Raw genomic sequence first — 56,991 nt, 5'->3', positions numbered from 1 at the left:
CGGCTCTGCGAAATTGGCAGGGTTTGTCGCGACCAGAGGCAGGTTGCGGGCGTAAGCCATGTCAATCAGCGGCTCTTCCGCGCGTTCGCACACCGGATCGCCGTGCCGGGCCAGTTCGATGTAGAGGCGGTTCGGGAAAAGCATCTCCAGCTTTTCGACCAAGGCGCGCGCTGCATCTGCCTGACCTTCTGCCAGAAGGCGCGTCAAAGCCCCCTCGCCCGCGCCCGTTAGCGCGATCAGCCCGTCTGAATGCCCTTCAAGCTCGGACATCTCGACGTGAGGTTCAAGTTCAAGCGGTCGGTCGAGGTGCGCGGCGGAGACGAGGTGGCACAAATTATCATAGCCCGCCTCATCCTTCGCCAGAAGCGGAAGGTAATCGACAAGTTTGCCCTCCGACCCTTCGCGCGCAACGCCCAGAAGCGTGCCGATAATCGGCTGCACGCCTTCGGCTTTACAGGCATTGGCGAACATGACCGCGCCATAAAGCCCGTTGCGGTCGCATATCGCGATCGCGGGAAAATCACGTTCCTTGGCAAGTTTTGCGATCGCTTTGGGATCGATTGCCCCTTCGAGCATCGAATAGGACGAAAAGACGCGCAAAGGGACGAATGGAGCGTAGAGCATGGGCGCAATATGCGCTCTTGCTACGCCTGCGCCAAGGGCGACTTCCACAGGAAATGACACAAATGTCACCCCCGCCGCAGCGAGAATGGCATGCGCTGCTTAAAGCAGCTTTTCGATGTCCTTGATGATGGTCTTGGGCGCATCTTGCGGGCCGTAGCGTTTCACCACTTCCCCCTCACGGTTGATGAGGAATTTGGTGAAGTTCCACTTGATCGAGGTGGAGCCCATCAGACCCTTCTTTTCCGACTTCATCCAATCGAAAAGAGGTGATGCGTCGTCGCCGTTCACATCGACCTTGGCCATCAGCGGGAAGGTGACACCAAAATTGACCTTGCAAAATTCCGCGATCTCATCGGCATTGCCCGGTTCCTGCGCGCCGAATTGGTTGCAGGGGAAACCCAGCACTTCGAAACCCTGATCCTTGAACCGCTGATACAGCTTTTCAAGCCCGTCATATTGCGGCGTAAAGCCACATTTTGATGCGGTGTTCACGACGAGCAGGACCTTGCCCTTTTTCTCCGCAAGATCGAGCGTCTCTCCGCGGTTGGTGGTCACTTGAAAATCGGCAATGGTGGTCATGCGCGTCTGGTCCCTTAACGCTGAGTGGGAAAATTGCGATTCCTATGAAGGGAAATCGTCCCGGCTGGCAAGCGCCACGGCTTCTTCTGCTGAATATTCGCGGTCGCCCTTTTTCTCGATCACAAGATCGCCGCGCTCACCTTCGGGGAGCATGGTGATGTGCTTGATCATTTCGGCAAAGGTCCCGCGCCTCAATGCGTTGGCGCCCGAAATCACGCCGTCTGCGCTCGCCTTGTTGTAAAGCGCGGCGCGGTCATTCCACGCAAGTTCTCCGGTTTCGAGCGGGGTGCCTTTGTAAGTGCTGGGATGGTCTGCCATTTTTATCTCCTTTGAAGATATACAAGCGGGGGGCGCGAAGGGTTCCTTTATTCGAGCACACCTTCGTGAAGGCGCACCACACGGTCCATCCGGAGTGCCAGGCGCTCGTTGTGGGTCGCAACCAAAGCCGCGCTGCCCTCACCGCGCACAAGCTCGAGAAATTGGCCAAGCACCGTGTCCGAGGTTGCCTCATCAAGGTTGCCGGTGGGTTCATCGGCAAGCACAAGCGTCGGGCGATTGGCCAGAGCGCGCGCCACGGCGACCCGCTGCTGTTCCCCGCCCGATAGCTGGCTTGGCCGGTGGGTCAGGCGGTGACTGAGGCCGAGACTGGTGAGAAGGCTCTCGGCGCGCGCCTTTGCCTCGGCCTCGGCAATGCCCCCCACCATTTGCGGCATCACCACATTTTCGGTCGCGTTGAAATCGGGCAGCAGGTGGTGGAATTGATAGACAAAACCCAAATGCTCGCGCCGCAGCCTCGTGCGTTGGTCAGAGGCCATTTTCTCGGCCTGCTCGCCCGCGATATTGATCGACCCTTCAAACCCGCCTTCGAGAAGGCCCACCGCCTGCAACATGGTCGATTTGCCCGAACCCGACGGGCCCAGAAGCGCGACAATTTCGCCCGGCATAATGTCGAGATTGACCCCGCGCAGCACATCAATGCGCGTGCCGCCCTGCTCAAAGCTGCGTTTGAGATCGCGAAGCTGGACGATTGGCTTACTCATAACGCAGCACCTGAACAGGGTCGGTGTTGGACGCTTTTAGCGCCGGATAAAGCGTCGCAAGGAAGCTCAAACCGACGCCAAGGATCGTGATCCCGGCAATCTCCCACGGGTCCACCCGCATCGGTAGCGTCGTCAGAAACCGCACTTCGGGGTCCCACAATTGCGCGCCGGTAAGGAAGGAAATCCCGTCGACGATGTTGTTGCGGAAGAACAGGAGGAGGAAACCCAGCACAAGCCCAGCTCCAGTGCCGATCGCGCCAATCGTTGTGCCGGTGGTCACGAAAATCTTGAGCAGGCTGCGCCGCGTTGCTCCCATGGTGCGCATGATCGCAATGTCGCGCGTTTTTGCCCGTACAAGCATCACGAGGCTCGACAGGATATTAAAGCTTGCCACCAACACCATGAAACTCAGCACAAAAGACGTAACCATCCGGTCAATTTCAAGCGCTTCGAACAAGGTCGAATTGATCGTTTTCCAATCGGCGATCACCGCTTTGCCCTGAAGGTCCGGTTCCAGCCCGCCCAGAATGCCTCCGACATCATCGGGGTCAGTCACGGTCACTTCGATCAAACCGATCTTGTCGCCCAGAAGAAGCAGCGTCTGTGCATCTTCCATCGGCATGACGACGAAGGTTTCATCAAAATCATAAAGCCCGATCTCGAAGATCGCGCCCACTTCGTAGCCGACCTGTCGGATGGACGTGCCAAAGGGCGTTGTGCGCCCTTGCGGATTGATGATGGTGATCGTGTCGCCCACCCGAATGCCCAGATTGCTTGCAAGTTGAACGCCCAGCGCGACCTTGCCCGACCCGGGCGTTACGCTCGCCATATCGCCAAGCACGACCTTGTCCGAAATGCCGGCGATATCCTCTGCGGTATTGCCGCGCACGAAAATCGCCGCGTTGCGTCCGTTGTATCCGGCGATCAATGGCTGTTCGATCAGGGGGGATGCGCTGATCACGCCATCGGTTGCCTGAACCTTTGCGAGCACATCTTCCCAGCCTTCAAGCTCGCCGCCATAGGCCTGGATCACCGCGTGCCCATTAAGGCTTGAAAACTTGTCGAGCATCTCGCTGCGAAAGCCGCCCATGACGCTCATCACCGCGACCAGAAGCGCAACCGACAGCATCACCACGCATACCGAAATACCGGCAACAAGCGCGATGAATGCCTCGCCTTTGCCGGGCCATAGATAGCGTTTGGCTATCATCTTTTCGAAGGGGGTAAGCATTGGAAAAAGCGCTTTTGCAAAGTGGTTTGTGAACGCAGGCTTTAAGCGCGCAAGGGACCACGCACAATCGGTAATCGGGCGCAATCTGTGCGTAATGTGGCGCTTGCCTCCTGCCTCTTGCGCTTGCCCTTCCGCGGACTTTGTCCAAATGTCGGGGAGCATGGCCCACTATTCGCCGCGATTGGCCTTGTAATTGATCGGTAACATCGCCATTGACGCTCCCATCCAAAAGACACCACGCGAGCGGGGCAGCAGGCGAGGAAGCTATGGCAATTACCGAAACGGGTCGTTTAGCAGGCAATCTCACTCACCCCTTCCTCGATGAGGATGGTGATAAACTTCGCGAAGAATGCGGGGTTTTTGGCGCAATCAACGCAGAAAAAGCGTCGGCTGCGACCGCGCTTGGCCTACACGCGCTGCAACACCGCGGGCAGGAAGCGGCCGGCATCACCAGCTTTGACGGCAATGACTTCATCTCGCGCCGGGGCCTTGGCCATGTGGCAGAGAATTTCTCGACCCAGGAAGCGATCGACGAACTTCCCGGCACAATGGCAGCGGGCCATGTGCGCTATTCGACGACCGGTGGCTCGGGCCTTCGCAACGTGCAGCCGCTTTACGCAGAGCTTGCCAGCGGCGGCTTTGCGATTGCGCATAACGGCAATATTTCCAATGCCTTGAACCTTCGCAAGGATCTGGTCGGCAAGGGTTCGATCTTCCAGTCAACCTCTGACACCGAAGTCATCATCCACCTGGTCGCGACATCGCGCTATCCCACGGTTGGCGACCGCCTGATCGATGCGCTGCGTCTGGTCGAAGGCGCCTATGCGCTGATCGTGATGACGCCCGAGGGCATGATTGCCTGCCGTGACCCGCTGGGCATCCGTCCGCTCGTCATGGGCGAGATGGTCAATGGCGATGGCTCCAAAGCGGTCCTTTTCGCCAGCGAAAGCGTCGCCTTCGATGTTGTTGGCGCCAAATTCATCCGCGAGATCGAGCCAGGCGAAATGCTGCAAGTCGGCTTTGACGGCGAGATAAAGAGTATGCGCCCCTTTGGCAGCCCTGCCCCTCGGCCGTGCATTTTCGAGCACGTCTATTTCAGCCGCCCCGACAGCACGTTTGCAGGTCACAGCGTTTACGAAGCGCGCAAGGCCATCGGCCGCGAGCTTGCTATCGAATCCCCGTGCGATGTCGACCTCATCGTGCCTGTACCCGACAGCGGCGTTCCCGCAGCCATCGGCTATGCCCACGAATCCGGCGTGCCGTTCGAGCTTGGCATTATCCGCTCGCACTATGTCGGGCGCACCTTCATCCAGCCATCGGACGGCGCGCGCGACAGCTCTGTAAAGCGCAAGCACAACGCCAATCGCGCCCTGATCGAGGGCAAGCGGATTGTCCTTATTGACGATTCCATCGTGCGCGGCACGACCAGCCTCAAGATCGTGCAGATGATGCGCGATGCGGGCGCAAAAGAAGTGCACTTCCGCGTTGCCAGTCCGCCGACCGCCTATTCGTGTTTCTATGGCGTCGATACGCCCGAACGCAACAAGCTGCTCGCCGCGCGCATGGAGATCGAGCCGATGCGCGAATATATCCAGGCCGACAGCCTCGCTTTTATTTCCATCGACGGGCTTTACCGCGCGGTGGGATCGCAAAAGGGCCGCGACAAGGCGTGTCCGCAGTTCTGCGATGCCTGCTTCACCGGCGACTACCCCACATCGCTCACTGATCTGAACAACGCGCGCGAAGGCAGCGATGAGCTCCCTTTTGCTGATCCAAGAGCTGCCTGAGACGCCGAGATTCGAGAATCAAGAACCATGACCGACACCAGACCTCTTGAGGGGCAGACCGCCCTCGTCACCGGCGCGAGCCGCGGAATTGGCGCAGCGACCGCGATTGCGCTTGCGAAAGCGGGCGCGCACGTGATCATCACCGCGCGCAAGGTGAAGGACCTTGAAGCGGTCGAAGACAAGATCCACGAGGCGGGCGGGACCTCCACCATCGCGCCGGTGGACCTGATGGAGCCTGACGCGATTGGCCGGCTTGCAAGCGCGATTGCCGGGCGCTGGGATACGCTCGATCTGATGGTGATTGCAGGCGCTTACCTGCCAGAGCTCACACCGCTTAGCCAGATTGACCCCAAGCAGTTCAACACCGCAATCCTGACCAATGTCGTTGCTACACAGGCGCTGTTGGCGGGGTTCGATCCGCTATTGCGACGCGCGAAAGCGGGCAAGATCATCGGCCTCACCAGCAGCGTTGGCGCGAACCCTCGCGCTTATTGGGGCGCCTACGGTTCGACCAAGGCCGCGTTTGACAACCTGCTCGAAACCTACGGGCAGGAGGTTGAGAAACTCTCTGAACTGCGCGTTGCGATTGTGGACCCGGGCGCAACCCGTACCGCTATGCGCGCGCGCGCCTATCCGGGTGAAAAGCCCGAAACGCTTAAAGGTCCTGAAGTCGTCGCCGACCGCCTTGTAGCATTGGCGAGCGAAGGCTTTGAAACAGGGCACCGCGAACGGGTGGATTGACCCCGCGCAAGGGCGCTTTGGACAGCTTGTCAGCGCGCTTGAACACCCGCTGGAGCGATTGCTGCGGTTACGCTTAAACTGCTGTTAACCAAAATCTGCAACTTTCTGTCAGTACCATATGTGCCATGTCTTTGGGCGTGTGAGTGCCTTGTCGCACTTGCCACGCACATTACTGACAAAGAAGGTTCAAAAAGCGTATGCCGACCGCTGACAACCGTTATCTCGCCGCAGCGCAGGAAGATCGCTGCTCTCCTCGTACACGCCTGGTGATCCCTGCCTCTTTGCGGGCATCGGGTGGCCGCGCGTTTCAGACGAACGTTCAGGACCTTTCGATCTCGGGCTTTTCGGCAAGCTCGATCAATCGCATGCACGAAGGCCAGATGTGCTGGCTAACCCTTCCCGGCCTTGAATCGCTTCAGGCGCAGGTCGTGTGGTGGGAAAACTGCATCGTCGGTTGCGCGTTCGAGGAGCTTTTGAGCCCGATCGTGCACGACAACATCCTCATGCGTTATTCAAGCGCGGGTGTCAGCCGTCCGATGATTTGATCGGCAGGTTCAATCGGCAGAATTGTCAGGAAGCGGCGCCGCGATCAGCGCCCCTCCCCGTTCAATCTTCAAAACTTAATCCCCAAACTCAATCAAGCGCCGCAATCCTGTTCGCCACATCGCGCCAGCCTGCGCGGTGGGCGTTGCTTGTTGCGGTCGGCCAATTGCTGACCACGGTGAGCACCAATTGCTTTTCCGGGATGATGGTGATCGACTGACCAAAGATGCCTTGCGCGCCGTATCCTTGGGGATAGGTCCACCATTGGTAGCCATAGCCAAAGCCGGTGGCATCCCCTTCAAAATCGACAAGGCTGTCGCCTGCTTGTGCAAACCAGCCCTCGGGCACTTTGTCACCGCCCCCTTCGAGTGCGAAGATCCCCATGCGGGTGTAATCGCCAAGCGTGAGTGACAAACAGCATCCCCCGATGCTTCCGCCGCGGGTGTCGGACATCCAGAACATCGGGCTTTCAAAACCGGCAGGTTCGACGATCTTCTCCTGCGCATATTGCGCAAGCGAAAGGCCCACCGCATTTTCAACCACCATGCCGATGAGATTTGTCTCGCCGGTCTTGTAGAGCCACTTTTTCCCCGGATCGGTTTCGCGCTCCAGCCCCTTGAGCTGCATCACCATCGCCTCAGACCCGTATTTGACCATGAAGTGGTTCATCTGCGCGACGTCGCTGTTGGGGTCGGTGTAATCCTCGTTCCAGGCGACGCCGCTGGTCATGGTCGCGATCTGGCGCACGGTGACGCCGTCATAGGCTGAACCCTTGAGGCCGGGCACATAGGTGACGACATTGTCATCGAGGCTCGCGATAAAACCATCGCGCACCGCAGCGCCCAACAGCGTCGAGGTAAAACTTTTCGCGACAGAAAAGCTGGTCCAGCGTTGATCGGGTCCAAAGCCGAGACCGTAATCCTCGAACCGCACCCCGCCGTTTTGATACACCATCACGCCTGCGGCATTGGTTTTTGCCATGAGCGCGCGAATATCAGCGGCAAGATCCGCAGGAAGCGGCGCGCCATCGGGAAGCGCGCGCGGCGACGTGCTGGCGGGCACTTCCTTACCCGGAAACCAGTTTTCCATCTCGCGGAAACGCGCGGTGCGTTCGTCATCGCTCCAGAACAGCACCTGCAACTCGGAAGGATCGCGCTGCGGTGGTTCAACATCGGTGACCGCTGCGAGCGGTGCGGGCCCTGTTTCAATCCCCTCAGCAGCGCCATATCCGCAAGCGGCAAGCGCAAGGCTGGCAGCGCCCAAGCCCAAGAATTTTGCGTAGTTCATCGGTGTCCTCTCCCACATCGCGTCCGCGAGCATGTTATCGCCCGCTATTCCCACGCGAAGTCTTAAGAGGCAAGCATCGCCTCGCGATCTTCCCCTAGTCGCTTTTCATCGACTTATAGGCCGACAGCGCGCGCTCGCGCCCTTCCTTGTGGGCGATCATTTTCGAAGGATACGCTTTTGGCAGGCAGCCGTGCTCTTCGGGATCGTAAATGTACGGCGCATCCAGATCAGCAAGTTCAGGCACATATTCGCGGATGTAGGCAGCGGCGTCGAATTTCTCCGATTGCGTCAGCGGCGCCATGATGCGCGAGAACATGTTGCTGTCGACGCCTGTGCCAGAATTCCACTGCCAATTGACCGCGTTCGAGCCATAATCGGCATCGACAAGGCAATCCCAAAACCACTGTTCGCCTTTGCGCCAATCGATCAGCAAATGTTTGATCAGGAAGCTTGCCGTAATCATGCGCACGCGGTTGTGCATCCAGCCGGTCTTCCAAAGCTGGCGCATGCCGGCATCAACGATCGGGTAGCCTGTTTTGCCCTGCTGCCACTTTTTGAGGTCCTTGGCGGCTTTGTCGTCGCTGTCGGGGTCGCGCCATTTCAGCTTGTCGTAATCCTCGCGGTAATTTTCGGTCGCATAGGCCGGATTGTCGCAGATCACATTGGCGGCATAATCGCGCCACACGATCTCGCTTTCAAAGCTGTCCCAACCCTCGGATCGTTTGTGCTTGAGTGCGTGCCAGATTTGCACCGGGCTTATCTCGCCAAAGTGCAAATGCGGAGACAGGCGCGAGGTTTTATCGACGCTGGGAAAATTGCGCTTGTCCTCATAGTCGGCAACGTGGTCTTCCCATTCACCAAGACGATCATGCGCGGCCTTTTCTCCGACCTCCCAAAACTCCGCGATGCCGCCTGACCAATCGGGCTTGGTGGGAAGGAGGTTCCAATCCTCCAGCGCATCGCTTGCGGGCCAGTCATCGGGCGAGGACAGCGTCTCTGGTTCGGGCAATTCATCGCGCGGGGGCAGGACCTGTTTGATCGCCTTATAGAACGGGGTGTAGATTTTGTAGGGATCGCCAGAGCCGGTGGTCACGTGCCCTGCGGGGAAGAGATAAACGCCGTCGTAAAGCTCCAGCTCGATTTCGTCTTTCAGCTTCTTCTGCGCCTTTCTCCACCACGGTTCATAATGGGTGTTGGCGTGGATGGTCTTTGCCCCCACGGCATTGGCCACCGTGGTCAATTCCTCCACCGCATCGCCGCGCCGCAAGATCAGCTTGGCATTGCGTTGGCCCAGGCTCTTGCCAAGGCTCTCCAGCGAATGATGCAGCCACCAACGCGAGGCGCCGCCCATCTTGTGATGATCGGGCGCCTCGTCATCGAGCACATATACGCACACGACGGGCCCTTGTTGGGCGGCATGATAAAGGGCGGGATTATCGGCCATGCGCAAGTCGCGGCGCAGCCAGACGATTTGTGTTTCACTCATGCAAGATGAAGCGTTTTAACCGCCGCCAAGTTCCTCACATTCCACATCGGGCAAGGGTAAGCTGAACCGTTCGCGCGCACGCGGATCGTAAAAGCGTGCATCGTGAAGCGTCACCGAGCCGCCTTCCCCTCGCGTCAGGAACGGCGCGCGCGACCAGAACAGGAATGCGTCGAGTTGGCTGTTGTCATGGCGCGCTTCGGATAAATCCGGCATCGCGCATTGCACCGCCACCGTATGGCGATAGCCATTGCCGGCGTCATCACCGTCCCATGCGTCGGAAATCCAGCGTCCGTCTTCGAGCTGTGCGATCCGCTCGCGCCCGAGTGACAAAACCGGCATGGGCGACGCGATGAACTCGCTTGGATAAGGCTCTGCCATCACGCCTTTTGTCTGATAGGTCATGAAAGTGATGGTCCAGTTGAGCGCGATATAGGCCAACATTATGGTTATACCTCCGCGCGCAATCGGACGCTGATTGCCCCCTGCTTTCTCGCGGGCATACCCCCACCACACCGAGACAATCAAAAGCGCCCAAATCCACACATCAATGATGAACAGCGTGTCGCCATAGGACCAAGTGGGCGCAAACGGCTCCCAGAAACGCACGCCATAAACATTGAGCCAGTCGAGCAGCGGGTGGCTCAATGCGCCAAGAAAACTCAAGGCGTAAAGCCAGCCAAAATGCACCGGCAGGCGCCCTTCGGGTCTTTTCCCGCGCTTTGTCTGCCAGCGGTCGTAATACCACAATATCCCTGCAAGGATCAGCGGCAGGATCACAAGAGCTGGCGGTCCGTGCGTAATGCCTCGGCGAAATCCAAGGTGCTCGGTCCCCTCCAGCCAGAAGAAACACGCCGCATCCACATCGGGCAGGTTCGCGCCGATGATAAGCGCGGGCATGGCAAGCCCGGTTTTCCGCTTGAGCCCCGCCTGACCCATGATTGCGCCGACAAGGCTGTGCGTTAGGTTATCCATTTGCAACTGATTAGCGATGGTGCATATCAGCGTCAAAGATGGATCGACGAGAGAGGCAAATCCCATGACCGACACCGCGCAAAGCACGCCATTCGTGCGCCCCGATATGCAGGCATTTCTGGACGCTTTGGCGGCAGCGGGCGCTCCGGCCATTGCTGACATGACGATAGCGGAAGCGCGCGCCTCTTACGTGGCTTTGCACGGCATGGCGGATCGCCCGGCGCGTGATCTTGCCGTGATCAAGGATCTGTCATGCCCCGGTCCTGCCGGTGACATCCCATTGCGCCTCTATGATGCGCGCGAAACCCGCGAGCCGGGGCCGGTGATTGCGTTTTACCATGGCGGCGGCTTCGTCATCGGCGATCTCGACACTCACCACAATTTGTGCACCGAAATCGCCGCGCTGATGGACCTGCCCCTTGTGGCGGTCGATTATCGCCTTGCGCCAGAACACCCCTTCCCCGCTGCGATCGAGGATTGCGAAGCGGCAACGCGCTGGATCGCATCATCGCCATCGGAATTGGGACGCGAGGCATCCGGCATCATCACTATCGGCGACAGCGCCGGGGGCAATGCAACCATTGTTGTCGGACAATCTCTTGGCGCCAACCCCGCAGCCGCGCCAGTGGTGCTGCAAGTCCCGATCTTCCCGCTCGCCAGCGATGCGATGGGTTCGAGCAGCCTTGACGATTTTGCCGACGGTTTTGTCCTGACCAGGGCGGCGATTGAATTCTTCGATGCCGCGTACAAGGCCGACCGTGCCGATCCGCGCGGCTTTCCCATTTTAAGCGACCATTCGAACGCCCCGCCAACGGTGCTTGCCACGGCCAGTCTTGACCCGATCCGCGATTCAGGGCGCGATTATGGCAAGGCCTTGATTGATGCCGGGCGCAGCGTCGTCTATCTCGAGATGCAAGGGGTCACCCACTCCTTCACCAATATCCGCGCCGCCGTTCCCAGCACCCAAGGTGATCTGGAGCGCGTGACCGCGGCGATGAAACTGATGCTGGACCACGGATAAATGAGCGAACTACCCTACCGCCTGTGCGCGGGCTTCATGCTGGTGAATGATGATGGCCTCGTCTTTGTGGGCGAGCGCATCAACAAAGCTGCGCACGGGTTTTGGCAGATGCCCCAAGGCGGCATTGACGCGGGCGAAGATCCCCAGACCGCTGCCTTGCGCGAACTTGAAGAAGAGACAGGGGTCCGTGCGGATCAGGTGGAGATAATCGCTGGCGGCGACCGGACCTTCAAATATGATCTTCCGCCGGAGCTTTTGGGACGTGTGTGGAAGGGCAAATATCGCGGCCAGGAGCAATATTGGTATCTTGGCCGCTTTAGCGGAAGCGATGCCGATATTGACTTGGGGGCCCATGATCCGGCCGAATTTCAATCATTCCGCTGGGTCGATGTGCAGCAATTGCCAGAGCTCATCGTCCCGTTCAAACGCGCGGTTTATGAAGAGCTTGTCGAAGAGTTCGCGCCGCTGATCTGATCCGGTTAGAACCGGAAAGCAATGTGCGGACGGTCATCCTTGGCGCGCGCTGACTTGAAACTGTCGAGCGCCTCGATCCGGTCAAACCAGGCATGGATATTGGGATACCCACCTGAAAAAGCGCCCTTATCGCGTGCGGCATACATAGGGTAAACCAACGTGATATCGGCGCTCGTCAATTGATCGCCGCCAAAGAATGGCTGCTTGCCCAGATCCTCTTCCATGAGGTCCAGCATCGCTGACATTCTCGGGTTGACGAACAGCTTGCGCACCCGCCCGAAAACCGATTTGAGCAGCGCGCTGATCGGCCACGGACTGCGCGATTCCAGAAGGCCGAGGATCATCGCAATGCTCTGAAGATTCATCAGCGAGGCTTGCGATGCGTGATACCAGAAAAGGTGCCTCACCCGGTCCTTGTGCCCTGCCTTCGGGTTTAGGGGGCTGTCCGGGTAACTATCGAGGATATAATCGATAATCGCATTGCTTTCAGCGAGCACCAGATCGCCATCGGTCACAACCGGCGCAGTACCCAGGGGCGAGAGCGCCTTGTAATTATCGGGCGCAAGATTGGTATCCGGGTCGCGATTATAGAGCTTAAGCTCATATTCGGCGCCGAGCGCTTCAAGCAGCCAGAGGATGCGAAAGCTCTGCGAATATTCAAGATGGTGTAGTGTAAGCATATCCGCGCCCCTGCCAGATTGGATCAGTTGGTGGCCGCGCCCTCTTCGCCGGCGTCCATCACTGTCTCAACCGCGAGACGTGCAGGCGGCCCTGCGGTGATGCGTTGTTGCAGCGCCATCGTTTCCGGACAGGTCGCACCGCAAAGGCTTTCCAGCCGCGACAGATTGCGCTGCGCCTTGTCAACCGCGCCGCGCTCGACAAGAGCCTCGCCCTCGCCCGAAATCGCGGCATAATTGTCCGGATCGCGGTTCAGCGCCTCGCGGTAATACGCAATCGCCTTGCCCTGAAGCCCGTCCTGACGCGCCGCTTCTGCAAGTTCAAGGAAGATCGGCGTGTAGGCAGGATCGACCGCAAAAGCGGCCTCGAACGCGTCAATCGCGCCTTGCGTATCGCCGCTTGCGAGTGCCTCTTGCCCCTGTTCTATCAAAGCCACCGCACGCGGATCGGGAACCTTGTCGCCTGCGCTCGTCACACTCGCCGTCGCGACGAGAAAAAGAGAGAGAACAGCGGCAACCGGCGCGAAACGCATGAACAGCTCCTTCAAAGCATCAGGGCCCACCTTTGATGGACCGAAAGACGATGGCCCAGATGTGGACGGGTCAACCATAACACGGTTGCCTAACACTCCAATGCGAGCAATGCGACAAAAAAGCCGTCTGTGTCGTCATGGAACGGAGAAAGCCGTGTTCCTTGCCCTCTCGCTTTGCCAAGCGGGATGGGAACCTTGGTTGACGACCATCCTTTATGCCGCTCCAGAAAAGCTTCGATCCGGTTTGCGCCTTCATCATCAAGGACAGAACACGTCACAAAGGCAAGCGTTCCGCCCGGCTTGACGAGTTCAGCGCCAATATCAAGCACGTGATCCTGCAATTGGGTAAGGCGTTTAAGCTCGGCCTGATCGAGACGCCATCGCCCCTCGGGCTGCCTGCGCCATGTGCCAGAACCCGAACATGGCGCATCGACAAGCACGCGGTCGGCTTTACCAATCCAAGGGGCAAGAGCCTCACGCTCCACCTTGGGATTGAGGAGGACTGTATGATCCACCTGCGCGCCAGCACGCGCGGCACGCGGCGCAAGATTGCCAAGACGGCGTTTGTCGGTGTCACACGCAATCAGGCTCGCACCATTGCCCGTCTGCGCGGCGAGAGCGAGGGTTTTGCCCCCTGCTCCCGCGCAAAGGTCAATGACCGTTTCGCCTGCCTTCGCGCCCACGGCCTCGCATACCCATTGGCTTGCATGGTCCTGTATCTCGACCAGGCCATCGCGATATTCGCGCCATTGCTCAACCTGTGTGCCCGAAGGGAAGCGCAAGGCATTTGGCGCGGCGAGCCTTTCGCCTTCTTCGGGAAGTTCGATAGTGTCGCGCGCAGCTTTCAGCGTGTTGACCCGTACATCAAGCGAGGCGCGGCCGAGAAGCGCTTCTGCCTCTTTGCCGGTGATGCCCGACGCTTTCAGCTTCTCCATCAGCCAATCGGGCGCGGTGCCGATGAAAGCGGCCATTTCGCCGCCGCCGATCTTGGCAGGGCCATGCTCTGACCCATCGAAAAGCGGGACAAGGCTCGCGTCTTCAGTGGCCACCGCAAGCATCGCTGAGCGTCCGTCATATGGCACTTCTCCGCACAGGCGAATGGCGCGATACACGAGGTCGCGCACGGCGCGCCGGTCCTTCGAACCGGCATAGCGGCGCTGTTTGAAATAGGCCGAAATCAGCCGATCGGCGGGCGCGCCCTTGTTCCGCGCGCCTTCGATGATCTGGTCGAGCAATTCTATCGCGGCTTGAACGCGGGCGGCGGGGGTCATTCGATTCTCCGTGCGCGCCCGCGAACACAGGAGCGCAGTTTACGAGGGTCCGATACGCGCTCCCGCTCTTGCAGGATATCACGCGGCGAAAAGTCAGCGCGTCGGGTAGTTCGGTGCTTCGCGCGTAATCGCAACGTCGTGCACGTGGCTTTCCGAAAGCCCTGCGTTGGTGATGCGAACAAATTGAGCGCGCTTTTGCAGATCCGTGATGGTTTCAGAGCCGGTGTAGCCCATTGCCGCCTTCACCCCGCCGACAAGCTGGTGGATGACGTCGGATGCCGGGCCTTTGAACGGCACTTGACCCTCGATCCCTTCGGGTACCAGTTTCAATGCCGATACGTCCTGCTGGAAATACCGGTCAGCGGACCCGCGCGCCATTGCGCCAACGCTGCCCATGCCGCGATAAGCCTTGTAGGAGCGCCCCTGGTAGAGGAACACTTCGCCCGGGCTTTCGGTGGTACCTGCGAGCATGGAGCCGACCATGACGGAGGATGCGCCGGCTGCAAGAGCCTTTGCCGCATCACCCGATGTGCGAAGTCCGCCGTCCGCGATCACGGGAACGCCCGATTTGGCCGCTTCCTCGGCGCTTTCCATAACGGCGGTGAGTTGCGGTACGCCGACGCCAGCGACAACGCGGGTCGTGCAGATCGAGCCCGGGCCAATGCCGACCTTCACCGCGTCTGCGCCTGCATCAATCAAGGCGCGCGTTGCCTCTGCGGTGGCGACATTGCCTGCAATCACCTGAACCGAGTTGGAGAGCTTCTTTGCCCGCTCCACCGCGCGGCTCACGTCCTGATTGTGGCCGTGCGCTGTGTCGATCACGACGACATCGACCTCTGCATCGATCAAAGCCTCGGTGCGTTCAAAACCCTTGTCGCCCACCGTGCTTGCCGCGGCTACGCGAAGGCGGCCTGCGGTATCTTTCGTCGCGTGCGGATAGGTGACGGCCTTCTCGATATCCTTGACCGTGATAAGGCCGATGCACTTGTAGTCATCATCCACCACCAGCAGTTTTTCAATGCGGCGCTGGTGCAGCAGGCGGCGCGCTTCTTCCTGATTGGTGCCAAGAGGAACGGTCGCCAGATTATCGGTCGTCATCAATTCGCGCACGGGCTGTGCCGGATTTTCGGCAAAGCGCACATCGCGGTTGGTCAGAATGCCGACAAGCTTGCCGTCCCGGTCAGTCACGGGGATACCGCTGATCCGGTGCTGGTCCATAAGCGCCTGTGCATCGCCCAACACCGCATCGGGACTGATTGTGATGGGGTTGACCACCATGCCGCTTTCAAAGCGTTTGACCACGCGAACAGCGGCGGTTTGTTCCTCAATGCTCAAATTGCGGTGCAGCACGCCGATGCCGCCCAATTGCGCCATGACAATCGCCATGTCGGCCTCGGTCACGGTGTCCATCGCACTCGACAGAACCGGAATGTTGAGCGCGATATCCTTCGTCAGCCTGGTCGCTGTGTTCGCCATGCTGGGCAGAACATTGCTTTCCGCAGGACGCAAGAGGACATCATCAAAAGTAAGGCCGAGGGGAATTTCAGTGTGCACGTAGCTAGCTTTCTTTGGCGTGGAGCGATTCGTGCACGTCCCTGTAGGACGGGATCGCGCTCAGCGCTAGGGCCAGAGGCCACTAATCGCCCGCTATTGTGAAAGCCCTGTGTCGCCCGATGTGCTGGCAAGGCGTGTGACAAGCTCTTCGTGCAGCAGGAGATCATCAACCGCGCCGCCCATCTCGAGGGCTCGCACTTCGTCGCCCGGCTGGTGATAACGCGATGCGATATAGGGGCCCATCACGATTTCGGATGCAAAGGCGGTGGAGACAAGGACCGCAGGCACGCCTGCTTCCATCAGCACCCAGCCATCGTGACGCTGAAGGAAGCTTTCGGCAAATTCGCGATTGCCAAGCGCGACGCCGCGTTTGCTCACCGCCTCCTGAACAATGGCGTCAAGCCGCGTGCGCCCCTCGCCCACGAAACCAAAATTGCCCCCCGCAGGCGCGATGGCGACAGAATCGAAGTTGAACGCTGCCTCAATGCTTTCGAGCGGCATGGGCGGGCTTTCGATAAAGGCCTTTGCCCCCAAAAGACCCGCTTCTTCTGCACTGGTGGCAAGAAGGTAGATATCGCGATCATGCGGGCCGTTCGCCTTGAGACGCGCAGCGAGTTCCAGCATCAGCGCAAGGCCCGAGGCATTGTCGACCGCGCCGTTGCAGATCGGATCGGGTGTCCCGGGTGCACATTCGCCAAAGTGATCCCAGTGCGCCATCAGCAACACTGCGCCGGACCCGCTGACCTTGCCCGGAATGAGGCCGATGACATTGGCGCTGGTAAACTTGCGCCTTGTCGACTGCACGTCGATTGCGATGGTGGTGGCCATCACCTCGGCGCTGAATTCAGGTGCAGCGGCCTTGGTCAAAAGCCCGTCCCATTCGCCAATGGGCAGCGCATTTGCAAAGGCATCGCGGGTGACAAAGGCGTTGAGCCTGTTGTCGTCGCTTCCGGTAAGAAGCAGGCGCTCGCGGTCAAATCGGGCACGCTCGGTATCAAGCGCCGTTTCGTCCGCGACCACCGATATGATCGCCGCAGGGTTGGCGGCAAAAATCGCATCGCGCGAACCAGGTTCGCTGCCGTCCTGTGTCATGACGACGATGCGTCCGGTCAGCTTCTCGGCGCTCACCTCCCGGCTACCATCGCCGATAAACACGACTTCCACCCCGTCGATCAACACGCGGCTATTGAGCGAATAGGCCGCGCTTTCCCTGAGCGGCAGGGTCGTCGTACGCCTTCCGGTGCGTACGGTGATCGTGTGGTCGAGCGGCTGTGTGCTGATCAGTTCAACCGGTGCGCGCCATGCGCTGCCGGGATCGTTGGTCCCCGATTCAAGGCCAATCGCCTGCATGCGGCTGATGAGATAGGAGACGGTGCGTTCACCGCCCGGAGTGCCGGGTCTGCGCCCGCCGAACTCGTCGCTTGCCAGCACCTCGATATCGCGCATCATCCGCGCAGCCGCTGCGTCGCGTTCAGCCTGCGCCAAGGGCACAGACGTTGCAGCGCACCCCGCAAGAGCGGTGCACGCAAGGGCAGTCAGCAGAAGGCGACCCAATCGCATCATTCGGCGGTCCAGCCTCCGTCGATGCTCCAGTTGGCGCCGGTCACATTGCCCATTTCCTCACTGCAAAGGAACGCGGCAAGCGCGCCCACTTCTTCGGGTTGGACGAATTTCTTTGTCGGCTGCTTGGCAAGAAGCACATCGTTGATGACTTCCTCCCGGCTAAGACCGCGCGCAGCCATCGTGTCCGGGATCTGCCCCTCGATAAGCGGCGTCCACACATAACCGGGCGAAATACAATTGGCGGTCACGCCGCTTTCAGCCAGTTCAAGCGCGATGGTCTTGGTAAAGCCATCGACGGCGTGCTTGCTCGCATTATACGCGCTTTTAAATGGCGATGCGGTCTTGGAGTGCGCGCTGGCGGTGTTGATGATCCGGCCCCAGCCTTTTTCCTTCATATGAGGCACAGCAAGGCGCGTCGTGTGAAACACCGCCGAAAGATTAAGCGCGATGATCGCGTCCCATTTTTCGACCGGAAAATCCTCAACCGGCGAAACGTGCTGCATCCCGGCATTGTTGACGAGGATATCAACCGGGCCGATATCGCCCATCATCGCTTCAATCGCGCCCACCTCCATCAGGTTTGCGCCATTATGGGTCGCGCCCAGTTCATCGCACAATTGCGCAATCTCGGCTTCGTCGCCAAAACCGTTGAGCACAACCTCGGCCCCTGCCGCGCCGAGCGCGCGTGCAACCGCAAGACCGATGCCCGAAGTCGAGCCGGTCACCAGTGCACGCTTACCAAGTAGACTGTTTTCTTTGAGCATTGCGAGCTATTCCCAGACGTGTACCATAGAAATGCGTTCATCGCTTCGCCGGGCTCACCTGTCCAGCAATTTGCGAAGGATCTGGACGGGCACCGGGCAACTCTTGCGGATCATACGACCCGCGCAGGCGCCACAGCAAAGGAAAACAAATACGTGCGATTGGGGCGATATGACACATCCAAGATCAAGGTCCGCTCCGGCGGTCGCGGCACGGGGCGCGCGGGCAAAGCGGGCGGCATTGGCTGCGGGACGATAGTCATCGCGATTATTGCCGCGCTCGTCTTTGGCGTTGACCCGATGCAGACGATTGGCGTGATGCAGGGGATGGACGGCTCCTCCGCGCAAACCTCGCAACAGTCATCTCTCAGCGAAGAACAATTGTGTTCAAGCGGCCCCTATGCCGATGAGGCGTGCCGGGCGATGCAGAGCCTGAATGAAACGTGGGAGCCGATCGTTAGTCAGGCGGGCATCCGCTTCGATCAACCCGAGCTTGTGCTTTACCCGCCGGGTCCGGTTTCAACGCAAGGGTGCGGCAATGCAAGTTCGGCCGCGGGGCCATTCTATTGCCCGGCCGATATGGGCATTTACATCGAAACAGGCTTTTTCGATCAATTGGCCCAAATGTCGGGCACCAGAGGCGATTTCGCGCGTCTTTACGTCATGGCGCACGAATATGGTCACCACATCCAGAACCTCACCGGCATGTCGGCACAAGTACGCAGTGCGCAGGCGCAAAACCCGCGTCAGGCCAACCAGTTGCTCGTGCGTCTTGAACTTCAGGCCGATTGCTATGCCGGGGTATGGGCGGGCCAGAACCGCAACCTTCTCGAACCCGACGATCTTGGCGAAGGTATGCGGGCGGCCTCTTCGGTGGGGGATGACACGATCCAGAGCCGCGCAGGCCAGCGCATCAATCCCGAAGGCTTTACCCACGGGACGAGCGATCAACGAATGGAAGCGCTAAGGCGCGGATTACAAAGTGGCGATGCAGGAGCATGCGATGTCTATTTCAACAGCTAGATTGATCCTATCCGGTGCAGCTCTCGCGCTCGCAATTCCGGCGACTGGAGCCCACGCGCAGGTAAAGAGCGAGCCGGACGCAATTGATGTGGCGCGCACCCCGCTTGAGGATCTGAACATCGATGCAGCCGACCTGCCCGATATTCTCGTGAAGGCGGCCCTCAACCCTTACGCGATGGCCGAAATGACGACGTGCAACGATCTCGTCAGGGAGATTGCCATTTTGGATAACACGCTGGGACCGGACTACGATCTTCCGCAAGAAGAGGACAGCCGGATCAGCGCAGGCCGCATCGGCAAGAGCCTCGTCGGCTCTCTCATCCCGTTTCGCAGCATCGTCCGCGAGGTCACCGGCGCCACCAAGCGCAAAAATGATTATGAGGACGCCGTGACAGCAGGGCTTGTTCGTCGCGGCTATCTCAAAGGCGTAGGCCTTGGACGTGGTTGTTCCTATCCCGCACGCCCACGCGATGAGGCAGTCGTTCCCGTTGCAAACGAGGATGTCGAACTCGGTGAAACGGGCGGCATGTAACGACGCCCCGTCGCCGATAAAAAACCGGCGCCAGGGTTTCGCCCGGCGCCGGTCTTACAAAGCCAAAAATTTCAAAGCTCAGCTTGAAGTATCGGCCCAACGGTCAATCGTGCGGTCGATCTCGCGAAGCGCGCTCTTGCGTGCCTCTTTGCTGATTTCCTGATTGTTCCTGATCTCTTCGCGCGCTTCGCGAAGGCCCTGAAGAGCGGTCGCCATGATCCGTTTCTGGCAGATCTTCGCGACCTGCGAACCGTCGCCAAGTTCGGTTGTGGTTGCGACCTCGGTCCCTGTGTCATCACAGCCGCGCTCGACCCGGACCCTCGTGCGGCCCTCACGCTCCATTTCGACCTCGACTTCGGCCATGGCGGTTTCGATCATCTGGGGCACGTTTTCGAGCACCCTGTTCGCCTCCTTGAGGCCTTCGCGCACCTCTTCCATGATTTCGTCCATCTGCGCCTCGCTAAGCTGGCCTTCCTCGCCCAGTTGAGCGCGGTCGATAAAACGGGCGCTGCGGTTATTGGTTCGAACGATAAAGCGCCTGTCGGAGCCGTTGCGCTCATCCTCGATCACGAACACGTCCGGTTGCTTGGCGCTGGAAGGCCAAGCGTCCGCGTCAGGATCGATAGCAAAGATCTGCTCACCGGCCATGGCTGTTGTTGGCGCTTCGGGAGGAAGCGGGACCGCAGGAGGCGTCGGAGGTGCAGGCGGAACCGGCGGCGCGGGAACGCTGGCGGTCATATCTGGCGCGGCAGGCGGCGCCGGCGCTTCGCTCGCGGCATAGCTGATCGACGCGGTCAGCGGCAGTGCGACAAGCCCTGCGCCAAGCATAAGCCTGCCAATGGCGCGCTGTTTTCTATTGGTGTTTTCCATGTTCAGGCTCCTCAAACGGTGGATGATGGATTTTTCACCCAGCACCGGACACGCCATCGGGGCGGTCAGCGCATGGGCGGGTGAAACAGCGTGGCCAAGGGCGTCTTTCGCCGCGAAACTGACGATGAGATTGGCATAAACCTCGCGCTCTTCGCGCTTGGCGCTGGCCATGACGCGGGCATCGCACGCCGCCTCCTGATCGCGGCGCAGCGCCATCCAGCCATAACGGCCAAGCGGGTTCCACCAATGGATCGCGAACAGCGGCTGGACGAGAATATTCACGAGCAGGTCCTGCCCCTTGTGGTGTTCGAGTTCATGGTCGAGCGCCAGATCGCGCACCACCCTGTCGGGCTGGGCAAGAAAACCGTCCGGCAGGGCGATAACCTTGTCGATAACGCCAAAGGCAAGCGGAGCGTTCGTTCCCGGTGTTTCGACCAGGCGCACTTTGCCGCAGCGGCCCATTTCGCGCGCATCTTCGAGCAAATCGTCGCGCAGGCGGAAATAGGCGGAAAAGCGCAAGGCCAGGAACACCGCCGCGCCCACCAGCCACACGGCAAGTGCAGGGGTGACCAATTGACTGAAATCGAAGGCGGCGGGCTGAGCCAGGAGGGGGCTTGCCACTTCGGTCGCTGGCGCCGCCGCGACGGATGTCTCCTCAAGTGGAGCCAGCGTTGACGTCACCGGCGGGGCTTCAACAACTTGGACCGTCGGCTCAGCCAACACTGGCTCACTCACCCGCATCCAGGCGGGCAACTCAATCGGCGGGAGGAACAATCGCAGCGCAGGCAGCGCCCACAGAGCATAGGCGATTTGCGGCCCGAAATGACGAGCCACGGGACGGCGAACGAGCAGCACGAATGCAATCAGCACTCCGGTCCAAAGAAGCGTTTCGAACATCCATTGGGTCATGATTTGAGCTCCTTCAATAGAGCCTCAATCTCGCTCACATCATCTTCGCTCAACGCCTCGGTTTGCGCCAAATGCGCCACGAGAGACGCCGCACGCCCGCCAAACAGGCGATCGACCAGACGCCGCGATTCCCCGCCGACATAATCAGCGCGCGCGATCAGCGGCGAATAAAGAAAGCGCCTGCCATCGGGCTTCGTCTCGATCGCGCCCTTTTGCACGAGGCGTGAGAGCAGTGTCTTGACCGTGGCGAGGCTCCAGTCGCGGGTTTCGCAGACGCTATCGCAAACCTCGGACGCGCTTGCCGTGCCCCGGTCCCACAGGACCTCCATCACGGCGTGCTCTGCCTCGCTTATGCGTTCTGGCTGATCAGTCTTTCTCAACGCGGCCTCCCCATCTGCAAAATCACCATGTGACCGGGAATACGATTACAGGTGTAGTCATGACGATTACAAATGTAAACATTGCTGCCAGATGAATATGGCAGTTTGACGCTTGTTTCTCGGCGAAGGGCGAATATCGTGGGATGAATGACATGGAGCCGAATTTTCACCGCCGCGCTGTGCGCAATCCTTACCGTGGGCCTTCCTCTGGGCGCCTCTGCGCAGGATGAGCTGTTCGTCGAGACACAGCCGATTGACCTTGACCGGAGCGATCCGTCGCAAACGCAAATTGGCGAGCTTATCTTCAGAGGCGGGCTGGAGATTGATCCGGGCGAAGAGGACATCGGCGGCATTTCCGGCCTGACATGGCACGGCGACCGCTTGTTCGCGGTGGGCGATGACGGCCACTGGTTCTCCATCGAACCCGACGAGATTAACGGCCAGCTGATTGACCTTTTGACCTTTAAACGCGGCGAATTGCTCGATGAGCGGGGCAAGCGCTTGAAGGGCAAGGACGAGGTCGATGCCGAGGCGATTGAGCGCGTGTCGCTTGGCGGATGGGTTGTCGCCTTCGAGCGTCAACACCGTATCTTGTATTATGAGCGGCTCGATGGACCCGGCGTGCCGGTTACCACGCCCGAACTGTCGGCTGCCTTCTCACTCATTGAAAAGCCCGAGCCCAATGTCGGCCTCGAAACCCTGGCCTTCAACACCGATGTGATGATCGCCTGCGGAGAATGGGCGCGCGCTGGCGAGATCAATTGCGTGCGCTCCGCCGAGGAGGCCGCCGATCCTTTCGAGCTTCCCGCCCCGCCCGAACTCGCAGAACACGGCGGCGCCCCCACCGATGGCGCGTGCACGCAGGACGGCACCTGCTACGTGCTCTTCCGCAGTTATCGAGATGGCCAAGGCAACCGCGCTGCTATCGTCAAACTGCCGTTGGAGGGCGAGGCGGAAGTGCTGGCGGTTCTCACCCCTCCCCTTACCATCGACAATTTTGAAGGGCTGGCCGTGCGCGAGCAATACGGCAAGACCTTTCTCTACATCGCTTCCGACAACAATTTCTCCGACGATCAGCGCAATCTCCTGATGAAATTCGAGATCGTGACGAAGGAGCAATTGATCGCCGCAACGCCAGAGCCGGAGGTGAACTACGAAACGAAAGACGTGGTGCTCGAGACGACCAAGGGCGACATCACCATCCGCCTTGAGGTCGAGCGCGCGCCGATCACTGCGGCGAATTTCCTGCGCTATGTTGATGAGGGGCGATTTGACGGGACGGTGTTTTATCGCGCGATGAAGCTGAACCGCGATCCCATGCCCAATGGCCTGATCCAGGGGGGCACACAATTTGACCCCAAGCGCATTCTTCCCGGTATTGCGCATGAGCCGACGACTGACACGGGGCTAAGCCACACCAACGGCGCTGTCTCCATGGCGATGCTGGAGCCGGGGACGGCGAATGGCGACTTTTCGATCATGCTGGCCGACCAGACCGGGCTTGATGCCAATCCCGATTCCGACGATCCCACCTGGCAAGCGGGCTTTGCCGTCTTTGGATATGTGATCGACGGGATGGACGTGGTTTCTGCAATCCACGCGGGCGAAGCGGACCCCAATAAGGGCGAAGGCGTGATGGTCGGGCAAATGCTGGCAGAGCCGGTCGAGATCGTGAAAGCGCGCCGCCTGCCGCCCGAGGCCGATCTGCCCGAAGACAGCCCCGCGGAGTAATTATTCGGCGACCGATGGCCTTCCAACCGGCGCGCTGGCGACTTGCGGCATCCGGGCTTCGAGCGCAGGCAGCCACCCGCTCACCCCTGCGCCAAAGGCGCTTTGCGGGAGCGAGGCGAGAAGCCCTTGGGCTGCCTCCCATCCCGCGATCTCAACCGCCGCTTCGCGCGCAGCATCGGACAGGCTCTGAGGCTTGCGAAGCGCGCGGTTGATCAGCGCATCGCCAAAGAAGGTCCAGTCGTTGTCGGGCTGACAGCCGAAAGAATTGCGCTGTGCCGCCGCGGCTGTGAGCACGGCGGTGTCGCGGCTTGCCAAAGCTGGAACGAACACGCCCGACTGGCACGCGCTGATGATAACGATGCGGCGGGTTAGACCAAGCTCTTCAAGCGTGCGTTTGAGCAGCGCAGGCGAAAGCACGCCGTATGAACTGTCGCCATAGTGATGCACCAGCCCCGCCTGCATCCCGTGGCTGGTGGTGTAGAGGACGAGCACGTCTTCGGACGTGTCCATAGCCCGCGCCACCGCGCCAAGCGTTTGGACAAGGTTCTCAACCGTCCCGTGGGCAAGTTCGTCGCTCTCGCCATCAGGGCCAGCCAGAACCAGCGTTCGCCCGCTTGCACTATATCTTTGAGAAAGCACGCGCCCTGCCTCACGCGCCTCTCGCGCGAACACCGGATCGCTATCGAGCGCGGCGACAAGGACGAAGGCATCGACCTCGCCCGCCTGCTGAGCGCCGAGTGATGCAATTTGTGCCGAGAGCCGCCGCTGCTGTTCGAGCATGTGCTCAAGATCAATCCCGCGCCTGAGCGTAAGGCCAAGCGCAAGGCTCTCGCTCATCTCTTCCTGTGACTGCCCAACCACCACATTGGGAAACGGCAGCGTGTGTTCAAGGGCCTTGTTGGGGCTGTTCTGAGCCAATGCAGCCGGTGCCAAAACGGCCGAAAGCGGGAGCAAAGCTTTGCGAATTATCGGACCGAACAAATCCATGTGGCGAAAGCTGAACGCAACTTTGCCGCCGGTCAAGGAGTGCCGTCAGATTTCTGATCAATCGACCGATAGATGAAACGAGATTGAGGCCAGCGCCAATGCAAGCGCGTGCTTCATTTCAATCTGCGATCAAATTCTTCCAGAAAAATAAGCCACTTCGACGATTCGCGAAAGTTGCCTGTACCAACTTTGATGTAGCGTCCGTCGTTGGCCTTTATCGCCAGAAACTGTGCATTGGGCCCGTAGCCAGACAAGTTGACGTCTTTGATTGCGCTGTAAGGTATGCGTGCCGTCTTGATGCCGTTGTATCGCGTCGGGCCCTCAATCGCTTGATGGTCAAGCGTGAGCCATGCTTTACCGGTCAGCCCATGAAAGACACCAAGCCCGGCAAAGCTTGAGCCAATCAAAGCCGCAAGAGCCAGTGCGCTGTAAACGACGCGTGCGCCAGTCACATCAAGCGGGATACGGAAAATGATGAGGCCCCGGCCTTCGATCATTAAAGCAACCAAGAAAGCCACTGCCGCAAGACAGGCGAATGCTGCAAAAAGCGATTTCCACGGGTGCGGGGTTACATCGAAGTGGATTGTCTCGCCGGCGGCCCGCGCACGAGCAGCTTGACGCACCGCCGGACGAACATTCGTTCGCGCAGCGGTTCCTCCGACAAGCCCCTTACGGCCAAACCCACCCATATTCGCACTCCTTCGCAGCTACTGTGTCGATAAAGAAATCGTGACAGTAACTAGCGAAAAGCGAACTAAATAATGGTAAAAGACCCAAAGTTAGAAACTATTGGCTAAAGCCGTGGATCAATACACCCGCGCCTTCGGCTCGATATACTTCGTGTCCTCGGTGAGCGTGTAATCGTGCACCGGACGGTAATCGATGCGGATGTTGCTGCCTTGGCCGCCCCATCCTTCGAACCATGCGACCGTGTGCTTCATCCACTCTGCATCGTTGCGATCTGGGAAGTCTTCGTGAGCGTGCGCGCCGCGGCTTTCCTTGCGGTTGGCAGCCGATGCCATGGTCACGTTCGCCTGGCTCATCAGATTGTCGAGCTCAAGCGTTTCGATAAGATCGCTGTTCCAGATCAGCGACTGGTCGGTCACGTGGATGTCTTCCATGCGCTTGTTCTGCTCGGCGAGCAGCTTGACGCCTTCGTCCATCAATTCCTGATCGCGGAACACGGCGCAGTGTTTCTGCATCGCCTTCTGCATATCGGAGCGGATCGCTGCGGTGGGTGAACCACCCTTCGCATAACGGAAGTGATCGAGGCGCGTCAGCGCAAAGTCGGCGCTGTCGGTTGGAAGTTCGGGCTGCGATGCGCCTGCCTTGAGGTTATCTTTCAGGTGCAGACCGGTTGCGCGGCCAAACACCACAAGGTCGATGAGAGAGTTCGAACCCAGACGGTTCGCGCCGTGGACCGACACACAGGCCGCTTCGCCAACGGCGTAAAGGCCCGGCACAACCGTATCCGGATTGCCGTCCTTGCCGATGGTCACGACCTGGCCGTGATAGTTACACTGGATACCGCCCATGTTGTAGTGGACGGTCGGCGTCACCGGCAGGGCCTCGCGCGTGAGGTCCACGCCCGCGAAGATCTTGCCGCTTTCGGTGATGCCGGGAAGACGCTGAGCCAGAACGTTGGGATCAATGTGGTCAAGGTGCAGGTGGATATGGTCGCCATCTGCGCCAACCCCGCGCCCTTCGCGCATTTCGAGGGCCATCGAACGGCTCACAACATCGCGCGATGCCAGGTCTTTGGCCGACGGCGCATAACGCTCCATAAAGCGTTCGCCTTCCGAGTTGGTCAGATAGCCGCCCTCGCCGCGCGCGCCCTCTGTGATGAGGACGCCTGCGCCGTAAATGCCGGTCGGGTGGAATTGGACAAATTCCATATCCTGCAATGGCAAGCCAGCGCGCAGCACCATGCCGCCGCCATCGCCGGTGCAGGTGTGTGCAGATGTCGCGGTGTAGTAACAACGGCCATAACCGCCGGTTGCCAGCACCACAGATTGAGCGCGGAAACGGTGGATGGTGCCGTCATCAAGGCACATCGCCATCACGCCAACGCATTGCTGCTGGCCGTCGACATCCGCCATGATGAGGTCGAGCGCGAAATATTCGATGAAGAAGTCAGCATCATACTTCAGGCTTTGCTGATACAGCGCGTGAAGCATGGCGTGGCCGGTGCGGTCGGCGGCAGCACAGGTGCGCTGCACCGGGGGGCCGTCGCCCATATTCTGCATGTGGCCGCCGAAGGGACGCTGATAAATTGTCCCGTCTTCATTGCGGCTGAAAGGAACGCCTGCGTGCTCCAGCTCGTAAACCGCCTGCGGCGCTTCGCGAACGAGATATTCAATCGCGTCCTGATCGCCCAGCCAGTCCGACCCCTTTACGGTGTCATACATATGCCAGGTCCAGTGATCGGGCGTGTTATTGCCAAGCGATGCCGCGATGCCGCCCTGCGCTGCGACCGTGTGGGAGCGCGTCGGAAACACCTTGGAGATGTTGGCAGTGCGAAGCCCGGCCTCGGCAGCGCCCGTGGTTGCGCGAAGGCCAGAGCCCCCTGCCCCCACAACAACCACGTCATAGGTGTGGTCGATGATCTTGTAGGCGTCGTTTGCGGGTTTAGTTGCCATCAGGCAGCTCCTGTCAGTGCGAGGCGGGCGATGCTGAACAATGCAAACGCACCGCCTCCAAATGCGGCAAGGTTAAGCGCGGTGAGCGCTCCGAATTTAAGGCCAGATTCGTGCACGTAATCTTCGATCAAGACCTGAAGCCCGAGTTTGGCGTGATAAAAAACGCTGATGATAAGCAGCATCATAGGTACGGCGGCAATCGGTTGAGAGATCCAACCCGAAACCGTTTGATATGAAAAATCAGGCAGCAGGACGAAGCTGACGATCAGCCAGGTCATCAAGATAAGATTGCCCACCGCGGTCGTGCGAGCGACCAGCCAGTGATGCGCGCCTTCATGCGCTGAACCAAGTCCGCGAACGCGGCCGATAGAGGTGCCGTTACCCATGGCTTACGCCCCTTTTCCAAAGATGATGTAAGCCCAAAGAGCCGCCGTCAGGAGGATCGCGATAATCGGTGAGGCAATCGACCAGAACCGGTTGGTGTCGAGTTCATAGCCTGCGCCAATATCGAGGACGAAGTGCCTCAAACCGCTCATCATATGGGTGAAAAATGCCCAGGTAAGGCCAACCAGAACCAGATAGCCGACCGGCGATGCTGCGACACTCAGGAAGGTTTCATACGCCTCTGGGCCGCTTGCCAGCGCGCCGAGCCACCAGACGAGCACGGCAAGACCGACCAATGCCATGCCGTCGCCTGTTGCACGGTGCAGGATCGACACCAGCATATGCGGGCCCCACCGCCATATCTGGAGGTGTGGTGAAAGCGGTCTTTGGCTCATAGTTGTCTCATGCAGATTGTTTATCCCCGGCCCCACTTAGCGAAGTGGGAGCCACGTGCAAGCCTACACGCGCTCGACTTTGCTTGCAAAAATTCCGATAAAGCGTTGCATGAGTTACATCCTTGTCACCGGAAGCAGCCGCGGGATCGGCAAAGCAGCGCGCGAATCCCTCGAAGCGCGCGGCCTGAAAATCATCGGCCATGCAACGCAAGACGGGGGCGATGACACCATTGCTGCCGATTTCAGAGACCCGATGGCGGCACAATTCCTGTGGAATGAAGCCCTCGCGCGTTCGGGCGGCGACATCATCGCGGTCGTGAACAATGCCGGTCTGTTCGAGGCAAATTCGCTCGATTCTTCCGATATCGAATGGCTCGACCGGTGGGAGGACACCTTGCGGATCAACCTTACCGCCGCTGCACAGATCAGCCGGTTTGCGGTTCGCCATTGGCAGGGGCGGCTTGCCGGCAAAAGCGGGGAGCGCGGGCGATTGGTGCACGTTGCAAGCCGCGCGGCCTATCGCGGCGATTCGCCTGCGCACTGGCATTATGCAGCGGCCAAGGGCGGAATGGTGGCGATGCACAAGACCATTGCCCGCGCCTATGGGGCAGAAGGCATCTTGAGCTTTGCCGTGACCCCCGGCTTTACCGACACCAGCATGGCGGGCGATTATCTGGCCAGCAGAGGGGGCGCGGGACTTTTGGCTGACATCCCGCTTGGCAGGGTGGCAACCCCGGAAGAGATCGCCTCGATCATCACCTATTGCGCGCTCGATGCACCTTCGAGCATGACCGGCGCCGTGATCGACGCCAATGGCGCAAGCTTTGTGCGCTAATCGGAGCGAAAATCACTGATGTCCACAAGCTGGAAACTAACCGCTCACGCGCCCAAGAAAATCGTTCAGGCCGCGCTTCTTGCGCATGACGAACTTGAAGAGTGGGACTATGACCTTGTGATCGCAGGCCGCGAGCTTGACGAGGATCATCCGCAGGACTGGGTGCTTGAGGGATGGTATCCGAAAAAACCCGGCAAGGACCAGATCGCAGCGCTTCAACACCTGTTTGAAGGCAAGGCGCCCAAGGTCGCGATTGAACGTTTGCCCGAAACCGATTGGGTCGCACAAAGCCAGCAGGGCACGCCCCCCATTCACGCGGGCAATTTCTATGTCCACACGCCCGATTTCGTGCCTGACCCCACCCTTGTGAACTTCGCCATTCCCGCAAGCCAGGCCTTTGGCACAGGACAGCATGACACCACCGCAGGTTGCCTTGAAATGCTGAGCGCGATGAAAGCGACGGGGATGCGCGCGCGCCGGATTGCGGATATCGGAACCGGCACCGGGCTGCTTGGGTTTGCTGCCATGCACCTTTGGCCGCGCGCGCAGGTGACCGCCTCCGACATTGATCCTATTTGCGCCGAAGTTGTCCACGACAATGCGGCATTGAACGGCATCGCTCTTGGCCCGGCACCGGGCGCGATGACCATGGTGATCGCGGACGGGATGGAAGATCCCCTCCTCCAGTTGCGTGGCCCCTATGACCTTTTGATCGCCAATATCCTCGCTGGCCCACTGGTCGAATTGTCGCAGGATTTTGCCGCAAGCGTTGCGCCGGGCGGAAGCCTTCTTCTTGCAGGATTGCTGACAGGCGCACAGGAAAGCGCGGTCCGGCGCGCATACCGCCGCGCAGGATTTCGCCTTGCCGCAAGGCAAACCCGCGGCGATTGGGCTATTCTGTGGTTCAAGCGCCGCCGAATTATCTAAGCCGCATCATCTGATCCGCGCCTGCCAGCGAACTTTAAAACTATTTCGGAACAGGTGGGCGGGTCTCTCCATTGAATGAGCAACGCATCTGCAATTCAAAGGAACGACGACATGGCCAAGACCCTTCTTATCACCGGCGCATCTTCAGGTATCGGCGCTGCGAGCGCGAAAGCCGCCGCCGACGCTGGCTGGAACGTCGCCTTGTGCGCGCGTTCGACCGACAAGATCGAAGCGCTTGCCAAGGAGATCGGCGATGCCGCGCTTGCGATCACCTGCGACGTGACCAAGCGCGACGAAGTGCGAAGCGCGCTTGAGAAGACCGAGGAGCGCTTTGGCAGCGTCGATGCAGTCTACGCCAACGCTGGAACAGGCGTCGAAAACCCCGGCATCGAGAACGGAGATCCGGACGAATGGCAGGACATGATCTACGTCAACGTGCTCGCCCCGCTGCTTCTGGCGCATGAGGCAACGCCCTTCCTCAAGAAAACCAAGGGCCACTACCTCATCACCGGATCAAAGGCGGGCCGCGACAATTTTCAAGGCTCGGTCTATTCGGCTACCAAGCATTTCGTGCACGGCTTTGGCGAAAACCTTGCCGAGGAAATGCGCCAATGGGGTGGCCGTGCGACGGTGATTGCACCGGGCATGGTCAATACAGCGTTCTTCGATGAGCCCAAGCCGTCGAAAATCCAGCCGGAAGACGTCGCCAATGCCGTGGTCTATGCGCTCTCGCAGCCGGAAACAGCCGCAGTGCGCGAGATCTACATCATGCCCAATGACTAAACGCTGATGCCTTCATCCGGCGCGAGCACGCTTTGCGCAAAATCAAGCGCGTGGCGGGTGAAGGCATACATATTGGCGATGCGGTCGTCGCTTGAGGTTTCAAGCACGGTGTGTGCAATAAAGTCGTCAGGTCCGGCGAGCGCAACGACGCTCAAACCCGATGGCGCGCCGCCCGGGTGCTTTGACCCGCCAACCGATCCACTTTCGGCAAGACCCCAATCGGCGTGCAAACGATCGCGGATCGAACGCGCCTGAAGCTCGGCATATTCAGGGCACGGCCCGCGTATCCCTTCGTAAGCGTCACGCGGTTGGTCGAACAGGACGTCTCGCGTGCGAAACGAGTAAACAACGCCCCCGCCCACGAAGAATTTTAGCGCGCCCGGCACGGTCAAAAGGCTCGCCATGATAAGCCCGCCCGTCGCACCGTCGGCAACGGCGAGCTTTTCCCCGCGTGCTTTAAGCGCCTCGGCGATGCAGTTCGCCTGACCGTGAAATTCGTGCAACGGATCAAAGGGGGCGGCAAGGTCCATTATCCCGCCTCCGCCACGATAGCCGCCCAGCCCGCCTCATCGACCACTTCGATGCCGAGGCTTTCTGCTTTCTTGAGCTTGGATCCTGCCCCCGGCCCTGCGACGAGCAGATCGGTCTTGGCGCTCACGCTGCCTGCGGCTTTCGCGCCCAGACGCTCGGCCTGTGCCTTGGCTTCGTCGCGGCTCATGGTTTCGAGCTTGCCGGTAAAAACCACCGTCTTGCCCGCAACACGGCTTTGAACGGTTTCAACCTCATAGCGCGGCGGGTTCACAAGGGAGAGCAAATCCTCCCACACCGCCACATTGTGTGGTTCGTGGAAGAAATCGCCCAGCGCCTCGACCACGCTTGGCCCGATGCCGTCAATCGCGGTCAGCTCGCTCGCCGCGTCCTCATCACCCGAACGCGCTTTTTGCGCAATGTCGCGCAGTGCGGACAGCTCGTGGACATGCTTCATCAGATCACGCGCCGTCACCTCGCCAACGTGGCGAATACCAAGGCCGAAAAGAAGCCGCGCCGCATCCGGCTCGCGCTTGCTTTCCACAGCCGCCAACAGATTGTCCACAGACTTATCCTGCCACCCTTCAAGCGCCAGAATATCATTGCGCCGCTCTTTCAGACGGAAGATATCGGCAGGGCTTTCAAGCCAGCCCAATTCAAAGAATTGCGCGATGGTCTTGGTCCCGAAGCCATCAATGTCGAGCGCCTTGCGGCTGACAAAATGCTCAAGCCGCTGTGTGCGCTGAGCGGGGCAGATGAGGCCGCCGGTGCAGCGCACATCAACGTCATCGTCCTGCGCCACCGCCTCGCTGTCGCAAACGGGGCAATGGTCGGGGAACTGGAAGGGCTCTCGCTCCTCCTCCCGGGTGAGGTTTTCGACCACTTGCGGGATCACATCGCCAGCGCGCTGGACAACTATGCGGTCACCGGGGCGAACGCCCAGACGCTCGATCTCGTCACGATTATGCAATGTGACATTGGTGACCGTCACACCGCCGACAAGCACAGGCGCGAGCCTGCCCACAGGCGTCAGCTTGCCCGTGCGCCCGACCTGAATGTCGATGGCTTCAAGCGTGGTCTGAGCCTTTTCCGCCGGGAATTTGTGCGCCAGTGCCCAGCGCGGAGCCTTGGCGACAAAGCCCAAACGCTGCTGATAATCGAGCCGGTCAACCTTGTAGACCACCCCGTCGATCTCATAACCAAGGTCGGGGCGCTGGCGACCGATCTCTTCGTAATGCGCGATCATTTCATCGACGCTTGTCGTGCGGATGAGGAACGGTGACAGCGGAAAGCCCCAGCCCTCAATCACCCGCATCATCTCGCTTTGTGTCTCGCACGGCACATCGGACGCCGCGCCCCAGCCGTATGCCCAGAATTTGAGCGGGCGTTTGGCGGTCACGCTTGCATCTTTCTGGCGGAAGGAACCGGCAGCGGCATTGCGCGGGTTGGCGAAAAGCTTGGCCCCCGCCTCCTCCTGCGCGGCATTGAGCGCCGCAAAATCGGCGCGCGACATATAGACCTCGCCGCGAACCTCGAAAACATCTGGCACGCCTTCAGGCAACTCCTGCGGAATGTCGGAGATATGGCGCGCATTGGCGGTCACATCCTCGCCCACCTGTCCATCGCCTCTGGTGGCGGCGCGCACGAGTTTGCCGTTTTCGTAGCGTAAGCTGCACGAAAGCCCGTCGATCTTATCCTCGGCAGTGATCGCAACCTCGTCGCTTGCATCGAGGTTGAGATAGCGCCTGACCCGCGCCACCCATTCGGTCACCTCCTCGCGGTTGAAGCCGTTGTCGAGGCTCATCATGCGAACCTCGTGCGTGACCTTGCTCAGGGGCGAGGCAGCGATTTCGTGGCCGATTTTCTTCGACGGACTGTCATCGCGCACAAGATGTGGAAACGCCTCCTCAAGCTCGCGGTTGCGCCGGACCAGCGCGTCATACTCCTGATCGGTGATCTCGGGCGCGTCTTCGGCGTGATAAAGCTTGTCGTGATGCGCGATTTTTCTCGCCAGCCGCATCAGCTCATTGGCGGCGTCGACTTCGGAGAGGTTTTCAGGGGGCGAATTTTCGGAGTTAGGCGACATTGGTGGCATTCAGAAAGATGGCGGCTGCAAGAAGGCTGACGATGGACTGGATCGCCCACCGCTTCCACCCTCCGCCAAGGAATTCCTGGGGACGCGATGCGATAAGGATGTTGAGCAGACCCAGCACAGTGATCGTTGCCATCAGGGCAAAGTTGAGAAGCGTTGCGTAAGGAAAGATCGAAGTGACCCAGTCGGGCGCGTTGCCGGTGTCGGGCAGCATAACGTCGGCTGCGCGAATGCCCCACATGAGAAGGCCCACAAGGCCAAACAGCGTACCGCCAAGCGAAAGAAGCAAAGCCGCAGTAACAGTGGCTCTTGCGGGGAGTCCTCGTGTGTTGGCTGCGCTCATACGGCGGGTTTCGGTTATCTAAGCGGCGGGTTCAAGCCAATTTATTGTGCTGAACCTTTCCGAAAGGCCCGTTCGTGGCAAACGGCCCGCCGCCGCCCGGCTCACTCCTCGCGAGCGGGCACTTCGGCCCCGGCCTCATCGGGGATGGTGATCGTCACCCCGCTTTCACCATTCTCGGCATCACTGCCGATCTGCACGCCGTCGCCGTTTACATCGATACCGATCTGCAAATCCTCAAATCCGCCGAGGATTTCGCGCGCACGCGCTTCGGCCTCTTCTTCGGTGATCTCACCGCGCTCCGCCGCCTCGCCGATTTCGCGCAGTTTCGGGAACGCCTCGCGCCATTGCTCGCCCGCATCCTCGGGGAACTGCACGACACCGCCCAATTCATCGCGCAAATCACGCTCGAACGAGCCGTCCGCAATTGCGCCGCCAATACCCACTGCAAGGAGGATCGGCGCAAGCAAGCCCACGCCCGCAGACACCAGAAAAACCTTTTTGAAATCGAAATCGGTGAGGAAATAGAGGACGCCCATGACCATCAGGCCAACGATTGCAGCAAGGCCAATTCCTGCAAGCACAGCCATCGCGGCGAGCCCTGCCAGGATAGGTCCGATAATTTCCATCTAAACGTCCTCGAGTAACCGATCTGCCTGCGCGCGCGCCTCCGAAGTGATTTCCGCGCCGGAGAGCATTCGCGCGATCTCTTCCTGCCTGCCTTCAGCCGATAGCTCAACCACGCCCGTCTTGGTGACTGTGCCCTTCGACGATTTCGCAATGAGGTAATGCTGGCTCCCGCGCGCGGCGACCTGGGGTGAGTGCGTGACGGCGAGGAGTTGGCCCTCTTCGCTGGCAAGGCGTGCGAGGCGTTCGCCGATGGCACTGGCCACCGCGCCGCCCACGCCCCGGTCGATTTCGTCGAAAATGATCGTCGCCGCCCCGCCCTTTTCCGCGAGCGCGACTTTCAATGCGAGGATAAAGCGAGACAATTCGCCGCCCGATGCGATCTTGCCGAGCGGTGCAAAGTCAGAGCCGGGATTGGTCGAGATGAGGAATTCGACACCGTCCATGCCTGACGCTCCCCAACGGTCCTCGGGCAGTTCGGTGATAGCCGTCTGGAACCGTGCAGCGTCGAGTTTGAGCGGGGCAAGTTCCCTCGCCACCGCTTTGTCGAGCTTTTTGGCGGCTTTCATACGGGTATCGCGCGCTTTTTGCGCGGTCGTCAAATACGCCTCGCGGGCCTCAATCGCGCCTGCCTCCAGCGCATCCAGTTGCGCCTCGCCGCCCTCGATTGCATCAAGACGCACGCGCATATCGCGCATGACTTCGGGCAGAGCGTCCACTTCGCAGCGGTGCTTGCGAGCAAGCGCGCGCAGTTCGAACAGGCGCGTTTCCGCCGCATCCAGTGCTTGCGGATCATGGACGAGCGCCATGGCCGCAGCTTCCAGCTTTTCCTCCGCCTCGCCCGCCTCGATCACTGCGCGGTCAAGCGAGGCGAGCGCCTCGGTCAGGAGCGGGTGCTGCTCGGCAATGCGGTCCAGACGGCGTGCGGCGACGCGAAGGCTGGCAAGCGGGCTGTCCGAACCTTCCCACAAATGGCGCAAATCTTCGAGGTCGCCTGAAAGCTTCTCGCCCTTTTGCATGTCGGCGCGCGCTTCGGCGAGGCGCGCTTCCTCGCCCGCTTGGGGTTCGAGCGCGCTGAGTTCAGCCAGATGCGCGATCAGAAGGTCCTGATCCGCCCTCGCCTGTTCGACCTCATCGCGTGCCTCGGCCAATTGCGCTTCGGCCTTGGCCCACGCCTTCCAGCGGCGTTCGAGCGCCCCGACATCAGTGCCGGCAAACCGGTCGAGCAAGGCCATGTGCCCGCGCGGGTTCACGAGGCCGCGATCATCGTGCTGTCCGTGAAGTTCGACCAGTGAACCCGCAAGCTCACGAAGCAGGCCGACGCTGGTGGGTTGATCGTTGATAAATGCCTTGGAGCCGCCATCGGCCTTCACCTGACGCCGGATGATGAGCGGTTCGCCCGGCTCAATCTCGATATCGGCATCGTCAAGCGCCCGCGTGATCGCGCGCGGCATCTCAGCAAATTCAAAGCTTGCCGAAACGCTCGCCTTAGGCTCGCCCCCGCGCACCAGCGATGTCTCGGCCCTGTCGCCCAGCACAAGGCCAAGCGCATCGAGCAAGATCGACTTACCCGCCCCCGTTTCACCGGTAAGCACGCCAAGACCGCGCCTGAATTCAAGGTCAAGCGCTTCGATCAAAACGATATTGCGGATGGAAAGCCGGGTCAGCATCGTGTGGCTGGCTTACCCCAAACAATCCGCCTCGTCACGCTGTGAAAGCATCACAACAAACAGGTTTTCACCATTGGCAATCAGCTCGGCGTTACGTCGCTGGCGTGGTCTTCGATAAGTTCAAACGACTTCTCATACCACTCGTTGCCGGGATAGTTTGCGCCCAGAACAGCGGCATATTTCACCGCTTCTTCGCGCAAGCCCAGCGCAAGGCTGCTTTCGGTCAGACGGTAGAGCGCCTCTGGTGTGTGGCTGGTCGTGTCGAACTGATCGACCACGTTGCGGAACCGCAATTGTGCAGCGAGCCAGCGGCCCGAGCGTTGGTAAAAGCGCCCGATTTCCATTTCCTTGCCCGCCAGGTGGTCATTCACAAGGTCAAGCTTCAGGCGGGCATCAGCGGCGTATTCGCTCTGTGGGAAACGGCGGTTCACTTCGCGAAGCGCGGTTTGCGCCTGCTCGGTGATCGACTGGTCGCGGTTCACGTCCGAGATCTGCTCGTAGTAGCACAGCGCGATGAGATAATAGGCGTAAGGCGCGTCCTTGTTGCCCGGGTGGATCGACAGGAACCGCTGGGCGTTCGAGATCGACTTGTTGTAATCGCGCGAAATGTAATAGCTGAACGCGCTCATCAACTGCGCGCGGCGGGCCCATGGCGAATAGGGGTGCTGACGCTCCACCTCATCGAACAGGGCCGCGGCCAATTGCGTATTGCCCTGATCAAGGCGGCGCTGCGCCTCGGCATACAATGTCTCCACATCGCGGGCGACATAGGCGACGTCTTCGTTGGCGGCACCGCCACCGCACGCAGCGGTGGTCACAATAGCAGCGCCAAGCAACGCTGCGCGGGAGATTTTCGCTTGGATCGAACGTGTCATGGCCGCGAGCTATAGCCAGCCCCACACTGAACGCCAAGTGAAGTTAGCGAAACTTTGCGCCTGTCTTGCACAGATCAGAATGAAAGCGGGTTCAGGCCCTCTTACGCCTGCCCCTCAAGCTCGGCGATTTTTGCCATCACCTCGGGCACTTCGCCCGCCTTGTCGATAAAGCGGCGATAGTTATCGAGCGCGAGCCGTTTGTTGCCGAAGGCGGCTTCGATATCGCCCATCAGCAACAGGAATTCGGGATTGTCAGCGAACACGCGCTCGATCTTGTCCTTGGCCTCGCGCGCGCCTTGCGCATCGCCGGTCGCAAGCTTGTAGCGCGCCAATTGCCATTGCAGGAACGGAAAATCCCCGTGGTTTTCAAGCGCAGGTTTCAACACCTCGCCCGCTTTTTCAACCTGGCCCAGATCAAGGTGCAGGCCCACAACATTGGTCAGCGGCAGCGCGTTGGTCGGGTTGATTTCATTCGCGCGATTGTAATGCGCAATGGCACCTTCAAGATCGCCTTCAAAGATCGCCTTGCGCCCCGCGACAAGACGCGCCTCGAGCACGTCGGGACCGTTTTCGATCGCAACATCGGCGAACTTCTGCGCCTCATCCGGCAAACGGAAATCGTATAGCTGATCGGCGGCAAGCGCGTTCAGGTGCGGGCTTTGCGGAAAGGCATCGAGGGCATAGTCCATGCCGGCTGCAAAGTCCTCTTCCTCACCCATATCGCGCAGCGCCCAGAGCACCATGCGAAAGTCCTGTTCGGAGTAATCCTCCTGCGGCAGATTTTCGTAAAGCGCGGCCGCCTTTTCGGGCGATCCTTGAAGGACGTGGGCGTGTGCACGGGCAACGCGCCGCTCCGGCTCGCTCAAGGCATCTGGCGACATTTGGTCGAGCGCAGCAATCGCACGATTGCCGTCACCCATCGTAAGCATCAGGTCGAGCTGCAATTTGCGCACCCGGTCATCGACTTCGCCATTGGCCAGCACATAGGCAAGATGGGCATTGGCAATACGGTATTGCCCCTCGTCAAAGGCGGTCTGGGCATCCTCGTAGGTGGACGATGTGCTCATCAAACCATCGCAGCCGCCGAGTGAGGCAACCAGAGCAAGGGCGAGAAGGCCGGTCAGCGGCTTTGAAGCGGAGTGTTTCATGAACCGCGTGGTTAATGCAAATCCCCTAAATTTCTCTAAAATTTCGGCGCTTGGCGATGGCGCACAAAAAAGGCCGGCATCCCTTCGCGGGAGGCCAGCCTTTTGATATCGCGTCAAGCGGGCTTGGGCGTGTTCGCCTTAGCCTTCAGCGCGCTTTTTCTGCGCCCGCTTTTTGGACAGGCGACGGCCGCCAATTGCGCCCGCTGCTGCCAGACCGAACAGAGCCATGCCGCCGGGTGCTGGCACGTCCGTACCGCCCGAGCTTGAACCGCCCGAAGTGCTGCCACCAGAGGTGCTGCCGCCGGTCGTGGTTGTGGTGGTGCTGCCGCCGGTGGTGCTACCGCCAGTCGTGCTGCCACCAGAGGTGCTGCTGCCGCCAGTTGTGCTGCCGCCCGAGGTGCTGCTGCCACCCGAAGTGCTGCTTCCGCCAGTTTTGGTCGACTTCGTGGACTTGGTCGATTTGGTTGACTTGCTGAAGAACGACTTGGTGAAAGTCGACTTGGTCGTCGTCTTGTTGAAGAGCGACGTTTTGGTGGATTTGAAGAAGAACGCATTCGCGTCCGATGGAGTCACAGCAGCCACCGATGTCGTGGCGACGGCAGCGGAGACGATCGCTGCCTTTGTGAGTTTCCGATATTGCATCTGTCCTACCCTTTTCACTTGATTTGGCCCCGCCAAGGACGGTCTTTTTCGTGTTCGGCGTTGGTAAAGCAATGGGCGTGCCAGACTTGCAAAAGCCGCGGTTTTCAAAGGGTTTCAAAGGTTAACCGGGACGCCCTTTTCCCAAGGTTTGTCAAAATTCCCGACACTTTTTCACACCTTGCAACAAGAACGCGGGGCAAAGCGCGAAATCAGGACAAGGCGGGCCGGAGCGCGGCTCCCGCCCCCCCTTGCTGTTCACGCGTTCCAGATGCCCAGGATATGCGCCATCGGCGTGATATTGGTCATCTCGAAGTTTTCGTATTCCTCGACCCGGTCGGGATCGGGGAAGTAGTTTCCGCTGATCGAAACGCGCTTTTCCTCGCTCATATTGCGGCGGGTGTAGTGCGGCGCATAGCTTGGGAAAATCACGAGATTCCCGACCTCTGGAGCGATCTCGACCATGGTGCGGCGTGCAACAGCATCCAGCGCAAAGACCAGCTCGCCGCTGTTTTCAGGATATTGCGGGTAGTACACCCACGACAGGCCATCGGGCCAATCGGGACGGATATGCGTGTGGTAATCGGTGTTTTGCCCGGGGTTCAGAATATGACCCCAGCTTTCCGCTTCATCGAACGTTTCGAAATACGGATTGAGCGTGCGGAAAAAGCCGTCAATGCGCTGCAACAGGGCAGCCACATCGGGATTGTCATATGGCAGGAGCGAATCTTCCGATTTCGTATCGCCCACCTCTTCACTGCGGCGTTGGCTTTCCATTGCGATAACCGCGTCGGAAATCGCCTTGTTGTCCAGATCAACGCCAATCGGCACGATCAAATGGCCAACAGAAACCAGCGGCGCAAAATATGTGAAAGGGTCCTGAGCAATAGGAACGATATGCTCGGGATTGGGGTTGAATGGCTTGTTCACGTGCCAAGGCTCCGGCAATTATTGAGGTTGCCGGTGCCTTAACCATGAAGCCTTAAAAAAGGCGTTAAGCCGCGTGCCCATTGGCAAAACCGGGTGTCATTCCCGCGCGGCCATGACGCCGCCTATGACGCGATTGCTCTTTCTCTTGCCGCGACACTCACCGCGATCCCGTTCAGCACTGCATTGCCGGTCAGTGCATCGAACCGCTGGGTATCAATGAGATCGTTGATCGACACACCTGCATGGTCTGCTGCCGTCTGCCAGCTCAGCCCCTTGCGATTGTGCCCCCAGCCATGCGGGAGCGAGACGACGCCTTGCATGACGTCCTCGGTCACTTCGGCAGTGGTCTCGACGCTGGTCACTTGCGAAGTGATCGAGATCGTATCGCCATCGACGATCCCTCGCGCCTCTGCATCGACAGGGTGGATCATCAGCGTGCAGCGGTCGGGGCCTTTCACAAGCCGTCTCGAATTGTGCAGCCAACTGTTGTTGGAGCGCACATGTCGCCGTCCGATCAGGCGCAGCGCATCATCGGCGGTTTCGGCCATGCTTTGCGTAAACCGCGCAAGGTCTGCGACCAGTTCGGGCGGTGCGACATGGATCAGGCCGCTATCGGTGCGCAAGCGGTCCTTGATACACGGCTCCAGCGGGCCAAGGTCGACGCCATCTTCCATCGCCTCGACCTCGGCGAGGGTCATCCCCGCAGGCGACGCTTTCAGCATCGCGTCCAACTGCTCGCGCGGGGTCTGGATATTGGGCGCCGATGTGTTCTTCGCCGCGTGAACGGCAACCGCAAGCTCCTCGACGATGTCGCTGTCGGCTTTGGCCCCCTCCTCCATTTCGAAGGTCGGTTTCGAGTAGGCGCCGAAATTACGCACCGAAAGCGGGCCGAAGAACATATTGAAATGGTCTTTTTCCAATGGCCCGCACGGCGGCAGGATATAATGCGCATGGCGCGATGTTTCGGTGATATGCGGATCGAGCGCCACCATCAGGTCGAGAGATTTCAGCCCCTCTTCGGTTTTGAGGCCATCGGGCGCAGAAAGCACCGGATTGCCCGACTGGACGAAGAGGACGCGGATACGCCCCGCGTCTTCGCGCAGCATCTCGTCAGCAAAAGCGACCATCGGTGTTTCGCCCATCACGCTGGGAAGCGTGCCGCGCGCGGTTTCCACCGTGCTCACCGCGCCGCGCCCGTTAAGGCCCACAAGGTCGAACAAGGGTTTGGGGAACATTGTGCCCCCCACCCGGTCCAAGTTGCCAGACGCCAAATTGATGACCTGCACCAGCCACTGATTGAGCGCGCCGAACTCGCAGACCGAGACACCCATACGCCCGTAAAGCGCAGCAGGCTCATCCCCGGTAAAGGGTTTGGCTAGCGCAGCGATTTCCTCTGGCGCCACTCCGCAAAAGGCGGAAAGCTTTTCGATATCGAACCCGGCCACGGCCTCGCGCACCGTATCGAGCCCGTCATCGCACACCTCCGCCAGTCCAGGGCGCAGCGCAGGTTTCGCTTCAAGCACACTCTTGAGAATGGCGATCAGGAGCGCCGTATCCGTTCCCGGCTTTACCGGCACCCAGTGGTCCGCAATCTTCGCCGTCTCGGTCCTGCGCGGGTCAACCACGGTGAGCGTGCCGCCGCGATTATGCAGTTCCCTCACCCGCCCGCGAAAGTCCGGCACCGTCCACAAGCTGCCGTTGGAGGCCATGGGATTGCCGCCAAGGATCACGATATGCTGGCTGTGATCAATATCCGGCACCGCGGCAAGGCTCACATGACCATACATCTGATATTGCACATAATGGTGCGGCATCTGGTCCAATGTCGATGCGGAATAGGACCGCCTGGCCCCCACCGCGCGCTGAAGATGGCGCGATTGCAGCACCAGCGCGTAGTCGTGCGCGCTAGGGTTACCGCGATAAAACGCGCTCGACGAGCCATCGGGATCAACCTCGGCCACCCTCGCCGCGATCTCGCGATAGGCATCGTCCCATTCCATCGGCTCCCAAGTGTCCCCCACCCGCTTAACGGGCGTGCGCAGACGGTCAGGATCATCCTGCAAATCCGCAATCGCGGTCGCCTTGGGACAGATGTAGCCCCGGCTCAGCGGATTATCCGGATTGCCCTTGATCGAGATGACTTTGCGCCCCTCTGTCTCAAACAGAACCCCGCAATTCGCCTCGCAGATATGGCAGGTGCGCTTGTGGATTGTTCGGGTGTGGATATCACTCATCTTTCGGCCTCTCTCTTGGAGCCCCCTTCTGCCGACGACCCCGCGCAAGGGCAAGGAGCCAATTTTCCTACTCTCACGTTTTCTGTTTGTGTCCTCCCCATGACCCGCTGCGCCGGTCCCCGCACCAAACGTTTGGTTGTCCCCCGCAGCCAGCTTCCCGACTTCTCCCCCGTCCCGATCAAGCATCGCTCCGGCGGCTGGACCCCGGCAGCGTCGAGGGCGCGTGCAAACACGTCGATATGAGCACCGTGGGCGCCTACCGCATCCGCCGCCTGCCCGAAGGCACAAGCTTTGCCAAAGCATGGGACAAGGCGCTCGACCTTGGCGTGCGGCGGCTCGAAGACGTCGCGCCCTTTGCTGCGCGCAGTGCAGCTAGAACTAAATGGGGACCGCGCGCTAAACGGCGTCGAAGAGCCCTTCTACGGTGCAGTTTATCCTGAGCGCCTGCCTTGGCAGGCAGTCGAAGGGGCAATCACGTCGGCACGCGCAAGAAGTAGAACGACCGCCTGCTGATGTTCATGCTCAGAAACCGCTCCCCCGAACGCTTCGGCAATAGCGTCAACAAAGGCGGCGGGTCGCTAAAGGGCCTCAACGCCGTCGGCAAAATAGAAAAGCGCCGCCTCAAAAAGAAATGGCGCAAAAAGTGGGAGAAGAAGCAAGCCAGCGCCGCAGCCAAAGCCGCCCAGAAAAACGCAGCGCGCGAGCAAGTCTCCACCCAAGCGATCCGCGACAGCATCAACGCCAAAATCGACGGTCTCCGAGTTACAGCCGAGCGCAAGCGGGCCCGCGAATGGGAGCAAATGTCCGAAGACACACGCGCCGCATGGGCCGAGTTTGAGCGGCTACGCAACGCCGACTTTGAGCGCTTGGAGGCCGATGAAGCGTTTCGGGAGCGGCACGAGCAGGGACCGCGCGTAACGGTGAACTGCGAGCCTTTCGACTGGAACAAGAAGCCCGAGCCTCGCCAGAGGAAGACGGTGCATGGGCTTAAGGATAGCTCTTGGGATGAACGGGAAAGCTAGCAGCCCCACCCGCGAGCGGAAAGCGAGCTTTGCTCATACGTCCGAAAATCGTTCTCTCTTTGCATGACGAGATACGAAAAACGCGTGTCGAACACCGATAGAGTCGACCTATCTAATTGCCTTCTTGTCGGTTAATGCCACTACATGGTCGATAACAATGAAGATTATTTGGACAGGCCCGTATCTTTATCGGGTGACTTGCTGGGTTTCTCTGAACTAGCCAAGTCTTTACTCACAGCTATCGAGGCTCAGCCAAATCAAATGAGCTTGACCCTTGGTCTCGACGGTGTCTGGGGATCAGGAAAATCTAGCATATTGTCTATGCTCCAGCACGAGGTTGTCACAAGCAAATCTGAAGATGAGATTGGCACGGTTGTGGTTTCCTTCTCGCCGTGGCTCATTACCAACAGAACTGCGTTGATAGCTTCATTCTTTGCGCAGTTACAGCAGGCGGTGAAAGAAGCCGAGGATCGCATCCCTTCCAGTTGGTACAAGCTAAAGAAGGCTACAGCGAAGAATCTGTCCAAAGTCGGAAAGAAACTGAACAAGTTCAGTAAGGTAGTCTCAATTACGTCGGGGGCCGCTGTCGCGTTCGACCCGACAGGAACGGCGGCGGTGGCGGCCGGAAGCGCCAAAGCGATTCAAGAACTTACCGATACGGCGGGAGAAGGTGATGAGACGCTTGAAGCACTAAAAGTCGAATTGGAACGAGCGCTCGCCGAGATTGCCAAGTCTGATCCGACCTTTCGTATCGTCGTTCTCATTGATGACCTTGATCGCCTAGACCCAAACGACTGTCTGGAGATTCTTCGCCTAGTTAAAGCAGTCGGCGATTTTCCTGCAATTACTTATTTGTTGGCTTATGATCGATCGGCAGTCGCCTCAGCGATTGAACAAAGCGCCCGTGTTAAGAATGGTGATGCTTATCTGGAGAAGATAATCCAATTCTCATTCAAAGTGCCACCGCTTGAACCGTTTCAATTGCGGAATTGGTTGCGGCGCGAGATTGGATACATCGCAAAGAGTGAGGACTTAAGTTCGGAACATGCATCTGCAGTGTTGGATGTGTGGGCGGGTCGTTTATTGCGAACACCGCGCGACATTAAGCGCCTTTTATTCTCTGTTCGCGCAATCTGGCCACGGCTTGACGGCCAAGCGAATTTACTAGACTTGGTCTGGCTTCAGATGCTGGCAATGAAAGCGTCGGTAGGAGAGCAGGATCTTTATTCTTGGGTTGCGAGCTACTTTCAATCTCTTCAAGCGGTTGCGATTGGGGGCGCTGTAACTGGCAAGTTACAGGACCAAGAACGTCTTGAGGAAATAATTAGGGTCCTTGGTTGGCAGACTTACTCTAATGATGGCAAGATCACAGAACTCGACTTCCACTATCTCGATAAGTTGCTTGCAGGAGTGACGGATTCCTATCTTTCAGACCAGAAAGAAGAGAGATGGATTCATCAGCTTGCACAAGACGACTTTCAGCAATGGAGACAGGACAAACGGCTGTCTTCGCCTTGGCATTGGCGTCTTTACTTCGCCTTTGAATCGCCCGAATATGCAATCATAGATGATGAGTGGGCGGCAATGGTAAAGGCAGCGAGCAAGAGTACCGAAGAACTTTCGACCTCGATCCAAAATGTGCTTGGCTTTCGAGGGAAGCAGAGCCCAAACATAGCTCGGCAGCTGTTAGATTGGACTATCCACGAAAAGAAGAACGAGAGGCTAGACCACGCGGATCGCTGGCTGGAAGCGATCGTTCAAAACGCAACCTTCCTCAAAGCCCGTTCGCCAAAAGACGCGGTTTTTGGTTTCACCAACCTATTTGACCTGTATTTGAGAGACATTGCGGTGTTGGTCTTCAAAGATTTGACGACCGATCAACGAGTCGGCCTCATCAATGCAATCTTTGACAACCCTGAGAACCTTGATGTGGGCGCCTGTCTTGTCCGGAAGCAAATGCACGCGGCAACGAAAAGCTCTAACGACCAAGAGCGCCAAATGTTCTTGACGAGCGAAGAACTTGAGAGCGCAAAGGCAAAACAACTCGCTCAATTTCGCGCACTTACAATCGAGGAATTTTGGCTACTAAATTCGCCCTATGATGTGCTCTTCACTTGGCAGCATCTTGTCGAAGAAAGCGAACAAAGCAAGGAGCCCATCGACTTCATAGCCAAGGCGACGGAGAGTGATGAAGGCCTAGTCGAGACGTTATACGCGCTACGCATCGTTTCCAGCTCCGCTCAAGAGGGCATCGCTCGATTACCTCATAGCTACATCCGGCATTTTGCCGATGTCTCAAACTTAGCTAAGCGCCTCCAAGACGTGGCCAAGCGAGGCGATGAAGTTGGAGAAAGGGCGGAGGAGTTGAGCCAGCTTTGGTGGGATGATGCGAAAAATTGAGCTCCCAAGAGAAGAACTTGTTCCAACACGCCACACGCCGTTCCGCGATTGCTGACGCAATCGCTCCATGCGCCGCGTGACGTCAGACGGGTTCGGCCAAGACCGACCCGCTGGCCGGGGTTACAGCCTCTCGCACCTAAGCCTGTGGTTGCTGCACAATCCTCAGCTTAGCTGCGGGGCTTCACTCCTCCCCCATCCGCAGCGCAGCAATAAACGCTTCTTGCGGGATGCTGACATTCCCATATTCGCGCATCCGGGCCTTACCCTTTTTCTGCTTTTCAAGCAGCTTCTTCTTACGCGAGATATCGCCGCCGTAGCACTTGGCGGTCACGTCTTTGCGCATCGCTGCAATCGTTTCACGAGCGATGATCTTCCCGCCGATGGCTGCTTGGACCGGGATCTTGAAGAGGTGGCGCGGGATCAGGTCTTTTAGACGCTCGCACATGCCGCGGCCGCGCTCTTCGGCGACGTTCCGGTGGACGATCAGCGAGAGCGCATCGACGGGTTCGGCGTTCACGAGGATGTTCATCTTCACAAGGTCGCCTTCGCGAAGGCCCACTTGCTCGTAGTCGAAGCTGGCATAGCCGCGTGAGATCGACTTCAGGCGGTCGTAGAAATCGAACACCACTTCGTTCAAGGGCAGCTCGTAAGTGACCTGTGCGCGGCCGCCGACGTATGTGAGGTCGGTCTGGATGCCGCGGCGGTCCTGGCACAGCTTCAGGATGGAGCCCAAATATTCATCGGGGGTGTAGATCACCGCCTTGATCCACGGCTCCTCGATTGACGCGATGCGGTTTACATCGGGCCAGTCGGCAGGGTTGTGGATGTCGATGGTGGTCGCATCCTCGGTCTTCGATTTGGAGAGGTGGACGCGGTAAACCACCGATGGCGCGGTGGTGATGAGGTCGAGGTCGTATTCTCGCGACAGGCGTTCCTGGATGATCTCCAGGTGGAGGAGGCCCAAGAAGCCGCAGCGAAAGCCAAAGCCAAGCGCAGCCGAGCTTTCCATCTCGAAGGAGAAGGAGGCATCGTTCAAGCGCAGTTTGCCGATGCTCTCGCGCAGTTTTTCAAAGTCAGCCGCATCCACGGGGAAGAGGCCGCAGAAGACAACGGGTTGGACTTCCTTATAGCCTTTGAGCGGCTCGGTCGCGCCGTTCTTGACCGTGGTGATGGTGTCACCGACGCGGGCCTGTTCGACCTCTTTGATCTGCGCCGTAATAAAGCCGATTTCGCCGGGGCCGAGTTCTGGCAGCTGCTCAATCTTGGGGCGCATACAGCCGACGCGGTCGACGAGGTGCTGGGTTCCGCCCTGCATGAACTTGATCTGCTGGCCCTTGGTGAGGACACCTTCGATGACGCGCACGAGGATGACGACGCCGAGATAGGGGTCGTACCAGCTGTCTACGAGGGAGGCCTTGAGGGCCGCGTCGCGCTCGCCCTTGGGCGGAGGGATTTTGGCGACGACCGCTTCGAGCACTTCTTCGATGCCGATGCCGGTTTTGGCAGACGTCATGACAGCATCGGAGGCGTCGAGGCCGATGACCTCTTCGATCTCGGCCTGCACGCGCTCTGGCTCGGCGGCGGGGAGATCGACCTTGTTGATGACGGAGACGATTTCGTGGTCGTGCTCGATCGACTGGTAGACATTGGCGAGGGTCTGCGCCTCAACACCTTGGGCTGCGTCCACGACAAGGAGCGCACCTTCGCACGCGGCGAGGCTGCGCGAGACTTCATAGGCAAAGTCTACGTGGCCGGGCGTGTCCATCAGGTTGAGCTGATAGGTTTCGCCGTCCTTGGCGGTGTAGTTGAGGCGCACGGTCTGCGCCTTGATGGTGATGCCGCGCTCTTTCTCGATGTCCATGTTATCAAGGACTTGTTCCGACATCTCACGCTCTGTCAGGCCGCCGGTGAACTGAATCAGCCGGTCAGCGAGCGTGGATTTGCCGTGGTCGATGTGAGCAATAATTGAAAAATTGCGGATTTTTGAGAGGTCAGTCATTTGCGGCTGCATTTAGCGGCCTCTCGCGCACATGTCATTCGCGAAGTTTGCAACAATCCCCGCCGTGTGACGGGCGGCTTGATAAAGAGCAGGCTTATGCCGCCTCGAAGCGTGCTTGCGGGGCGTAGCTGAATTGCGGCACGCTGCCTTGTCCCAGACCCCCGCCGGGCATGGCCTGATAGCTTCCCGGTGAGAGCGCAGCGAGAGGAGCACCTGCCGCGGACAAAGCGTATGGCGAGACACGGTTGCGGGTGCACAGCCCCCCTGCCCCGTCGTCGATCAGCGATTGCTCAAACTCGAGCCCCTGCGTGTCGCCATTGGTGCGGATGACGGTGGCAACCGCCAGCTGACCGCCGCCAAGATCGACCACGAACTGTGTGCCCTTGGGAACCTCGTCGAGACCCTGGATCAGCGCACCCGTTTTGGACAGATTGCGCAGCACCACTTCGTAGGAGTGGTCATCGTGGATCACATTGATGCGGCGATAGACCGTGCGGCGGCGCGACCGTTTGATCCGGTCGCCGCTGGGCGCGATTTTCCATTTCTCGCCCGTAAGTTCGCCAGCAACGACCTCGCTGGTGACAGGGTCGGAATAGATCGGGCCTTCCATGCGCTTGACGCCGCATTTCTTGAGACGTTCGAACAGTGATGTGCTCTCGATCCCGTTGGCGATGGTGTCCATTTCGAGCGCGCCCGCAAGCGCGACGATCGCCTTGATCAGGCCAAGATCGCTGGAATCGTGCTTTTCAGCCTCGGCGACCAGTTTCTCGTCGATCTTGATCGCGTCGAATGGTGCTCGGCGAAGATAAGCGAGCGAGGAATAGCCGCTGCCGAATTCATCCAGCGTCAGACGCACGCCAAGCTTGAACAATTGGGCCAGCGTGCGGTCGACCACATCGGTATCGCCGAAAAAGACCGCCTCGCTCACCTCAAGCTCAAGCCGGTGCGCAGGCAAATCGGCATCGCTGAGCGCTTCGGCAACGCTGTCAACGAAGTCGTCTGCGCCAAAAAGGGGCACGGGAACATTGACCGCAACGCGGATCGTATCGGGCCATTGCGAGGCTTGCGCGCAGGCCTGCCGGATGGCCCAATTGCCCACTTCTCCGACCTGGCTCGACCCTTCGAGGATCGAGGCAAATTCTTCCTCGTCGATCTCGCCGCGTTGTTCGTGCATCCAGCAGATATGCGCTTCCAATGCGCGCACTTCCTCGCTCGAGGCATCAACGATGGGCTCATATTTGAGGAACAATTGCTTCTCGCGCACCGCTTCGCCCAAGTTCTCTTCAAGGCGGCGGCGGAACAATGCCTCGTTCTCAAGCTCGCCAGAGAAGAAGCGGTATTGGCCGCGACCGCCGTTCTTTGCAGCGTAGAGCGCAAGGTCGGCAGAGCGAACGACCTCGTCCATCGTTACCCCGTCGTGCGGTGCAACGGCGATGCCCACAGAGCATCCGATCACGCAGCGCCCTTCTTCAAGGGTGTAGGGCTGTTTGAGCATGGTGATAATCTTCATCGCGATTTCACCAAGCGTGCCGCGATCATCGAGATCGGGGATCATCACCTGAAATTCATCGCCGCCAAGCCGCCCGATCTCGCACTCAACCTCAATCGAGCGTTTGAGACGGTCGGAAACCTGCTTCAAAAGCTCATCGCCTGCCGCATGGCCGAGCGTGTCATTGACGTGTTTGAATTTGTCGAGATCGAGCATCATCAGCGCGCAATTGCGCTTGGCCGCCCTGAAGGCGGTAAGCGTGGTTTCGATCAGATGCTTCATCCGGTGACGGTTGGCGAGACCTGTCAGCGAATCGTATTTTGCCAGCCGCGCGGTTTCTTCCTCGCGGTAATATTCCTCGGTGATGTCCCAGCCGGTCCCGCGAAATCCTGCGAAAGTGTCGCCATCAAAGCAAGGCTGACCCGACAGACGCAGCACCGCGCCTTCGGGGCGCTTTTGCGCGCGAACAGCAAAGCCGGAGAACGCCTTGTGCGCGCCCAGCATCAGCGCGAGCGACTTGGTTCGCCCGTCGCGTTCGGCTGAAACAAACACGCTTGAAAGCGGCTGACCGATGATCTGGTCGAGCGGCACTTCGAGGCGGTCTGCAATGGTGCCGGAAAGATAGGTGAGATTGCCCTTGGGATCGCAGGACCAGAACCAGCCGAGCCCCGAACGCTCAAGGTCATCAAGCATGGCAAGTTTCTCCCCGTCAGAGAGTTTGCTCGCCGCTGTGCGCGAAGCTGCGCTGCCGATTGATGACAAGAGACCCTTGAGGGGCATCCCCAGCCTGTCCTTTCCTCTTACGATTTTAGCCGATACCACGGGCTTCGCGTGTTCAATTTGAGTAAACTCGGGTGGTTATTTTTTCGCTAAGATCAAAGGTTAACTGCGCAATATTTTCGGAGATCTTTGCAAGCTCGAATGCGCGAAATGCCGGCTTTGCGATCAAGCGCGCCCTTGCGCGCTGATATCCACCTCGACGAATGCCTTGGGCATTGACTGACCGCCGCTTGTATAGGCGGTAACGGCCGAATTGGTGAGAGCGCCAAGCGGGCGACCGGCGGCTTCGATCTGATAGGGCGAGACGCGGTGCCTTGTGCAAAGCCCCTTGTCGCCGTCACTGATCAGCTTGGTTTCAAATTCGACGCCCTGGCTGAACCCTTCCGAACGCCGCACCGTGGCAACGGCAAGCTGACCATCGCCAAGGTCCAGAACAAGCTCCGTTCCCACCGGCACATCGAGCATCCCCTCGATGCGCGCGCCGGTTTTGGAAAGGTTGCGCAGGAACACATTGTAGCGGCTGTCGCCATGGATGACGCCGATCTTGCGGAATTCCGTCCGGCGTTCGGCGCGATATTTCTCTGGCCCGCGCGGCTTGAACTCGAATTCCTTATTCTCGAAGCGGGTGATCAGCTCTTCAATCGAAATCGGGCCCGAGAACAGATAGCCTTGGAGATGGGTCGCGCCGTGGCCTTTGACCATGGCGAGCTCATCCTTCGTCTCGATGCCCTCTGCCACGGTCTCCATCTTGAGCGCATTGGCCATGCTCACAATGGCACAGACGAGCGCGCTGTTGTTGTTGTCTTCAACCGAACAGCCGCGCACGAAACTTTGGTCAATCTTGATTTTGTCAAAGGGTGCATCGCGCAGATAGCTGAGCGAGGAATAGCCGGTGCCAAAATCATCAAGCGACAAGCGGACGCCGCGTTTCTTCAGCTTTTTAAATAGGTTAAGCGTGCGCTCAAGATCGCCCACGAACACGCTTTCGGTGATTTCCAACTCGACGCGCGCAGGATCAACGCCGGTCTTGGTGAGGATGCGATCAACCGCGGCATAGAATTTTCCCGAGGCGAACTGGATCGGCGATACATTGATCGCGGCGCGCACTTCTGGCGGACAGTTGGAAAGCTGGGTGCAGACCTCTTCAAGCACCCATTCACCGATCTCGTTGATGATCCCCAATTCTTCGGCAACCGGCACGAATTCCGCAGGCGACACGCGCCCGCGCTCCGGGTGTTCCCAGCGCAGCAATGCTTCGAGCGATGCAATCATGTGGGTCTTTGCATCGACAATCGGCTGATACTGGACGAGCAATTGCCCTTGAGACAGAGCATCGCGCAGATCATCTTCGATCCGTTGCCGCCAATCGGCGCTCCGGCTGAGTTCGCTTGAATAGAAGCGGTAAGTGCCCCGCCCTGCGTCTTTCGCCGCATAGAGCGCAAGGTCAGCCGCCTTCACCAGCTCGCTCGCCTCGATCCCGTCATAAGGGGCGACCGCAATACCGATGGAACAGCCGATGATCGCCCGTGAACCTCCAACCGAATATGGCTGTGAGAGCATTTGCACGAGGCGCTTGGACAGATCGCCAAGCTCGCCCCGGTCATCAATGTCGGGCAACATGATCTGAAATTCGTCGCCGCCAAGACGGCCGATCTCGCCTTGATCGCCAAAAAGCTGCTTGATCCTGACCGCCACCTGCTTGAGCAGTTCATCGCCAGCCGGGTGTCCAAGCGTATCGTTGACCTTTTTGAACCGGTCGAGATCGAGCAACATGATCGCGCAGGAGCGTTTCGACTGCTTGAAGGCGTCAAGCGTTTGGCCCAGCTTGCGCGTCATCCGGTGACGGTTGGCAAGCCCGGTCAGCGAATCATATTGCGCCGCCCTTTCGGAATCCCGGCTTTGCGCAAGCGAGTTCGTGTTGTCGCGCGCGATGCCATAAAAGCCTGCAAACTCGCCATTGCCATCAAGCTTTGGCGTGGCCGATATCTCCCACCACACCTCGCGGCTTTTATCGGCAAGGACTTGGACATTGAGGCGCGAAATCGGGCTGCGCGAGGCGATGCGGAATTTGAGCGGGCGAGAGGTGGAATCATAGTCGTCCGAATCGCCCGTGGCGAGAATTTCGGTCAGCTCACGCCCGATCAGATCGTCGCTGGTCAGACCGATCGCGCTCATCGCTGATTGGCTCAGATAGGTGAGGCAGCCCTTGGCATCGCATTCCCAGAACCAGCCAAGATCCGCCGATTCAAGGCCTGCGAGCATCTCGGCGCTTCGCCGCGCGTCGAATGCACTTGAATCAACGCGCGCCGGTGCGGATGCGGCCGGCTGGCCTCCCGACAATCTCGACAGCAATCCATTCATGCTTAACCCTGGTCCTCATCCATTCCCCGTCGCAGATAGCCAAAAGGGATGAAGGAAAATTAAATTTGCGAAGGGAGCGAGCGCGCTCGGGCGCGGTCACGCCGTGGTATTTCGCGCGTCCTTATGGAATGCTGCACCTTGCATTGCGCGATTGTGCGGGCCATCAAGTAAACAATGAGCAATCATAAGCTTGCCAATCAATAAGGGAGATCGGAATGTCCGAGCCGAAAGTCACACTCGAAAACGAAGCGGCTCAATCGACGAATGCATTAGGCCCCCTGGTGGGCCTTGCGCGTGAGGATTTCGTCGGAGCCGTGGCGGTATTGCTGCGCGAGACCGCATCCGATCCCAAACGATTGATGAAACACGCCCAATCCATGGGCGAGGATATGGTGAAGATCGTGACCGGCAAAAGCGATCTTGCCCCCCACCCCAAGGACAAGCGATTTCAGGACCCTGCCTGGCAGTACAATCCGTTTTTCCGCGCCGGCGCGCAATATTATCTCGCCATACAGAAGGGGATGAGCAACTGGCTTGAGGATCTTGAACTCGACGAGCTTGAGCGCAACCGCGCCAACTTCATCTCGAACATCATCATCGACAGCCTTGCGCCGACCAACACATTGGCCGGCAATCCGATCGCGCAAAAACAGATCATCAATTCAGGCGGGCTCAGCCTCATCAAGGGGCTGCAAAACGCCTATAACGACATCGTGAACAACCGCGGCATGGTGAGCCAGGTTGACAAGCGCCCCTTCAAGCTGGGCGAAAACATCGCGACCTCCAAAGGCAGCGTCGTCCACCGGACCGAGATGTACGAGCTCATCCATTACGCGCCCACCACCGATGAAGTGTACGAGGTACCGCAGCTCACCATCCCGCCTCAGATCAACAAGATGTATATCAACGACCTCTCGCCGGAGAAGTCGATCATCAAGTGGCAGGTCGACAACGGCATGCAGACCTTCGTCATTTCCTGGCGCAACCCGTCCAAGGAACAAGGTCGCTGGGGCATGGCCGATTACATCGCCAGCTGCGAGGAGGCGCTCGAAATCGTCTCCGAGATCTCGGGCTCGAAAACGGTGAATGTCTCGGCCGGGTGTTCTGGCGGTCAAACGGCATCGGTTCTCGCCTCCAAGCTTGCGGCAACGGGCAATCCGGTGCTTGGCACGCTTACGCTCATGGTGTGCGTGCTCCACCCCAAACAGACCGACATCGAAGCGGGCTCTCTGGTCAGCGAGAACGGGATGGAGATCGCGAAGAAGCGCGCGGCCAAGAAGGGCATCATCAAGGCCGACGATCTGGCGCGCGGCTTTGCGTGGCTGCGGCCCAATGATCTCATCTGGAACTATGTGATCAACAATTATCTGCTCGGCATGGACCCGCCTGCCTTCGATGTTCTCTACTGGAACTCGGATGCGACGAATTTGTCGGCGAGCCTGATGGGCGATTTTCTGACGCTTTATGAAACGCTTGCCTTCTCTACCCCGGGCGAGACGGAAATGGCCGATCACAAGGTCGACCTTACCAAGGTGACAGCGGACCTGTTCATCCTTGGCGGCGTTACCGACCACATCACCCCGTGGAAGGCGACCTATCGCTCGACCCAGCTGTTCGGTTCGAAAGACGTGACTTACGTTCTTTCGCAAAGCGGCCACATGCAGGCGATTTTGAACCCGCCGACCAATCCCAAAGCCAAGTATTTCGTCCAGAAGAAGAAAGGCAAATTGCCCGAAACAGCGGACGAATGGCTGCAGGGCACAGAAGAGGTCAAGGGAAGCTGGTGGCCATATTGGATCGAATGGATCCAGAAGCGTTCGGGCAAGAAGGTCGCAGCCCCCAAACAGGTGGGCAGCAAGGCCTATCCGCCGATGGAAAATGCGCCGGGACTCTACGTCATCGAAGAAGTCTGATAAGGACGTCCCGAATAGCGCGCTAAAAGAGCTTGAGGGAGACACGGCCCGCACGGGATCTGCGAGCCGTGTCTCCCACCCTCTTCCCCCCTCAAATGCGCTGCGTGAAAGGTTAGGACATCTGTGAGTAATGTGATGAAGGATGCCGTGGTCACCATGGAAGAAGTGGCCGGGCGGACGCTACGGGTTGCTAGGTGGAGGCTTGAGGACAAGAGCGAACATCCCCCCATCCTGTTCTTCAACGGCATCGGCGCCAACATCGAGGCTGTTGCTCCTTTGACGCAGGCCATGTCGGAGCGCGGGTTCATCATGTTCGACATGCCGGGAACGGGCGAATCGCCTGATCCCGTGATCCCTTACAATCCTTTCACCATGAGCTGGACTGCCGCCGAACTGCTTGGCCGTTTCGGCCTTGGCGAAGTGGATGTGATGGGCGTTTCATGGGGCGGCGCGATGGCGCAGCATTTCGCGCTTCAGCACCCTGCACGCACGCGGCGCCTTGTGCTGATCGCGACGACGCCCGGAATGGCGATGGTTCCCGGCAATCCTGCGGCCTTCACCAAGATGGCGAACCCGCGCCGTTACATCGATCCCGAATTCATGAACGAACATTTCGCAACGCTTTATGGCGGCGCGGATGCCGACGGTTCCGCACACCAGAAAGACAGCCACATCGGCCGGCTGAAACCCCCTTCCCCGCGCGGATATATGTATCAATTGCTGTGCATGATGGGCTGGACCAGCCTGCCTGCTCTGCCTTTCTTGAAGAAAGAGACGCTGATCATGATGGGTGAGGACGACCAGATCGTGCGCCCGATCAACGGCAAGATCCTGAAGGCGATGATGCCCAACGCGAAGCTTCAGATGTTCGAAGGCGGCGGCCATCTGTTCCTGCTTACCCACGCCGATGAAAGCGTGGCGGCAATCCGCGAATTCCTCGACGCGCCGGAAACCAAATCGGAAAAAACCCGCACCAGCGCCTTTGCGGCTTAGGCCGGGGGCAGCCACTCGTCCAAAATCGCATTGACCTGATCCGGCGCATCCTGCTGTACCCAGTGGGAGACGCCGGGCAGGCGCTTTAGCGTGAGGTTTGGCACCCACTCCTGCGTCCCGTGCGTGCAGTGGATATCGATCGCGACGTCTTCTTCTCCCCACACCATCAGGGTCGGCACATCGACGGTGAAATCGCCCGGATCGACCGTGTCATCGTGACGCAAGAGCGCGCGGTAGTAATTGACCATCGCCTTGCGCGCGCCCGGACGACGGCTGGCATCGCTGTAAATGCGCCGCTCTTCCGGGCCAAAACGCTGCGGATTGCAGGATGTGTTCGCGATCAGATCGCCCACCGCATCCCCGCCCTTTCGCCCAAGGAACGCTTCGGGCAGCCACGGCAATTGGAAAAAGAAGATGTACCAGCTCTTCTTCAATTGCCGCCATTTCCTGATCTCGCGCCGTGCGGGCATCGGATGCGGCACGTTCATGATGACGAGCCGTTCAATCGGCCGTTTCTTCAAGATCGCAAACAACCACGCGATGATCGCGCCCCAATCGTGGGCGAACAGCGTGACCTTGCTCGCCCCGCTTGCATCGATCAGATCGGCAACGTCCTGTGTCAGGTGATCGAGTGCGTAATTGCGCACGCCTTCGGGCCTATCGCTCGCGCCATATCCGCGAAGGTTGGGCGCCCACACGCGGTAACCCTTCTGCGCCAGCAAGGCCATTTGGTGCCGCCAGGAATAATGCAGCTCGGGAAAGCCGTGGAGCATCAGCGCCAGATGATCGCTGCCCCCGCTCCTGGCTCCCGCCTCAGCCACCTCGAAAGTAAGGCCGCTGGTCTCGACGAACTTTACCTCGATGCCGCTGTCGGCGGGCGGGCTCCAGCTGGGCGTGCGGGTCATCACTCGCCGCCGCGGGTGACGCCGCAGCTGCCCGGCATCGGCAGACGCTTCGCCTCGGCCAACGCCATGGCGGCTGCACGCGGACGGTCCGTCGCGATGATATCAACCCCGCCCTGCCCAAGTTCGGCATAGCGTTCATCGGTTCCAAAGCGTTGAAACACCCCGTCAAGAGAGCGATCGGGCCGGCCCAATGTGCCGAAAATCACTTCAACGTCCTGCTCATCAAGCGCCGCATACAGGTCAGGCTTCGCCAACCGCGTGCCGGTAAAGGCGACAATCTTCCGCGCCGGAATACCCGCCTCGACGATCTCGGCCAGATCGCCGGGCGCGTTGACCGAATAGGAAATGAGCATGTCGGGCGCGAGCTCATAAAGTTTGAGCGCCTGCGCCTTGGTATAGGCGATGAGGATCACGCCCTGTTCCATCCCGGCCTTGCGAATCTCGGCTATTACCGTCTCGAAATTCGCAGTGCGTTTGAAATCGACTTGCAGCACGGTCTTGCCCTTGGCCCATGCGAGCGTGCCAGCCAATGTCGGCACGCGGTAAGGTGTCACCCACCCCGCTTCGTCCACCAGACGCAGCTGCGCCACCTCTTTCCACGGCACATCGGTGACAGCGCCCGTGCCCGTCGTCGTGCGATCCAGCGTGCGGTCGTGCATCAGGTAATGCACCCCGTCAGGGCTCGCCGCGACGTCAATTTCCATCATCGCGGGCAAAGCGTGAAGCACCGCGTCCATTGTCGGAATGGCATTTTCCGGCAGGCCCGGCGAAGGGCCGCCGCGGTGCGCCGAAATGATTGTCGCACCCGCTTCCTCAAGACAGTCGAGCCTGGCCGACAAATCGCCCTCGGTCCCGATCTTGTAAGGGCCGGCTGGCTCCTGCGCGCTGACGCTCACCGTTGCCACAATCGCGAGAGCGGCCGCTCCCAAATGCTTCAAACTCGTCACAGATTCGTTCTCCTTAAGGCCCGCAAACTAGCGCCCTGCACCGTCTGGACAAGCTGGTTGCCAAATCAGTTTTGATGTGAGACCTTCTCTATCGAGAGAGAGGAGACATATCATGCCAGCATTTGACCTCATTATACGGGGCGGCACCATCGTGGACGGCACCGGCGCGCAGCGATTTACCGGGGATGTCGCGGTGAAGGATGGGCTGATTGCTCAGGTGGGCGAAGTGCGCGGCGATGCGACGCGCGAGATCGACGCGACCGGCAAGATCGTGGCTCCCGGCTTTGTCGATATTCACACCCACTATGACGGGCAGGCAACTTGGGATCAGGAAATGGCGCCCTCCAGCTGGCACGGCGTCACGACGGTCGTCATGGGCAATTGCGGCGTCGGTTTTGCGCCTGCCAAACCCGACCGCCACGAATGGCTGATCAGCCTGATGGAAGGGGTCGAGGATATTCCCGGCACGGCGCTTGCCGAAGGGATCACATGGGAATGGGAAACCTTCCCCGAATATCTCGACGCTCTCGAAAAACTGCCGCGTACGGTCGATGTGGGAA

52 protein-coding genes (2 of these 52 running past the window's edge) are annotated in these 56,991 nt (G+C 59.4%); 16 read left to right on the top strand and 36 right to left on the bottom strand.

Annotation, left to right across the window (positions count from 1 at the left end):
* The 5 genes from dnaE to MWU38_RS08465 form a co-directional block, all read right to left on the bottom strand.
* Positions 1-624 carry the 5' portion of a DNA polymerase III subunit alpha gene (dnaE, locus tag MWU38_RS08485; protein ID WP_247271566.1) on the bottom strand. 2,892 nt of this gene lie to the left of the window's left edge, so the window shows 624 of its 3,516 coding nt (coding positions 1-624); the start codon lies at positions 622-624; its stop codon lies off the left edge, out of view.
* Positions 625-723: 99 nt separating this feature from the next.
* Positions 724-1,203 carry a glutathione peroxidase gene (locus MWU38_RS08480; RefSeq protein WP_247271417.1) on the bottom strand — a complete coding sequence of 160 codons (480 nt, stop codon included), beginning with the start codon at positions 1,201-1,203 and terminating at the stop codon, positions 724-726.
* A 42-nt stretch (positions 1,204-1,245) separates the two neighbouring features.
* On the bottom strand, positions 1,246-1,521 hold the full coding sequence (locus MWU38_RS08475) for a hypothetical protein (protein WP_247271416.1): 276 nt from the start codon (positions 1,519-1,521) through the stop codon (positions 1,246-1,248).
* A gap of 47 nt (positions 1,522-1,568) precedes the next feature.
* The gene (locus MWU38_RS08470) at positions 1,569-2,243 is read right to left on the bottom strand and encodes an ABC transporter ATP-binding protein (RefSeq protein WP_247271415.1); all 675 of its coding nucleotides are present in this window, start codon (positions 2,241-2,243) and stop codon (positions 1,569-1,571) included.
* Positions 2,236-3,474: a lipoprotein-releasing ABC transporter permease subunit gene (locus MWU38_RS08465; protein WP_247271414.1), complete on the bottom strand. Its 1,239-nt coding sequence runs from the start codon at positions 3,472-3,474 to the stop codon at positions 2,236-2,238. The genes MWU38_RS08470 and MWU38_RS08465 overlap by 8 nt, the downstream gene beginning before the upstream one ends.
* A 266-nt stretch (positions 3,475-3,740) precedes the next feature.
* Here MWU38_RS08465 and purF point away from each other — a divergent pair, with 266 nt between their 5' ends.
* The 3 genes from purF to MWU38_RS08450 all read left to right on the top strand — a co-directional run bounded on the left by purF (position 3,741) and on the right by MWU38_RS08450 (position 6,547).
* A complete protein-coding gene (purF, locus tag MWU38_RS08460) occupies positions 3,741-5,261 on the top strand; it encodes an amidophosphoribosyltransferase (protein WP_247271413.1) in 1,521 nt (506 codons plus the stop codon).
* Between the two features lie 27 nt (positions 5,262-5,288).
* Positions 5,289-6,002, top strand: coding sequence for an SDR family NAD(P)-dependent oxidoreductase (locus tag MWU38_RS08455; RefSeq protein WP_247271412.1), 714 nt, complete (start codon positions 5,289-5,291; stop codon positions 6,000-6,002).
* Positions 6,003-6,199: 197 nt separating this feature from the next.
* Complete coding sequence (locus MWU38_RS08450) at positions 6,200-6,547, top strand: PilZ domain-containing protein (protein ID WP_247271411.1); 348 nt, start codon at positions 6,200-6,202, stop codon at positions 6,545-6,547.
* 88 nt (positions 6,548-6,635) lie between these two features.
* Here the strand turns inward: MWU38_RS08450 and MWU38_RS08445 are convergent, their stop codons facing one another.
* From MWU38_RS08445 to MWU38_RS08435, 3 genes are all read right to left on the bottom strand, one after another.
* Complete coding sequence (locus MWU38_RS08445) at positions 6,636-7,832, bottom strand: serine hydrolase domain-containing protein (RefSeq protein WP_247271410.1); 1,197 nt, start codon at positions 7,830-7,832, stop codon at positions 6,636-6,638.
* Positions 7,833-7,926: 94 nt separating this feature from the next.
* Entirely contained in the window at positions 7,927-9,318 is a 1,392-nt protein-coding gene (locus MWU38_RS08440) for a deoxyribodipyrimidine photo-lyase (protein ID WP_247271409.1), read from the bottom strand.
* Positions 9,319-9,333: 15 nt separating this feature from the next.
* Positions 9,334-10,290 carry a metal-dependent hydrolase gene (locus MWU38_RS08435; RefSeq protein ID WP_247271408.1) on the bottom strand — a complete coding sequence of 319 codons (957 nt, stop codon included), beginning with the start codon at positions 10,288-10,290 and terminating at the stop codon, positions 9,334-9,336.
* Positions 10,291-10,354: 64 nt separating this feature from the next.
* Here MWU38_RS08435 and MWU38_RS08430 point away from each other — a divergent pair, with 64 nt between their 5' ends.
* Both MWU38_RS08430 and MWU38_RS08425 read left to right on the top strand, forming a co-directional pair.
* Complete coding sequence (locus tag MWU38_RS08430) at positions 10,355-11,311, top strand: alpha/beta hydrolase (protein WP_247271565.1); 957 nt, start codon at positions 10,355-10,357, stop codon at positions 11,309-11,311.
* Positions 11,312-11,785, top strand: coding sequence for an RNA pyrophosphohydrolase (locus MWU38_RS08425; RefSeq protein ID WP_247271407.1), 474 nt, complete (start codon positions 11,312-11,314; stop codon positions 11,783-11,785). It abuts the gene before it with no gap.
* Between the two features lie 5 nt (positions 11,786-11,790).
* On the opposite strand, the gene MWU38_RS08420 is transcribed toward MWU38_RS08425, so the two are convergent.
* The 6 genes from MWU38_RS08420 to MWU38_RS08395 all read right to left on the bottom strand — a co-directional run bounded on the left by MWU38_RS08420 (position 11,791) and on the right by MWU38_RS08395 (position 18,147).
* Positions 11,791-12,465 carry a glutathione S-transferase family protein gene (locus MWU38_RS08420; RefSeq protein WP_247271406.1) on the bottom strand — a complete coding sequence of 225 codons (675 nt, stop codon included), beginning with the start codon at positions 12,463-12,465 and terminating at the stop codon, positions 11,791-11,793.
* Positions 12,466-12,488: 23 nt separating this feature from the next.
* Positions 12,489-12,995 carry a tetratricopeptide repeat protein gene (locus tag MWU38_RS08415; protein ID WP_247271405.1) on the bottom strand — a complete coding sequence of 169 codons (507 nt, stop codon included), beginning with the start codon at positions 12,993-12,995 and terminating at the stop codon, positions 12,489-12,491.
* Between the two features lie 89 nt (positions 12,996-13,084).
* Complete coding sequence (locus MWU38_RS08410) at positions 13,085-14,266, bottom strand: RsmB/NOP family class I SAM-dependent RNA methyltransferase (protein ID WP_247271404.1); 1,182 nt, start codon at positions 14,264-14,266, stop codon at positions 13,085-13,087.
* Between the two features lie 93 nt (positions 14,267-14,359).
* Entirely contained in the window at positions 14,360-15,820 is a 1,461-nt protein-coding gene (guaB, locus tag MWU38_RS08405) for an IMP dehydrogenase (protein WP_247271403.1), read from the bottom strand.
* Positions 15,821-15,913: 93 nt separating this feature from the next.
* Complete coding sequence (locus tag MWU38_RS08400; RefSeq protein WP_247271402.1) at positions 15,914-17,383, bottom strand: M20/M25/M40 family metallo-hydrolase; 1,470 nt, start codon at positions 17,381-17,383, stop codon at positions 15,914-15,916.
* Entirely contained in the window at positions 17,380-18,147 is a 768-nt protein-coding gene (locus MWU38_RS08395; protein WP_247271401.1) for a 3-hydroxybutyrate dehydrogenase, read from the bottom strand. The genes MWU38_RS08400 and MWU38_RS08395 overlap by 4 nt, the downstream gene beginning before the upstream one ends.
* 18 nt (positions 18,148-18,165) lie before the next feature.
* On the opposite strand from MWU38_RS08395, the gene MWU38_RS08390 reads away from it, so the two are divergent.
* Positions 18,166-19,167 carry a neutral zinc metallopeptidase gene (locus MWU38_RS08390; protein WP_348646872.1) on the top strand — a complete coding sequence of 334 codons (1,002 nt, stop codon included), beginning with the start codon at positions 18,166-18,168 and terminating at the stop codon, positions 19,165-19,167.
* Entirely contained in the window at positions 19,148-19,699 is a 552-nt protein-coding gene (locus MWU38_RS08385; protein WP_247271400.1) for a hypothetical protein, read from the top strand. The genes MWU38_RS08390 and MWU38_RS08385 overlap by 20 nt, the downstream gene beginning before the upstream one ends.
* A gap of 78 nt (positions 19,700-19,777) precedes the next feature.
* Here MWU38_RS08385 and MWU38_RS08380 read toward each other — a convergent pair whose 3' ends face one another.
* Both MWU38_RS08380 and MWU38_RS08375 read right to left on the bottom strand, forming a co-directional pair.
* A complete protein-coding gene (locus tag MWU38_RS08380) occupies positions 19,778-21,478 on the bottom strand; it encodes a M56 family metallopeptidase (protein WP_247271399.1) in 1,701 nt (566 codons plus the stop codon).
* The gene (locus MWU38_RS08375; RefSeq protein ID WP_281494630.1) at positions 21,475-21,858 is read right to left on the bottom strand and encodes a BlaI/MecI/CopY family transcriptional regulator; all 384 of its coding nucleotides are present in this window, start codon (positions 21,856-21,858) and stop codon (positions 21,475-21,477) included. The genes MWU38_RS08380 and MWU38_RS08375 overlap by 4 nt, the downstream gene beginning before the upstream one ends.
* Positions 21,859-22,005: 147 nt before the next feature.
* Between MWU38_RS08375 and MWU38_RS08370 the strand changes: the two genes are divergently transcribed.
* Positions 22,006-23,589 (top strand): peptidylprolyl isomerase, encoded by a 1,584-nt coding sequence (locus MWU38_RS08370; protein WP_247271398.1) that lies wholly within the window; start codon positions 22,006-22,008, stop codon positions 23,587-23,589.
* Here the strand turns inward: MWU38_RS08370 and MWU38_RS08365 are convergent, their stop codons facing one another.
* The 5 genes from MWU38_RS08365 to sdhC form a co-directional block, all read right to left on the bottom strand.
* Positions 23,590-24,576 carry a C13 family peptidase gene (locus tag MWU38_RS08365; protein ID WP_247271397.1) on the bottom strand — a complete coding sequence of 329 codons (987 nt, stop codon included), beginning with the start codon at positions 24,574-24,576 and terminating at the stop codon, positions 23,590-23,592.
* A 113-nt stretch (positions 24,577-24,689) separates the two neighbouring features.
* A complete protein-coding gene (locus MWU38_RS08360) occupies positions 24,690-25,265 on the bottom strand; it encodes a hypothetical protein (RefSeq protein ID WP_247271396.1) in 576 nt (191 codons plus the stop codon).
* Between the two features lie 117 nt (positions 25,266-25,382).
* Positions 25,383-27,215 carry a succinate dehydrogenase flavoprotein subunit gene (gene sdhA, locus MWU38_RS08355; protein ID WP_247271395.1) on the bottom strand — a complete coding sequence of 611 codons (1,833 nt, stop codon included), beginning with the start codon at positions 27,213-27,215 and terminating at the stop codon, positions 25,383-25,385.
* Positions 27,215-27,601: a succinate dehydrogenase, hydrophobic membrane anchor protein gene (sdhD, locus tag MWU38_RS08350; RefSeq protein WP_247271394.1), complete on the bottom strand. Its 387-nt coding sequence runs from the start codon at positions 27,599-27,601 to the stop codon at positions 27,215-27,217. Before sdhD ends, sdhA begins: the two co-directional genes overlap by 1 nt.
* Before the next feature lie 3 nt (positions 27,602-27,604).
* A complete protein-coding gene (gene sdhC / locus MWU38_RS08345; RefSeq protein WP_247271393.1) occupies positions 27,605-27,994 on the bottom strand; it encodes a succinate dehydrogenase, cytochrome b556 subunit in 390 nt (129 codons plus the stop codon).
* Positions 27,995-28,103: 109 nt separating this feature from the next.
* On the opposite strand from sdhC, the gene MWU38_RS08340 reads away from it, so the two are divergent.
* The 3 genes from MWU38_RS08340 (at position 28,104) to MWU38_RS08330 (ending at position 30,539) form a co-directional block, all read left to right on the top strand.
* Positions 28,104-28,829, top strand: a complete 726-nt coding sequence (locus tag MWU38_RS08340) for an SDR family oxidoreductase (RefSeq protein WP_247271392.1) — start codon at positions 28,104-28,106, stop codon at positions 28,827-28,829.
* 18 nt (positions 28,830-28,847) lie between these two features.
* Positions 28,848-29,756: a 50S ribosomal protein L11 methyltransferase gene (locus MWU38_RS08335; protein ID WP_247271391.1), complete on the top strand. Its 909-nt coding sequence runs from the start codon at positions 28,848-28,850 to the stop codon at positions 29,754-29,756.
* Between the two features lie 111 nt (positions 29,757-29,867).
* Positions 29,868-30,539: an SDR family oxidoreductase gene (locus MWU38_RS08330; RefSeq protein WP_247271390.1), complete on the top strand. Its 672-nt coding sequence runs from the start codon at positions 29,868-29,870 to the stop codon at positions 30,537-30,539.
* Here the strand turns inward: MWU38_RS08330 and MWU38_RS08325 are convergent.
* From MWU38_RS08325 to MWU38_RS08280, 10 genes are all read right to left on the bottom strand, one after another.
* Positions 30,536-31,069: a CinA family protein gene (locus MWU38_RS08325; RefSeq protein WP_247271389.1), complete on the bottom strand. Its 534-nt coding sequence runs from the start codon at positions 31,067-31,069 to the stop codon at positions 30,536-30,538. The genes MWU38_RS08330 and MWU38_RS08325 overlap by 4 nt on opposite strands.
* Positions 31,069-33,153: an NAD-dependent DNA ligase LigA gene (ligA, locus tag MWU38_RS08320; RefSeq protein WP_247271388.1), complete on the bottom strand. Its 2,085-nt coding sequence runs from the start codon at positions 33,151-33,153 to the stop codon at positions 31,069-31,071. The genes MWU38_RS08325 and ligA overlap by 1 nt, the downstream gene beginning before the upstream one ends.
* Entirely contained in the window at positions 33,143-33,502 is a 360-nt protein-coding gene (locus tag MWU38_RS08315) for a hypothetical protein (RefSeq protein ID WP_247271387.1), read from the bottom strand. The genes ligA and MWU38_RS08315 overlap by 11 nt, the downstream gene beginning before the upstream one ends.
* Before the next feature lie 101 nt (positions 33,503-33,603).
* Positions 33,604-34,128 carry a hypothetical protein gene (locus MWU38_RS08310; RefSeq protein WP_247271386.1) on the bottom strand — a complete coding sequence of 175 codons (525 nt, stop codon included), beginning with the start codon at positions 34,126-34,128 and terminating at the stop codon, positions 33,604-33,606.
* Positions 34,129-35,796, bottom strand: a complete 1,668-nt coding sequence (gene recN, locus MWU38_RS08305) for a DNA repair protein RecN (protein ID WP_247271385.1) — start codon at positions 35,794-35,796, stop codon at positions 34,129-34,131.
* A gap of 80 nt (positions 35,797-35,876) precedes the next feature.
* A complete protein-coding gene (locus MWU38_RS08300; RefSeq protein ID WP_247271384.1) occupies positions 35,877-36,671 on the bottom strand; it encodes an outer membrane protein assembly factor BamD in 795 nt (264 codons plus the stop codon).
* A 101-nt stretch (positions 36,672-36,772) separates the two neighbouring features.
* Positions 36,773-37,819, bottom strand: a complete 1,047-nt coding sequence (locus MWU38_RS08295) for a tetratricopeptide repeat protein (protein ID WP_247271383.1) — start codon at positions 37,817-37,819, stop codon at positions 36,773-36,775.
* 138 nt (positions 37,820-37,957) lie between these two features.
* The gene (locus MWU38_RS08290; RefSeq protein WP_247271382.1) at positions 37,958-38,461 is read right to left on the bottom strand and encodes a hypothetical protein; all 504 of its coding nucleotides are present in this window, start codon (positions 38,459-38,461) and stop codon (positions 37,958-37,960) included.
* A gap of 255 nt (positions 38,462-38,716) precedes the next feature.
* Positions 38,717-39,388 carry a putative 2OG-Fe(II) oxygenase gene (locus MWU38_RS08285; protein WP_247271381.1) on the bottom strand — a complete coding sequence of 224 codons (672 nt, stop codon included), beginning with the start codon at positions 39,386-39,388 and terminating at the stop codon, positions 38,717-38,719.
* A 122-nt stretch (positions 39,389-39,510) separates the two neighbouring features.
* The gene (locus MWU38_RS08280; protein WP_247271380.1) at positions 39,511-41,622 is read right to left on the bottom strand and encodes a molybdopterin oxidoreductase family protein; all 2,112 of its coding nucleotides are present in this window, start codon (positions 41,620-41,622) and stop codon (positions 39,511-39,513) included.
* A 512-nt stretch (positions 41,623-42,134) separates the two neighbouring features.
* Between MWU38_RS08280 and MWU38_RS08275 the strand changes: the two genes are divergently transcribed.
* Both MWU38_RS08275 and MWU38_RS08270 read left to right on the top strand, forming a co-directional pair.
* Entirely contained in the window at positions 42,135-42,644 is a 510-nt protein-coding gene (locus MWU38_RS08275) for a hypothetical protein (protein WP_247271379.1), read from the top strand.
* A gap of 144 nt (positions 42,645-42,788) precedes the next feature.
* Positions 42,789-45,044, top strand: a complete 2,256-nt coding sequence (locus MWU38_RS08270) for a P-loop NTPase fold protein (RefSeq protein ID WP_247271378.1) — start codon at positions 42,789-42,791, stop codon at positions 45,042-45,044.
* A gap of 181 nt (positions 45,045-45,225) precedes the next feature.
* Here the strand turns inward: MWU38_RS08270 and lepA are convergent, their stop codons facing one another.
* From lepA to MWU38_RS08255, 3 genes are all read right to left on the bottom strand, one after another.
* A complete protein-coding gene (gene lepA / locus MWU38_RS08265; protein WP_247271377.1) occupies positions 45,226-47,043 on the bottom strand; it encodes a translation elongation factor 4 in 1,818 nt (605 codons plus the stop codon).
* Positions 47,044-47,137: 94 nt separating this feature from the next.
* Complete coding sequence (locus MWU38_RS08260) at positions 47,138-49,312, bottom strand: EAL domain-containing protein (protein WP_247271376.1); 2,175 nt, start codon at positions 49,310-49,312, stop codon at positions 47,138-47,140.
* Positions 49,313-49,477: 165 nt separating this feature from the next.
* The gene (locus MWU38_RS08255) at positions 49,478-51,574 is read right to left on the bottom strand and encodes an EAL domain-containing protein (RefSeq protein WP_247271375.1); all 2,097 of its coding nucleotides are present in this window, start codon (positions 51,572-51,574) and stop codon (positions 49,478-49,480) included.
* Between the two features lie 314 nt (positions 51,575-51,888).
* On the opposite strand from MWU38_RS08255, the gene MWU38_RS08250 reads away from it, so the two are divergent.
* Positions 51,889-53,586, top strand: coding sequence for an alpha/beta fold hydrolase (locus MWU38_RS08250; protein ID WP_247271374.1), 1,698 nt, complete (start codon positions 51,889-51,891; stop codon positions 53,584-53,586).
* 123 nt (positions 53,587-53,709) lie between these two features.
* Positions 53,710-54,579: an alpha/beta fold hydrolase gene (locus MWU38_RS08245; RefSeq protein ID WP_247271373.1), complete on the top strand. Its 870-nt coding sequence runs from the start codon at positions 53,710-53,712 to the stop codon at positions 54,577-54,579.
* Here the strand turns inward: MWU38_RS08245 and MWU38_RS08240 are convergent.
* Together MWU38_RS08240 and MWU38_RS08235 are read right to left on the bottom strand one after the other, a co-directional pair.
* Entirely contained in the window at positions 54,576-55,484 is a 909-nt protein-coding gene (locus tag MWU38_RS08240) for an alpha/beta fold hydrolase (RefSeq protein ID WP_247271372.1), read from the bottom strand. The two genes, MWU38_RS08245 and MWU38_RS08240, sit on opposite strands and share 4 nt — an antisense overlap.
* The gene (locus MWU38_RS08235) at positions 55,484-56,431 is read right to left on the bottom strand and encodes a glycerophosphodiester phosphodiesterase family protein (RefSeq protein ID WP_247271371.1); all 948 of its coding nucleotides are present in this window, start codon (positions 56,429-56,431) and stop codon (positions 55,484-55,486) included. The genes MWU38_RS08240 and MWU38_RS08235 overlap by 1 nt, the downstream gene beginning before the upstream one ends.
* 112 nt (positions 56,432-56,543) lie before the next feature.
* On the opposite strand from MWU38_RS08235, the gene MWU38_RS08230 reads away from it, so the two are divergent.
* A protein-coding gene (locus MWU38_RS08230; RefSeq protein ID WP_247271370.1) for a D-aminoacylase crosses the window boundary here: on the top strand, positions 56,544-56,991 show its 5' end (the start). It continues 1,319 nt past the right edge of the window; the window shows 448 of its 1,767 coding nt (coding positions 1-448); it begins with the start codon at positions 56,544-56,546; the stop codon falls past the right edge of the window.

It is taken from the genome of Qipengyuania sp. S6317L1 (genome assembly GCF_023015615.1).
Taxonomy (GTDB): domain Bacteria; phylum Pseudomonadota; class Alphaproteobacteria; order Sphingomonadales; family Sphingomonadaceae; genus Erythrobacter.
Note: the sequence above shows the minus strand (reverse complement) of the source record. Positions and strands in the feature narration are given on the sequence as shown.

Bases quoted from the DNA above. Each gene is read 5' to 3' on its own strand.
- MWU38_RS08335 (WP_247271391.1), top strand. From the start codon at position 28,848: ATGTCCACAAGCTGGAAACTAACCGCTCACGCGCCCAAGAAAATCGTT.
- sdhA (WP_247271395.1), bottom strand. From the start codon at position 27,215: ATGGCAACTAAACCCGCAAACGACGCCTACAAGATCATCGACCACACC.
- lepA (WP_247271377.1), bottom strand. From the start codon at position 47,043: ATGACTGACCTCTCAAAAATCCGCAATTTTTCAATTATTGCTCACATC.
- MWU38_RS08275 (WP_247271379.1), top strand. From the start codon at position 42,135: ATGTTCATGCTCAGAAACCGCTCCCCCGAACGCTTCGGCAATAGCGTC.
- MWU38_RS08370 (WP_247271398.1), top strand. From the start codon at position 22,006: ATGACATGGAGCCGAATTTTCACCGCCGCGCTGTGCGCAATCCTTACC.
- MWU38_RS08415 (WP_247271405.1), bottom strand. From the start codon at position 12,995: ATGCGTTTCGCGCCGGTTGCCGCTGTTCTCTCTCTTTTTCTCGTCGCG.
- MWU38_RS08475 (WP_247271416.1), bottom strand. From the start codon at position 1,521: ATGGCAGACCATCCCAGCACTTACAAAGGCACCCCGCTCGAAACCGGA.
- MWU38_RS08330 (WP_247271390.1), top strand. From the start codon at position 29,868: ATGGCCAAGACCCTTCTTATCACCGGCGCATCTTCAGGTATCGGCGCT.
- MWU38_RS08430 (WP_247271565.1), top strand. From the start codon at position 10,355: ATGACCGACACCGCGCAAAGCACGCCATTCGTGCGCCCCGATATGCAG.
- MWU38_RS08240 (WP_247271372.1), bottom strand. From the start codon at position 55,484: ATGACCCGCACGCCCAGCTGGAGCCCGCCCGCCGACAGCGGCATCGAG.
- MWU38_RS08380 (WP_247271399.1), bottom strand. From the start codon at position 21,478: ATGACCCAATGGATGTTCGAAACGCTTCTTTGGACCGGAGTGCTGATT.
- MWU38_RS08280 (WP_247271380.1), bottom strand. From the start codon at position 41,622: ATGAGTGATATCCACACCCGAACAATCCACAAGCGCACCTGCCATATC.
- MWU38_RS08290 (WP_247271382.1), bottom strand. From the start codon at position 38,461: ATGCAATATCGGAAACTCACAAAGGCAGCGATCGTCTCCGCTGCCGTC.
- MWU38_RS08445 (WP_247271410.1), bottom strand. From the start codon at position 7,832: ATGAACTACGCAAAATTCTTGGGCTTGGGCGCTGCCAGCCTTGCGCTT.
- sdhC (WP_247271393.1), bottom strand. From the start codon at position 27,994: ATGAGCCAAAGACCGCTTTCACCACACCTCCAGATATGGCGGTGGGGC.
- MWU38_RS08410 (WP_247271404.1), bottom strand. From the start codon at position 14,266: ATGACCCCCGCCGCCCGCGTTCAAGCCGCGATAGAATTGCTCGACCAG.
- MWU38_RS08295 (WP_247271383.1), bottom strand. From the start codon at position 37,819: ATGAAACACTCCGCTTCAAAGCCGCTGACCGGCCTTCTCGCCCTTGCT.
- MWU38_RS08395 (WP_247271401.1), bottom strand. From the start codon at position 18,147: ATGCTCAAAGAAAACAGTCTACTTGGTAAGCGTGCACTGGTGACCGGC.
- MWU38_RS08435 (WP_247271408.1), bottom strand. From the start codon at position 10,290: ATGGATAACCTAACGCACAGCCTTGTCGGCGCAATCATGGGTCAGGCG.
- ligA (WP_247271388.1), bottom strand. From the start codon at position 33,153: ATGTCGCCTAACTCCGAAAATTCGCCCCCTGAAAACCTCTCCGAAGTC.
- MWU38_RS08340 (WP_247271392.1), top strand. From the start codon at position 28,104: ATGAGTTACATCCTTGTCACCGGAAGCAGCCGCGGGATCGGCAAAGCA.
- MWU38_RS08425 (WP_247271407.1), top strand. From the start codon at position 11,312: ATGAGCGAACTACCCTACCGCCTGTGCGCGGGCTTCATGCTGGTGAAT.
- recN (WP_247271385.1), bottom strand. From the start codon at position 35,796: ATGCTGACCCGGCTTTCCATCCGCAATATCGTTTTGATCGAAGCGCTT.
- MWU38_RS08480 (WP_247271417.1), bottom strand. From the start codon at position 1,203: ATGACCACCATTGCCGATTTTCAAGTGACCACCAACCGCGGAGAGACG.
- MWU38_RS08260 (WP_247271376.1), bottom strand. From the start codon at position 49,312: ATGCCCCTCAAGGGTCTCTTGTCATCAATCGGCAGCGCAGCTTCGCGC.
- MWU38_RS08455 (WP_247271412.1), top strand. From the start codon at position 5,289: ATGACCGACACCAGACCTCTTGAGGGGCAGACCGCCCTCGTCACCGGC.
- MWU38_RS08465 (WP_247271414.1), bottom strand. From the start codon at position 3,474: ATGCTTACCCCCTTCGAAAAGATGATAGCCAAACGCTATCTATGGCCC.
- MWU38_RS08450 (WP_247271411.1), top strand. From the start codon at position 6,200: ATGCCGACCGCTGACAACCGTTATCTCGCCGCAGCGCAGGAAGATCGC.
- MWU38_RS08470 (WP_247271415.1), bottom strand. From the start codon at position 2,243: ATGAGTAAGCCAATCGTCCAGCTTCGCGATCTCAAACGCAGCTTTGAG.
- MWU38_RS08420 (WP_247271406.1), bottom strand. From the start codon at position 12,465: ATGCTTACACTACACCATCTTGAATATTCGCAGAGCTTTCGCATCCTC.
- MWU38_RS08385 (WP_247271400.1), top strand. From the start codon at position 19,148: ATGTCTATTTCAACAGCTAGATTGATCCTATCCGGTGCAGCTCTCGCG.
- MWU38_RS08360 (WP_247271396.1), bottom strand. From the start codon at position 25,265: ATGGGTGGGTTTGGCCGTAAGGGGCTTGTCGGAGGAACCGCTGCGCGA.
- MWU38_RS08250 (WP_247271374.1), top strand. From the start codon at position 51,889: ATGTCCGAGCCGAAAGTCACACTCGAAAACGAAGCGGCTCAATCGACG.
- MWU38_RS08325 (WP_247271389.1), bottom strand. From the start codon at position 31,069: ATGGACCTTGCCGCCCCCTTTGATCCGTTGCACGAATTTCACGGTCAG.
- purF (WP_247271413.1), top strand. From the start codon at position 3,741: ATGGCAATTACCGAAACGGGTCGTTTAGCAGGCAATCTCACTCACCCC.
- MWU38_RS08440 (WP_247271409.1), bottom strand. From the start codon at position 9,318: ATGAGTGAAACACAAATCGTCTGGCTGCGCCGCGACTTGCGCATGGCC.
- sdhD (WP_247271394.1), bottom strand. From the start codon at position 27,601: ATGGGTAACGGCACCTCTATCGGCCGCGTTCGCGGACTTGGTTCAGCG.
- MWU38_RS08310 (WP_247271386.1), bottom strand. From the start codon at position 34,128: ATGGAAATTATCGGACCTATCCTGGCAGGGCTCGCCGCGATGGCTGTG.
- MWU38_RS08270 (WP_247271378.1), top strand. From the start codon at position 42,789: ATGGTCGATAACAATGAAGATTATTTGGACAGGCCCGTATCTTTATCG.
- MWU38_RS08315 (WP_247271387.1), bottom strand. From the start codon at position 33,502: ATGAGCGCAGCCAACACACGAGGACTCCCCGCAAGAGCCACTGTTACT.
- MWU38_RS08365 (WP_247271397.1), bottom strand. From the start codon at position 24,576: ATGGATTTGTTCGGTCCGATAATTCGCAAAGCTTTGCTCCCGCTTTCG.
- MWU38_RS08300 (WP_247271384.1), bottom strand. From the start codon at position 36,671: ATGACACGTTCGATCCAAGCGAAAATCTCCCGCGCAGCGTTGCTTGGC.
- MWU38_RS08400 (WP_247271402.1), bottom strand. From the start codon at position 17,383: ATGATGCGATTGGGTCGCCTTCTGCTGACTGCCCTTGCGTGCACCGCT.
- MWU38_RS08255 (WP_247271375.1), bottom strand. From the start codon at position 51,574: ATGCTCGCAGGCCTTGAATCGGCGGATCTTGGCTGGTTCTGGGAATGC.